This window comes from Stenotrophomonas sp. STEN021 (assembly GCF_056760175.1).
This window is the reverse complement of record NZ_JBRREH010000011.1, coordinates 1-53,238: the sequence shown is the minus strand read 5'-3', so window position 1 is coordinate 53,238 and position 53,238 is coordinate 1. Positions and strand designations below refer to the sequence as shown.

Genomic DNA, 53,238 nt, shown 5'->3' with positions numbered 1-53,238 from the left:
TGGGCCGCCCAGGCCTTGGCACTGCGCGATAGCGGGGTGGAGATCCCTCGCTGCGAACATGACGAGGGCTGGCCCCGGGAGTCACCCCGATGATCGGCATCCCGGGACCGCTACCGCCAGCTCGCCCCCCTTCCTCGGCAGTTAGTAATTGTACTAACATCTGTCGCCCCGTCTCCAGCCGTGAGACACGGCAAGCGGATAGTTCCCGGCATGGCTCCTTCGTTCACTCTCGAAACCACCGCCGCTCTGCTGGGGCTCGCCAGCATCGACGGCCCGGCGCGCTCCACGCCCCTGGCCGGCGTGCGCGCCCGGCTGGGCTTCCCCAGCCCTGCCGATGACTTCCTCGATGATGGTGTGGATCTGCACCGGCTGTTGGTGCGCACCCCTGCCGCGACGTATCTCTATCGCGCTGACGGCTGGTCGATGCTCGGCGCCGGCATCAGCGACGGCGACATATTGGTTGTTGACCGCTCAGTGCGCCCCGTGAGCGGCGACCTGGTCCTCGCTGTGTGGGACGGCAACCAGCCCACCTGTAAAGTACTCAAGCTGTTCGAACATCACATCGAGCTGCATTCCGCGAACCCAGATTTCCCGCCCATCGTGCTTACACCAAGCATCGAGGTCGAGGTATTCGCCGTGGTGGGCGTGGCACGCCAGATCAAGAGTGGCGCACGGCGCCAACGCTGAGGCATATGCGCATGTTCGCCTTGGTTGACGGCAACAATTTCTATGCGAGCTGCGAGCGCGTCTTCCAGCCGGGGCTGCGCGACAAGCCGCTGGTCGTTCTAAGCAACAACGATGGCTGCGCCATTGCGCGCTCGGCGGAGGCGAAGGCGCTCGGCGTCAAGATGGGACATCCCGCGCACGAACTGAAGCAGCTGGTGAAGCACCATGGCCTGCAGATGCGTTCAGCGAACTTCGGTTTGTACGGTGACATCAGCGCCCGCGTGGTGTCGATCCTGCGTGCAGCCGCGCCGCGCGTGGAGGTCTACAGCATCGACGAGAGCTTCGTCGACGTGACCGGCATCCGCCACCGCGAGCAGTTCGCCCGCGATCTGCGCCACCGCGTGCGTCAGTGGACCGGCATCCCGAACTGCATCGGCATCGGCCCGACAAAGACGCTGGCGAAGCTCGCGAACAAGGCGGCAAAGAGCGGCGACGGTGTCGTGGACTTGGGCTGCGCGCAAGCCCGCGCCGCGGTTCTGTCTTCGTTCCCTATCGAAGACGTGTGGGGCGTTGGCCGACGGCTGGCGCCGAAGCTGGCAGCACGAGGCATCCACACGGCTGCGCAGCTGCGCGACGCACGTACTGATGACATCCTGGCCGCCTTCGGCGTCACACTTACCCGCACGCAGCGCGAGCTGCAGGGCCTGCCTTGCATGGAGCTCGAGGAGGTCGAGCATGACCGTCAGCAGATCGTCGTGAGCCGATCCTTCGGCGACCGCGTGAGCGATCACGCTGCGCTGTACGAAGCGCTGGCCACTTTCTCCGTGCGCGCCTGCGAGAAGCTGCGGCGCCGTGACCTAGTTGCCGCCGGCGTCGGCATCTTCCTCAGCTCCGACAGCTTCCGCCCCGAGCTGCCCCAGCACCACCCGAGCCGGGCAATCACGATGTCCGCGTCCACGTCCGACACATCGCTGGTACTGAGCTGCGTGCGCAAGCTGTTCGCCGGCCTGCCGCGCGAAAACATAGAGTACAAAAAGGCAGGCGTCATGCTGATGGATCTCGCTCGACCTGAGACCTTGCAGCAGGACCTCTTCAACGCTGCTGCCGTAGGTGACGACAAGCTGATGGCCGCACTGGATTCCATCAATGCGAAGTTCGGCCGGGGCACGGTAGGCTTCGGCGCCAGCGGTTGGCAGGCAAAACCGCAGTGGGGCATGCGGCAACAGAATCTATCGCCGCGCTACACCACATGCGTACATGAACTACCTCGCGTGCAGTGTTGAGGTCATAGGGCCTCGGCCCAGTGCCTTCAGCCGTCCGCTCAACGCTCGAAGTCACTTAACGCCAAGACAGCATTGGCTAGCTGTTGTGTCCAGAAGGCGTGCTTCATACCGTTCTTATAGTCTTTGACAACCGAATCCATGCGTAGCGACTCAATTTCGCTTTTAGCATGCCCCCTCAATCCCTCGATCGCTGACTTCCGGGATTCCGAACTAACTCGATCAAAGAGCGAGCGGTGGACGAGGTGTGCTGCAAGTCGCCCATCATCGCTCTCGTACGAAGAGAAGCGCCCCGCAGACACGTCCTCCAGGCGGACACCGAATAGCCTCTTCAACTCATTTGAATTCATTACCAAGAAGCCATGCTGGTGTGCCAGCTCGCCGACTGGAATTTGCTGATCCTCAACAATGAGCAGATAACCATCCGCACTCAATGCCCTTGATGGCAAGCCATCCGGTGAAAACAAATTAAGCCACCTATTGGGCGGAATTTCGTGCAGAACATTGGTCATGATCAAACAATCGGCCCAACCCTCACTCTTCGTGCTAATCAGTGCTTCCGCGCTGTCGAAATATCGCCCTTCCGCACTACCGAAAACTGCAGATATCACCTCGCGACAGAAGTCAGCATCAGCCGAAGGCTGGTCAAACGCAACGTAATCGAACCTTGCCTCAACACAATCTGCCGACTGTAGTACTTCAAGCAACCGCCCTTTCCCCGCACCAAAGTCAACAACACGGAGCGGTTCACCTGGCCGAAGCGCACCGAGGACTGCCTTGATCTGCTGCAGCTGGCGATCAGCACTCACCGTATAGACCACACCAGGCGGCAGGAGGCATTCGTATGCGAAATTATTGATTGCCAATTGACTTGGAAGGCTGAGGAACGAGGCCAGATGTGCAATACGCGCATCTCCACCAAGCAGCTCATCCAACGCCTTCTCCGGCTGACGACCGGCAAACTCTGCTTTGCCGTCCCTGACAGTCCAGATGGCATTGTTCTGTATCGAATTGATGTATGCCAACAATGGAATGGAGTGCGTAGCAATCCACATTTGCACGTGAGGCGCTCTGTCCCTGATCCGCTCAAGCAGGTCAACCAACGCACTGGGATGCAGGTGCGTTTCTGGTTCATCCATGATCAAAATCGTGGAGCCTAGCGAGCTCGCCTTCGCATGGAGACCCACGATCATTTGGAGTGCAACCGATTGCCCTGCTGAAAGTTGCGCCTCGGCAATTGGCCTTCCAAACAAACTCGCCTTCTGCTGGGCATCTCGGCTCAATTCCTCACCAAAGAAGTCGGCAATAGCGGAGTTCAGGGTCGTGTAATGCTCAATATTCGCAACTAGGTCACCTGAATCAGATAGTTGAATCGGGTGAGTTGCATCGCGCCACTGATCCTGCGCCAACTGGACGTAAGGAACTACTGCGGCTTTCCAACTCGATGCATCGCCACTATGAACTGATGCCGCGTTTTGGCGCAGCACCGTAGGTGACAAGTCGGATGGATCTAAGAAACCACCAGAGGAAGGAATGAACGGAATGCAATTGGCCGCACCTCCTTTAAACTCAAGATTGTCGACAATGCCTAGCCGATATTCCAACTCACGGATCATACTCAAATACTGATCAATGGAATCGCGAAGCCGCACCTGATCTGCTGCTTCCCAAGCGGCAACGACCTGCCTGTGAGAGGCTATTTCATTCAAAACTCGCTGCCGATCACGCGAAACTTCGAAGGCAACAGATAATGTCTCCGCAACAGCATTCAGGATGCGGGATTTACCGCTGCCATTCCTCCCAGCCAAAACCACGAACTGTCCGAGCCTTTCAAAAGATTGCTTCTGAATACCACGCTTCGAGACTATTTCACCCGAAATTTTCAATGAAATAAGTGACACCACCCCCCCTTTATTCTTTCCAAAATCCCGATAGAACTAAATATTAAAGCATTGATTGCCGTAGTTGAACGATAGGCTTTCCCTAGGCAGCCAATTTGTATTCGTAGAATGGGTGCTGCTTGTCATCAATCGCGGCATACAAATCAGCCAGGTTCGCAGGGTCCGGGTTAAGCCAGCGCTCGATGTATTCCGGCTTCAAGTTGATGATCGTCCGGTCGTGACCAGCAGCAGCCACTTCCGGTTCGGGGTCATCGGTGACCGCAGCGAAGCTCAGCAAGTCCGGTTCTACGCCACTCGGGTCGGTCCAGCTCGCCCATAGGCACGCGACAAACATCGGCTCGTTTGTGCGCGGCGTGAAGCGCAGGCGGTGGTTGATACCCTCCGCGTCCTGCACGTTTTCAAGGAACGAGTCGACGACCAACAAGCCATGCGTGTATCCGAACTGCTTGCGCCAATATCGCTCGAGGTTGTCGCGGCGGGCGTTGTAAGTGCCCGACATGCGCCGGGTTTTGCCTTCCCCCACCCAGTCCGCCGACGCCAGCAGGCCGGGTTTGCGCAGCTGGTAGCGCATCGGTTTGATGACGTAGCCGTCGCCCTCACGGATCATCACAGGCGCATACCATTGAGGGTAGAAATCCCAGTCGCGCGCGCTCAGCTTCTGCCGGTCCAAGCCCTTGAGCTTGCTGGTCAACCGCTCGATGGCACGCGTGGCAATTCCCACTTCACGCTCGGCCGTCTTCGTGTGTTTCACCGCCAATTTGCGTTCGTTGTCAGCCAAGCGCTTGCGGCTCTCGAACAGTTCGGCTTGCCACTCGCGCTCATCCGCGGCGAAGGCTTCGGCAAACGTGCGCTGAGCAACTTCGGGCAGCAGCGGACCCACGGTTTCGATCAGGCCCTTTGGGATCTTGTTGCGCTCTTTCCCGTTGTCGCGCAGCCAGAGCTTCGTGAACTCGGACAGTGACATGACCGGGCCGAAATTCCGCAGCAGCATCTTGTAATCCGCTTCGATCTGAGCCGAGTAGCACATTCAACACCTCCTGTTGACCCCAGCATAACCCCGCCGCCGTAGGATTCCCGTCATGACCGCCAAGCTCACCCTCACCCAGTTGACCGACCGTCTGCAGGCGCTGCGCGCTCAGGCTGCGCGCATCGCCCGTGACTATCCAATGGGCGACCAATGCGAGGCCATCACCGGCCTCGCCGAAGACATCGAACGGGAGGTTGCTGCCGAGGACCTTTCCCACTTCCATGGTGAGGTCGAGCACATAATCAGGGAAGTGGGTGCGTCCGAGCCAAAGCCCAACTGTGGCCCTTGATCTCCCTGTCTACGGTGTCGCGTCCTGGGAGATCAAGAGGGCATGGCACCAGCTGGGTGACGGCCCTGCGTTCCGGCGCGCCTGAGATGCTATCGAGGACCGGATTACTGAATGCTGCCCCGATGACGAGGTCGCAATCATCAAAGCCGGGGCCACGTGGCTGGTCCACGTGAGCGTCAAGCCCCAAGCCAGCTTGCAGGGCTACATGTGATCGCCAGGCATCGGACTACAGTAATGACGCCTGGCTATCGTCCCAGCTCTTGATGATCAACTCCCCTGCTGGGGTCTCCCGACCCTCGCGGCCCATCGTGTAGCGCAGCTGCAAGGGGATCATCGCAAAGCCGTCGAAGACGCCGCGAATGTCGGGGTGGTCGTTGATCGAGAGCACCACCTTGCCCTTGGCCGAGCGCATCCACGCGGCCATACGCTCGTACTCAGCGAAAGGGAAATCCACGCCGTAGCCCTCGGTCTCCCAGTAAGGCGGATCGAGGTAGTGCAGCGTGGCCGGGCGGTCGTAGCGTTCCACGACTTCTTGCCATGTGCCGTGCTCAATGATGACGTTCGCCAGGCGAAGGTGGACGGCGCTGAGCTCTTCTTCGATGCGCAGCAGGTTGAGCTTCACCCCGCCGCTGGCGACGTAGCCGAAGCTCTGACCCTGCACCTTGCCACCGAAGGCCAGTTTCTGCAGATAGTAGAAGCGTGCGGCGCGCTGGATGTCTGTGAGCGTCTCAGGGCGTTCTATCAATGCCCACTCAAACATCTCGCGGCTGATCAGGGACCAGCGGAACTGGCGGATGAATTCATCCAGGTGATGTCGGATGCAGCGGTACAGCCGCACTAGTTCGCCGTTGATGTCGTTGAGCACTTCCACCGGCGCTGGATGCGGGCGCAGCAGCAGCGCGGCCGCGCCGCCAGCGAAGGCTTCGACGTAACACTCATGCGCCGGGAAGTGGGGGTACAGATGCTTGATCAACCGGCGCTTGCCGCCGGGCCAAGGGATAACGGGGTTTGGCATATCTCACCTTTTGCGATGGGTATAGCCGAGACTGCAGCCGCTTCGCGGAGCAGCAGGGCCTCGGCCAAAGCCAGGTGGTGAGATCACCTGTGTTGCGGCGGCGGTTCGGCACTTGCCGGTGTCGAACCGTCGCCCTGTTTTTATTCCGCTGGCGGCGCCGGGGTGTAGGCCACGGTGTGCTGCCAGGTCTGCAGGCTGGTCAAACCAGCCCGCTTGCTTTCTATCTCGACGCGCACTTGGCCAGCGGCCGCCGGAGCGAACGCTGCGCTGTCGCCGGCAACATCGTCGGCGGTGCTTACCAGGGAGCCGTCCAAGTACCAGCGGACTGTGTAAGTGACGCCGGCTTCCGGCCCGATGCTGGCCACCAGCTGGTCGACCAGCTGGTCGGCCTGCGCCAGGCGGTCGCGGTGAGCCCACGACACGTCGACGGTTGCCTCGATTGCGGTCGGCCACGCCAGGTCATTGATCTTTACCCCTGCCGGCGGATAGGGCCGCGCGGCGCGGCCGAAGAACTCGACGGTCATTGGAAAGGCCGATGCGGGGCCGAGCTGGGCGACGCCGGTATTTGTCAGCAGTTTGATGTCCACGGCCTCGCCATCCGTGTACTCCGCCATGTCTGAAGCCGCCGAGTCATCGTAGGCCCATATGCGGGAGCCAGCGGCGTGGCCGGTAGGCACCGTGTCAGCACACCCACGGCCGACCGTGATGGTGCCGGCAACGACATCCACGGCATCGATGCGCACGATCTCGGCATCCCACATGGCAGCGGACCCGATTGAAATCGAATCAGCCCGTGAGCTTGCCCCAATCGAAATCACGGTCGCTTGCTGATCGACCACATCGATATCGGGGTTGCCGGCAACGACCACGACCGAACACCAGTCGCCTGTGGCGGTTGCGTCGTACTCCATACCGCCCGTCGACGTCGCCAGGCTGAAGTTGACCCCGCCCTGGACAGGCTGATCAGCAACAGCGAGCAGATACCCGACGTGGGCCGGAAGGATGTCCAGGTTTGCGCGGTCGAGTCGCTGCGCCAGCTCTACATACGGCGCCTCCATTGCCGCCTGCACCGTAATCGGGAACGGGGTGGGATCTGGCCGGGTATCGACGCCGGGCTCAATCTCGACAAACGAGGTCTGCGGCAGGCTGTAGATGTCCTGTGTTGCCTTTACCGACGTCGCGCCGCTCTTCAGGGTGCCGGTGCTCTTCTCCCCAAGCAGGCAAACCATATCGGCCACACCATGGCGCGGTGCCTGCAGTCGGAAATGCTTGTTGGGCCGGATAGTCCGCACCGAGTCAGGCATCACAACTAAGTTGAAGGGGATGGTGGGTGTCGCGGTAGTGCGCACGTCGCGTTCGGCAACGATCAGGGCCAACGCTCCGCTTGGGATCTCGGGATACTCCATCACTTGGTGGATCACGCCAAAGGCATCGATCAGCCCCAGCGCCTGAACAGCCGGCGTGATCACGTCTTCCTTCTTGCAAGGGTCAAAGTACTTCACGCTGACCGAGTTGACGGCCCCATCCAGCGTTGCCGGCTGGGCTTCAAATTCGATGATGTCATCGTCCGTGACTACCGGCAGCTCCTCGATCTTGTAGTCGCCGCGCGCCAAGTCGAGATAGTACTGGCCGTCGACCAGGTCACGGCTCACGCTGCCCCCGATCAGCTTGCATATACGCTGCTCGAACTCTTCAAGGCTCTCTGCGGAAGGGTCGTAGGACGTACAGATCCCAAAGCCTTCGTCGTACAGCCGGTCGGCGGCCGCCCGGTAGCTGGCTTCATTCATGTTGGCTTTCGGCTCGCGTCCAATCTCGGAATGCGTGCGCGCGTAGTACAGCACATGGGCCGGGTTCATCGCCCAGTTGTCGGTATTGAGGAACGTCCATTGCACCCGGCCCTGCGTGGTCATTCCGACATGTAGGAGCGGCTTTCCAGCGACAGACAGAGGCTGGCCGCCCTCACCGACAGGCGGGGTGTGCTCCACGTCGAAACGTTCGCGCTGCACGCGGTACCTCAACACACCGTCCCGAACGTACGAGAGGATGACGTCAGATGCGGAAACGTTGAAACGACGTGCATCATCGAACGTCAGCAGCGGGTAGAGATAGGTCGACGGCAGCGCCGACACAACCGCGCCAGGCAACGTGGGGTCATACCAACGCAGATAGGCAGCCCCCAACTCATCGATGAATGTGAAATGCGGGTCACCGTTCTGATTGAATGAAAGCGATATTGCTTTCACCTTGCTGCCATGCGTATGCAGCACAACCTCCGGCACCCCATCCGCTGAAATGAGGACATTCTCATCATCACAGCGGGCCACCCATAGCCTTGCTAGCAGCCCTTCCGATGGATCCTGCAGCGCAACCGGCCCCCAATGCTCCGACACGTCGAGGCGCCCCGTGTAGGGGTTAATCCACTTGCCAACGAATGGCGTAGATGAGAGGCGGTCTTCGGGAATCACGGCATGTTGTCCATGTAGATCGTGACGTACAGGTCGAGCTGCTTCTGATCGGTCTTGTCGAGCTTCGGTGAGTATGAAATCTGCCACCAGGCGGTGTAGGAACCACCGAGTTGCAGTGCGCCAATGCCACCGGGGACGTTGCCTGCGGTTGTGATCCAGCGAAGCAGCCAAGAGCGCTGCTTGTTGGTAGTGAAAGGCTGGATAGCTATGGAGCTGACCTGGTGGGCATTGGCGTATCCGGTCTTGGTTGGGAAGCCCATGAAGGTGCCCAAGGGTCCCGAGCAGGCATTGGTGCCCGAGCCGCTGGGGCTGTCCCCGTTCGTAGCCGGCCGGAAGGGGGTCACCAGGCGAATATTGGTGGCAGCGAAGCTATCCATCGGCCATGCATAGTTCGACGACGATCCCTGCTGACGCCAGTTCATCGTGCGCATGACCCAGTCATGGGTAGTGGCCACGCCTTCCAGATCGATGCTGACAGTGCCGGCATCCTCGACCTTGAAATACCTGGTGTACTCCCAGAACAGGTCCAGATACTCATTAGCGGCGTCGACTGCAACAGCAGTCGGATCGTCATTGGCATCAGTCAAAAGGCCGTGGGCAAAGAGTTGCGTGGCTGCGGTTGTGTTGGTCGTAGTCCCCGCAGCGATTCCGCCTTCCGAGATGTTCTTGGTGCCGGTACCCAATGAGCCCGGCGCAAAGGTTGCGCGGAAAACGGTGCGCAGATACACCATGCCGTTCGCGTCGGGGGTGTCGGAGAAGGTGAGGGTGGCAGCGACGTGAGTGGTTGCCCTCCCCGCGTAGGCAGCCAGGACCGTGTCATCTTCGGTAGGGGGAACATTCCCCGTGCCGGCGACGAAGCAGCCGACCACATCCGTTACTCCGGCCAGCAAATCGTTGAAGAACTTCTTTGTCAGCTTGTTGCGCCCAAACGGGGTTACCTGCGGAACGCCGTCACGGACCACCGGTTCGCCTTCAATCAGGATCTGGCCGGCTTCGTCCAGGACATGCCCGTTGTGAACCAAAGCCCGGAAACGCCCCGTGCTACCGATTCGGATGATGTGTTCAATTCTTTCGTTGTTGGTGTGCATGCCTGACCTCATATCGTTTTCAGCGAGCCGCCCGAAGGGGCAACCCTGTTGGTGTTGGAATCCTTGGCTACCGTCCCTCGAGGAGGTGGTTTGAGCGATCCACCGGTGGCAGCGATCCGGCTGCTGCTGGCGTCTCCGTCAAGCCGCGCCTGTATGAGCAACGTTTTCAGCGATCCACCGGAGGCACCGAGACCGGTCCAACTGGCATCCGGGTCCAGCGCCGGAGGTGGAAGTGTCCAAAGAGCACCCCCTACTGGCGCTACCGCGTTGGCATAGCTATCGGGCGCGATGGTTCCGAAGACAACCATCGTTCGCATAGCTCCACCGGTGGCCGCTATACCACTGAGGTTGGCGTCACCGAGGTGCTGTGGGTATGGCAGTGAGGTCGCGTGGATGAACGGTGCACCTCCGCTGCAGGTCGGCATCGGGATGGCTGCTTTCCCGGGGTACCAGCACTCGGTGTCCCAGCCTTCGCGGATGCGGCGGAGCTTGTGGCTGGCTTTCTGCGGGTAGGGACTCATCGCGCCGTAGCGGCCGGCGAAAGCCAACGTGGCCAAGCCGCGCCAAGCGGGCTGTTGTGGTCCAAAGATGCCGGCGAGGCGGGCGTTGGGCTGTTGCGTCGGTTCGCCGAACATCAGGTCTACCGACCCGACGATGCCGCCCTGGTCCTTCTTGCCGCCCCAAAGATTCTCGGCATCGATCCGAATGGTCTGGCTGTGAGTTGCCTCACCCTTCCAGGCTGTTCTGTCGCCACCTCGGAACTCCAGGTACGCGTCTATCGGGCCGATGCCCAGGCCGCTGTGGAATGCGATCTCATACCAGTAGCCAACCGTCTGTGCACCGCCCTTACTACTTCCCATCGCCGGCCTCGCACTTCCGCGCCCACTCAACCAGCTTCAAGGCCAGGCCATCACCGGTCGCCTCGAGCTTCGACGATGGAATCCCGTTCTTTACGAAGGACCGCCAGTCCAAGCCATGCCTGTCAAAGAACTCCTTCGACTTACCACGGCAAAAGCCAGAGCGACGGGTGAACCACGGAATCGTGAAAAGGTGGGTGGTGGTAACGATCACTTCGTCCATCATTTCTTCCCTCCCTTGGTCTTGATCGGGATGGTGCCGGTGACCTTCCAGGCGAGGATGAACTCGTCTTCGACCCACACAGTCCCGAAGTGGTGCTTGATGCTCTGGCCGTCTTCGACGGTTGGCGCTGCGCCCGCCTGCGGCTTCGGCTGCTCAGTCTTGGGCCTCATCGCGTAGGAAATCGCTACTGAGACAATCAGGATGATCAATTGCACCACCCACCAATAGACCGCCTTGGCGGGCTCGCCGGCCGGCGGCGGCACCAGCGCGGTTACCGCAACGCGGACAAGCTGCACGACGACCACAAAAACCGCGAAGCAGAACGCTGCAACCTGCGCGCCCCGCCCTTCGCGCGTGTCCATCCACCAGTAGCGAAGCCGCCAGCGGCAGATGGTGGCCTTCTTCCGGGCACGCTGAATCAATACCTTCAGCCCCATGACATGCTCACTCCGTCCATCGGGTTCTTCACTGGCTTGTAGAGGCTCCCGCCATAGTTGTCGGTGTTACCCCGCTCACCGCATGCAAACCAAGTACGGGGACACGTAGGAAGCGCGGTGATGGCATCGCCCGGCTGGGGAACCACGCCCCCAGGTGTCAGTTTCAAGATCGCGGAGCCTTTTTCGTGCGTAGCGATGTCTCGGCGCACCAGCAGCCCATTGGGCGCACTGAAGGTGATGAATCCACCCGCAAGGGGAAAGGCCGAAAGGGCCAACTCGGGCGCCGTGAGCAGCAAGCCGCCGACGGCAGTCACCACGGCGCTCACCGCCACGGCCGGTACCGAGATCGAAACGCTCGACCCCACCACCAAGCCGGTGGCGTTGGCGATCACTAGGGCCGGGTGCTTGGTGTACCGATACTCGATGACAAACGGGCCTTCATAAACCGTATTGTCCACGCGGCCACCGATGGGCTCCCAGAAGAATTCCGATGTCTCGTGCTCGAAGGACTTCCTGATGGTCTCGGTGTAAGCCATGAAAGAAGACGACACGCCCGATGAACCGCCGGACGACCAAGTCAGAATCCGACCGGCCAGGATGTCAACGATGGCGGAGAACTCCGGCACCACGATGTGCGCCATCGGGGGAACGTCGCCATCGGCTTGTTCCAGCCTGGTCACCACACCCGTAAGGATTCGGGCGGCCGTTCCGGTACCGAGGTTGCACCCCCGGGGGCCAACGGAGTAGACGGTCTTGCCGCAGCCCCGTTGCCACCGCAGGCCTTGGCCACGAGCATGCCCATAGCCGTTCCCCGGCTCACAGATCAGCTCCAGCGTCGACTTTCCGAACTTCGGCTGGGTTACTTGGCCCATCCATTCAACAGCAGGAGGGGCGGCACGCGCCGCGTCATATGACAGGCAAGTCACGCTGACTGCGTCAGTGGGGACGTAGGGCCACCAGTTGTCACCCAGCGACTGGGTGACTGGGTATTCGTCCGCTTCAGGGTCGAGCAGATAGGCGCACTTGATCGTGAGCCGATCCTTAGCCCGCTCGATGGTCTGTTTGATCTCACTGCGTTCAATCTGCGCGGACTGATAGACCAGCCCGTTAATTACTAGGTCTCTGTCCGCAGTGCAGTATCGCCACGCCAGATGCTGGCGACTAAACACGAACAGGTGGATTGGCTTGCGTCCATAGCGATCAAGCAGCATCGGACACTACCTCCTGCCATGCGAGCGGAATGCGTGCGCGACCACCATCGCCTGCGGTGATGTGCTCGATCTCCACAGTGTCGCTAGCCATTGTGTAGAGACCAATGAAGCTGATGCTGCGCACCTGTGGCGGGGAGACCTCACGCCCCAGCGCACTGTCCAGGGTGAGGTGTTCAGCGCCCGCCACCTCAATGGCGTTGGTGATGCGGCGGTAGAGCACGGCGCCATCGGTGAGCGTAATGGCCACGTCCTGCCTGTTCTGCATCTGCTTGCTGTACAGCGTGTACCCGCACCATGTGACGATGATGGTGGTGGCGGCAGCACCCACGGGCTGGGTGATGCGCAGGTCTTGCTGCCACGTGGGAATCCACAGCGGCATGGCGCGACCTAGCAGGGCATAGAGCAGGCTGCGGAACTGCGCCTGCTCTGCCCTGCCCCAACGCTCCCACACAGTGCGAACAGTGCGGAATGCCACGCCGGGGTGGTCGGAAGTGAACGGTAAGGCAGTGAAGTTGTCCGTCGTCTGCTGCATACGCGAGTACGCAACGTCCTGGCTCTCCGCGAAATCAGGACGCAGAGTCAGTACCGGATGACCGCGATACTCGGTCGCGCCTGCATACGCCGGCCAGTCGCAGGTTTCATCAAGGGTGAAGGAAATCTGCATGCGGTCGTGCATGTCGGTTAGCGTCTTGATGCTTGATGAGGCATCCATGCGCGCCCAGCGCAGCGGCAGCAGGCGTGAACCACGTTCCCATGCCCGAGCAAGAGGGGAACTGAGTGCGAGCGCCCCGGCACCGATGGCGGCGATTTGCACAACTTCCCACTCATCGATGCCACGCCACAGAACAGCACGTCCTCCAACAGCGAAATCGAAGTGCTCGGTTTCGCATGCGATGGCCGTTGCGGCAGCGGCAACACCGTCGCGTAGCAGTTGCGTATCCGGCCATATCGGCAGCAGCCAGCGATGGCTGCCCCGCGCACGCATGAGCGCATCTAGCACACGCCGTTCCTGCTCGTCGGCTATCACGTCGAACGAGAAGCCGCGACGTGGCGAAAGGCGAAGCGAACGGTGCATGGTGGCACCGCTGCTACTTGCCTGCAGCACCTCCGTGTACCAGCTCAACGTTTCGCGAACGCTGCTAGCCCAGTCTGCAGGGCGCGGCCAGATGATGGGTGAACCTACTGCAAAGCTCATCCCTGCCACCCCGCACGGATGGAACCGCCCTCTTCGATAGTGGTGTTGACGATGCTCTTGCGCATGGGATCGCTGCTGGCAATGCGCTGCGCGAGCTGCTCGACATCCGTGAAGTTGAGGATCTCAATGCTGGTCCCCGCGCCTGGCATGGCACGGTCTGCGAAGCCACCATCGGCGAACTGGAAGCGTGGTGCGGCCACGCGGGTGCGCGGCGGGGGAATGGCGGCGAAGGAGGCACGGTGCTGGTGGATTGCCCGCATCGTGTCCAGGCCGTAGTAGTTCACGGTCTCCTGCGGCATCACGTACTCGCCGCGATGCACCATGCCTGCCGGTGTGAATTTGCCGCCATCGCCGGTATAGCCACCTGCCGCATAGCCCATGCTGCTGGCCGAGTTGGCCGCGCGCATGGCTATAGCAGCGGTGAGCAACTGCACAGCCGCCTGGATGACAGCGTTGGCGCCGGGCGAAAGCCCACCTGCTGCCGTAGCCAGATTGGCAGCCGCACCTACAAGTCCAACGGCCCCAATTTGGATGCCCTTGCCGGATGCGGCCAACTTCTCAGCAGCACCGTCAGCACCGGCAATATTCTCCGCCGCCCGGGAAGCAGCTTCACCGACACCTGACTTGGCTGCAGCGCCACCCACACCTGCCACACCGGTACCACCGCCTGCGGCGCCTGCAATAGCCGCTGCCGCACTAGCACCCGCATCGGTGAGCGCGGAGGCCACCGTGGTGCCGGCATTGACCAGCGCGGCCGACTCGGGCGTTTCCACTTCGGCGGTGCCGAACAGGCTGGGGAACCACTTTGCCAGCTTGTCCATCAAACCGGCGCGCATCATCTGCGAGAGCTGGTCCGCCGCCCACTCGGCCATGCCGCTCGACATCGAGGACATGAAGTTCCGCACCAGGCCGCCCAGGGACTCGGTATCGGTGGCCAGCGAGACCAGCGCGGTCTTGAACGAACTCTGGAACGTGCTGCCCACGGCGCGCTGCAGCGAGTTGGTGGTGACCGCCATTTCACGCAGCTTGAGCTCGATGGCCTCGACGTTCGCCAGCGCGTCAGGGTTGCCCAGGGCTTCGGCGGCGGCACGCATCTGCGGCACGATCTCGCGCAGCATGCCGAGCTTATTGCGATACAGCTCAACGATCCTCTGCTGCGCATCGGATTCGGTGATCATCCCGGCCTGCAGCTCGAAGTTGATACGCTCCTGCTCACCGCGGATGGCGCTCATCACTTCGTTGTATTTGCGCTGCAGCTCGGCGAGGTTTTCATTGGCTTCGCGCAGGTTGAGCAGCTTGGCGATGTCGGCCGCGCCAGCGGCGTTGCCGATCTCCTCGAGGTTCCGTTTCTGCAGCTCCAGCTGCCGATTGACCTTTTCATATTCGCCGGATTTGCCACGGCCCTGCAGCTGCGCAATCTGCGCCTCGGCCTGGTACAGCGCGGTGGTGGCATCCTTGCGCTTCTGCTCGAAGTCCAGTGCTTGCGCCCAGTCCTGCAGCTGCTCCTTCATCCGGCCGCTGGCATTTTTGAACTGACCTTCCTCGACCTCGTAGCGCATGCGCGCGGCGTTGCTGACCTTGGCCTGGCCATCTTCAAGCTCACCGAGCATCGCCACCTGCTGGGCAAGGTTCTGCAATTCGCGCTTGGCTGCGTCATCGACCCGATCCACGCCACTCCTGGCCGAGCGGCCGGAGCCGCGACCACCACTCCGGTCCTTGTATTTTTCCCTCAGCTGCGCAAGCGCCTTGTCATAGGCGCCCCCACTCACAGAGCCATCCGCACCGAATACGACATCGGTGAGCAACGGGTTATCCGAGTTTCCGGCTGACGCCGCCTCACGCAGTGCCGCAAATTTCTTCGAAAGGTTGACCACCTCACGTGAGTATTGGGCCGCCTTCGAGGCACCAGAATCCAGAACTCCCTGAATGTCCCGCTGCGCGTCTATGCCAGCACTCTGCACCGCCTGCAGGCGCCCCTCTGCGCGGGCCGCCTCATCGGTGACCGCTTTCTGCTGACGCAACTGCTCAAGATCAGCGCGACGCTGCCTTGAACGGTCGTTCTCCTTGCCGTCGTTGGACCAGAGCTGGAAATTCAGATCCCATTCCGCGCGCCGGATATCGCCTTCGACGCTCTGGTCGAAGACGTCTTTTGCAGTCCGCCATGCGCCCTTGATCGCCGCGGCAACGTCATGCCACTTGGCCTCGAGCGTGCTCGCGTTCTGGCGCATCGTCGCAACCCGCTGGGCCGTGACGCGATCCAGTTCCTCGATCAGAACCTTGGCCGCTTCCTGTGCCCTGCCCTGCTCTTCCAGTGAGCGCACATTGTTGTAGACCTCCAGGGTCAGGAATCGATAGTTGTCATTCAGCTCGGCCATGGCCGACACGGGCGACTTCGCCAGGGTGATGACCTTGGCCGTCATCGACTCGATGCTGCCACCTGTCAGCTCGGAAAGATTCACCGCCGCCCTTCCGGCCGACTCGAGACTGGACTCCGCAACCGCTCCGGATGCAGCAAGCCCCTGAAGTGCCTGCTGCGCCTTGCCATACTCGCCGCCAGCATCACCGATGGAATTGCGGATATTCCCCAGTTCCCCCGCAGTGACACCCGCCGCATTGCCCGTCGCCAGCAGCGCGGTTTCCAGCGCCCTGTACTCGGTGTAGCTCTGGTAGGCGGCGGCACCAGCTGCGAGAACCACGCCCGTCGCGCCCGCAACGCTCACACCCAGACCGCTGAACAGCGCGCTCGCCGCACCCGCACTATTGCCCAGCTGCAGTATCTGGTTGCCGGCCAGCTGCCAGTTGCCGGTGGTGCCATAGCTCACCAGCTGCGAGAGATTGCGCTGGGTACCGGCGGATTCCAGGTTGAGCCGACGCATCATCGTCGACTGCTGGCCGGCATCGACGATCTGCGCACGTTTGGCCTGTAGGGCAGTGGTAGCGCGCTGGTACTGCTCGGTGGAAATCCGGCCGCTGTCCAGCGCCTTCTTCAACGCCTGCTCATCGCGGGCCAGCTTCTGCAGCTGCGCGCTGGCCTTGTCGTAGCGCCCCATCGTTCCATCGAGGGACTTGTTCTGCTGGTCGGTACTGCGTTGCAGGGTGGACTGGCTCTTGTTGAGCTTGCCCAGCGCCTCGTCGTATTCCTCGGCAGTCACCAGCCCCTTCGCCATCGCCTTATCAAGCATGGCCTCGGTATCAGCCAAATCACCCCAGCTGCCGGCGCCACGGTCCAGGCGTTCCTGCAACTGGCTGATCAGGCCGATCTCCTGTGCCACCGCATTCCGGGTTGCCTCGCTGGCACGCAGCCAGGCGGCCTGTGCGGCCGCATCCTGCTCGCGGGCGCGGGCCATGCCGCCGTTACCACCCTTGCCTACGGCATCCAGCTCCTCGGTGGCCGCGCGGGCGGTCTCGGCCGTGGTCTCCAGCTGGGCGCTGGTCTGCTGCATCTCGCGACGGGCCTGCGCAAAATCCGCCCTCATGCGCAAATCCATGGTGAAGTCGCGATTCACTTATGCTTTCCTCAGCTGATCAATTCGTTTGAGGGCGTGTTTCAGCCCTTCCTTCGTTTCCACATGACCGTTCAACAGGTCTTCAATGAAGTCTGCGCGGCGCTGCAAGCGTTGCCGCTGCAGCTGCGCATGCATCAACTCGAGCTGTCGCTGGGTGCAACGGCCGAGTCGGGTGATTCTTCCTCCCTCGTAGCCTGCTGCAGCGAGTTCACAGAAGACGACTTCCCAGTCGAGGGGCTCGCCACCCGCCGGCTGCGCAATACCACCGCCGCTTCCTGCACGAAAAAATGCCCGTCCACCGCCCACCAGGTGGAGAACAGGCGATCCTGCTCAAGCGGCCCAAGGCCCAGCACCCACGATTCAGGCTTGCCGCAGGCCGCAGCGATGGCGCCGATGATGAAGCCCCGGTGCCGACCTACCAGCGAGCGCACTGCCTCCCACGGGTCTTGTGCGGCGGCCGACAGGACGGCCAGGCAATCATCGAGAAAGCTCCGATCCGTGTAGACCACATCCATCGCTTCGAAGAAGCTGTACTCGCGGACGGTCACCCGCTCGCCGCCAAGCGAGAGAGTGATGTCCGGGTTGAGCACCGGCGTACCCTCTGCCGGCGCGGTGCCCGCAGCAGGCTTCGCCGCGGCGGCGGGGTCACTTCCCAGAAGACGAGCCATCAGACCTCCGCCGGCAGCTCGATACGGCCGAAGGGACCGAACATCGGATCTTCGGCCGTTTCGATATCGAACATCGCGCTACCCGACAGCGGCAGTTCGCCGAATTCCGGATTGATCAGGGCCAGGGTGTCGAACGGATTGAACTGCACGCGGTACAGGTGCATACGCACGCGCTCACCGGTGACGGTGTTGACGCCGTTGAGGTACAAATAACGCTCCGGCGGCTGCGCGGTGAAGAAGGGCAACACGGTGAACGCGTCATGCTTGTATGCAGCCTTGAGCGGCTGGGTGAGGCTGCTGACATCGATGATCTGGATGATGCCGCTGTGTGCACTCTCCAGGCGGTAGTCCTCACCTTCTTCCAGCGTGACTGGCGAGCCGTTGGAGTCGGTGAGCACCAGATCGGTCACGTTGGCCGGCTTGTCGAGCACGATGCGCGAACCGGCGATCAACCCTTCGGGCAATACCTCGCTCGGAACTGAGGCGGCGCTGATGTTCTGTGGTGTGGCATACAACCCCAGCTGCAGGTTGTGCGGCGTGGCGTAACGCAGCACGAGGTTCAACTCCACCGTGGTGGACTGGCGCATACGGGCGGACTGCAGACGCTGGCCACTGAAGGTTTCGGTGCGGTCCGCGTTCTCGGTGTTGAAGCGAACTTCGCACGAGGACTGGTCGCCGACCCAGATCAGATTGGTCGGCTTGCCACCGGCCTGGCGGGTGCCCAGTTCAATGCGGCCCTGGAAGGAAAAGTCTTTCATGTTTGTGGATCTCCGGTGGAGCCGGCGCCGCCGGCTGGGGTGTGGGTCAGTAGTCGTAGCTGGCGAGCAGGCGGGACATTTCGTTGCGAAGAACTGTGCGGGCGTAGTCGAGCAGTCGTTCGGGTCGGCGCCCCTGGGCCAGCATCTGGGCGACGGTGGAGCGGTAGAGCACTTCGACGCGCTGGCGTTTCTGGCCCCTGTAGCGACCCGTCTTCATCTGCACTCTGTCGCCGTAGCGTTCGACGGCTTGCAGGTTGCCGCCCAGCATGCGGGCGATGAAGGCGCCTTCTTCCAGCTGGCGGCTGCCGCGGTACACGCTGTAGCTGACGCCCTTGCGTACCTGGCGCCCGCCGAAATTCAGCAGGCCGATACCGCGTTTCCATTGGCCGACCAGCCGAACGCCCGCAGCACGCGCGGTGCCGCCGACGACGACGGCGCAGCGCAGGTTGTCGCGGATGCGGGCAGCCGGCAGGTTGTATTCCGCTTGGATATCGCGGCGCGCTTCGACCGGCAGGCGCCGTGCCAGCGTCTGGATGGCGCGCTCCTGCAGCCACGGCAAGCGGTCATCAAGCCGCGTAAGTTCCTGCTGGACATCCAGCGCACCCTGCAGGTCGAAGCCCACCCCCGTGGTGCGCCCGCGATTGGCGGCGACGGTGGCGGCCATCAGCGGCGGTATCCGGTGGTAAAGGTGACTTCCGCCGCGACAACCGGCAGACCTTCCGGCCGGTCGAGAAACACCGTGCCGGCATATAGCGGCAGCAGCGCGCCGCAGACCATCATTTTTCCTGCTTGCAGGCGGTCGGCCATGGTATTGAACAGGCGCTCGACATCGTCCGCACTGTCGTACACCGTGTCGAGTGCGTCGCTGTATGTCGCTGGCAGCACGAATTCGACCACGCCCTCAACGGCCACCGAGCCGGCCGATTCCCCTGCCCGCTTGGCGACGATGGCCACCGTGCATTGCGGCTCGGTGGGTATTCCGCCCTGGGTGCGCTTCGTCTTGACGTGCTTGCCCAGATCCGTGACGAACCCGTTGCTGACTGTGATGCGGGCCAGTTCCTCCCGCACCTGCTCGACGATAGCCTTAACGCGGACCTGATCAGCCATGCAACACCACCGTGACGGCAAATCCGTCGTCCTCGTGCGCCGGATTCTCCACCGGCAGCTGGTGCGCGCCGAGCTGGTCTTCCCATGCAAGCACGTCGCCCTGCGCGGGCGACCACTGCGCGCGCATGAACGCGGCGGTGGTCATGCGTCCCACCACCTGGCCGTAGTCACCGATGCGCGAGGCCGTGCGATCAATGATGATGCGCACCGGCACTGGCTCAGCACCGGCACGCGATACCTTGCCATCGCACCCGAACTCATCGAAGAGATCGACGTGCAAGGCGGCGATAGCGCTGTGATCGAAGCTCACTGCACACCCCCAGCAGCACACAAGCGCGCGAAGGCCTGTAGACCTACTACTTTTGCGTCGCAGGCGGCTGCGGCTCCAATAATTCGGCCCGCACTTTCTGCGCGGTCTGCTGCGGCGTCATCAGCGATGGCGGCGGCTGCGGTGGCTGCGGACAGTTCGCTGGTAGCAACTGCGGCTTGCCAACGCTGGTGCAGCCGGAGGTTGCCATCGCGCAGACCAGCAACGACACGATCAGATTCAGTTTGCGCATCGGCTTTGTCCTTCTCGTACTGAGCGGCCAGCGCGTTCGCCTTGGCGGCGTTGGCACGCTCGGTGGCTATGATGGTGTTGGCCTGGGCCAACCCTGCACGTGCGCTATCGCGTTCGATATTTGCCGCGTCACGGGCGGCGGTGGCGTTGTCTGCGGCACGGCGGGCGATGGATACGCTACCGCGCTGCCACACAACAACAGCAAGCAGAACCAACATGATGGCGGTGATGATGCGCATGATCATTCGACACCTGCCGTGCACAACTTCACTTCTGCCTGCCGGCGATTGGCCAGCCCTTGCACGAAGCGCATTTCGGCCTTGCCATTGGGAAGGGTTCGCCCCGTACGCACGTAGCTCCACACCGGGCGGCCATCAGCATCGATGGCGAGGCGGCTGCAACCCGTTGCCCAGTTGCCCTTGTTCCAGTGCTGCATGGCCACACTGCCGCAGGTGGCAGTAGCGCCCATGTTCCAGGCGTGTGAAGTGGCCGCATCGAAGACACTTTGCGGCGGAGTGTGGATGAAACACTTCAACAACTGCCGCTGCACCTTGATGAGCGCAGCGCGCTGCTCGCTTTCGCACTTCTCCACACTCCATTGCTCACCAATCACAATGGGCGTACTGGTGATATGCCGTGTGAGGCCATCACAAACCGTGGGCAGGCCACCGGCCAGCTTGTCCGCATAGACAGTGGTGATCAGATTACCGCTGCTTTCCCACAGCGACAGGAACGCTACAATGAGCAGCGAGCCAAACACTAGCCCAACGCGGCCAGTGGGTGCCTTATCAGACATTGCTCTCTCCCTTCTTGCGCAGCACGGCCATGCGCACGGCATGCTCTTCAAGTTCACGCACTTCACGCGCCGCATCGGAGATGCGCTGCCGTTCATCAGCAGCCGCCTGGCGCGCATCGGCCGCTTCCTGCCGCTTGTTGGAGCGACGCGTGTAGAGCATCTGGATCAGCATCGACACCGCTGCGAGCACGAGACCACCCAAGGCCGCCACTTCGTTGACAGTGAGGCCACCGATCAGAAACGCGGCACCACCGCCGAAAACGGTGACCTTGTTCGCAGCGGTTGCAATAGTTGCGTCAGTCGCCATCTCGGCCAGTTCTCGCACGCCCACGGTATGCCCCCTGTATCCGGTTCAAAGCCCCACCACCGCGCACGGCATCCCGCCTTTCATGTGCGCGGCGGTGGGCGTAACTCACGCCTTCTTGCCCTTGATCAGCACCTTGGGACGGGTGCAGTAGTTGAGGGCGTTCATCTGCGCTTCCAGGTGGCGCCCCTTGCCGTTCGCAGTGGGGTACTGCTTGGCATAGCGCGGCAGGCCGACGGTGTTGACGGTTTCTTCATAGTCCGCCGGGGCGTACACGGTGCGCCACAGGCCGGGCACGCCAACCGGGAAGATGTGGCAGGCGTCGGTGTCGATGAAGCTGGTACCGCCGACCTGGCCGCGATAGTTTTCGAAGATGATGCCGCCGAACTCGAACACACCGTAGACCGTTCCGCTTGGGGTGACATAGCCCTCGCGCAGCACCTGTGCCATCGGCGTGCCCTTGTAGGACTCGATCACATCCGGGTGTTTGAGCATCGCATCGAAGAAGTCATCACCGCACTCGGCGAAGATAGTGCGCACTGCAATGCCGCCAAGGTTGGCGCCCACCTTGCGCACGATGCGCGCACACTTCTCGCGCAATTCGCCGGCAACAGGATTGGCCGCAGTCAGTGCGAAGTTAACTTCGCCTTCCTGCGCTACACCGAACTCGGTGAACAGGTTGTAAAGCGTGGTGCCATCAGCGTTGAGGATAAGGCCCTTCAACGCACCAACGCGCTGATACTCAAGCGTGGGATCGAGCTTCCAGCTCACATGCTGCTGCAGCTTGGCGTTGACCCGATCCTGCAGCACCTCCAGTTGGTTGGTCGTACCGAACGCACGCACACCCTGCACGCTGTCGGCAGCAATAAAGTCATCCACCTGGTAGTGCGGAATGACCAGTTGGCGCATCTTCCGCTTGCTACTGGTGGCAGCCTCACCCGGACCACCACGGGGCGTCGGATTGACCAGCTTCAGCTCACCGTTGTCCTCTTCGATGGCGATGCTGGTGGTGGGTACGCCTTCTTCCTGCCAGCCTGCGACCTCCCCAGCACGACCGGGAACGAAGGGAAGGTTGTTGATGGCATCGGTAAGGGAAACGACGCTGAACGCGTCGCCGTTGAATACATCGGACATCTGCTGCATGGGGTTAGCTCCTTCGATCAGCGCAGGACGACGCCCAGCTCGGCGAGCTGAGCAATCGCGGCAGTTTTCTGCGGCACGGTGATGCCGGCCGGCCAGATGAGCGCATCCGCCTTGACTTCGGCGGCGCGCGCGATAGCCACGGCAGCGGTATCCGCATCGGCGGCGTTGGTATTAGCCCAGAGAATGCCGGTGGCCACCTCGCTTCCGTCATCACCAGCAACGTCCAACTCGACCACTTCACCGCTTGCAGTGACGGTGCCCAGCACGGTTCCGGCCTCAAGATTCTGGCCGCTTGCGACGATGACGTTCTCACGCGAATAGCTGCCGTTGCCCTCGGACAGCAGGAAATCGCCGGTGCGATTCTTCTCGGTCTGTTCGTTCATGGGTATGTGCCCTTACTTGTTGGTTGCTGCTGCGCGACGGGCGTAAACGTCGCGCGTACTGAGGCGTGAAGCCGCGGGTGCTGCACTGCCGGCAGTAGCCGGGCGTGCGTGCGCCGCTGCCGGCGGCGTGTCGGCGCTGATGGCATCCAAGGTGATGCCACGATCCGCTGCGGCCTTCAGCAGCGACATGGCAAACATCTCGGGCGTTGCGCCACCGTCAATGGCCGCTTTCATCTCAGCCTCAAAGCCGTTGCGGGTGAGTGCCGTGATGGCCGCAATGCGAGTGCGTTCGCCCGCGACGGCTTCGGTAGTGGCGGCAGTGCGGCCTTCTTCCACACCTGCGGCGCGGGCCGTAGCTACCGCATCGTCGTTGCTTGCGATAATGATCTGTTCTGCGGAATGACCCGCAGCCAGGGCTTTGCGCAGGTCGTCGGTGGTCGAAACCGTGACCTGCCCTTTGGTGTTACCCATGGGCTTGTTCCTCTTGGTTTTACTGGCAGAGCCGGCCAGTTCGGCGATCACGGACTCAAGTGAGCCGATTCGGTCGGCCATGCCGGCCTTTATTGCTGCAGCACCCACCAGCACGCCGCCCTTGCCGAAATCAGCGAGCACTGTGTCAGCTGTGACGCTGCGGTTTCTTGCGACGGCTGACACGAACACTTCGGCCAGCGCATCCACCATCACCTGCGCCTTGCTGCGGCCGTCATCTGTGGCGGGGTCAATGCGCTTGTCAGGCGACTGGCTGGAGACAATCTCGATACTGCGCACGCCCGTCTTGGCGTCACGTTCGCTGGTGTCCTGGTAGGACATAACAACGCCGATGGAACCAAGCAGCGCGGTTTCAGAAATTACGATTTCGCTGCACGCAGACGCAAGCCAGTAGCCGGCCGATGCGACAAGCCCACCACCGTAAGCGAGGACGGGCTTGATGGCAGTGCCGGCGGCTATCATGTCGGCCAGTTCGTTGATGCTGGTTGCGGTGCCGCCAGGAGTGTCGAAGTCGAGAACGATGCCCTTGATGTATGGATTATCAAGCGCCGCTTGGATATCGGTAGCCAGCACCTGCGTGCTGGTGGCGCCGCTGATCTCGGTGAAGATATTGGCGTAGCGGAACACAGGACCAGTAACGGGAATGATGGCAACACCATCGCGCACGCTTACGTGGCGAGCATTGTCTAACGGCCGCCCCATGCGCGATTGCAGGGCTTCGGGGTCACCGTAGCGCTGCGCGATACTGAGCACGTTTTCCAGCGCTTCACGCTGAATCAACCACGGCTGGGAAGCAGCAAGCTCGAAAGCCTTGCTCATTGATTGTTCCTCCTTTCGTTGCCGGGCTCACCTTCATCATCCGCGGAAGCCGCAGACGGCGAAGCACCTGATCGCTGCTGCGGAACCGGCAAGCCGTACTCGCGGCGCAGGTTTACTTCGCGGGCGCGCTGCGCGATGACACCGGCCCAGTCCTCGCCCGAGGACGCAGCGGTCTCCATCGCTTCGTTGCTGGTTCCATTCTCGATGCGCAGCTTTGCGGCACGCGCTTCCTTCTCCTCATCCATGGAGCCCTTGGCCGGTCCGATCCAGATGGAACGCGACCAGGCACGGCGCCGAACTGGATCGGCATAGCCAGGCAAGCTGATGCGGCCGGCGGCAACTTCTTCGTCCAGGAGCAGGCCGTAGAGCGGCTGACAAAATTGTTGCACCAGGCACCAGCGGCGCAGATTGAAGAAACGCCACGCTTCGAGCATGGCAGCGCGGGCAGCAGAATAGCTGCTGTTGAATTGCAGCAGCAGCACATCTAGTGGGATTTCCAACGTGGCGCCGATTTGCTTCACCACGGCGGTAAAGAACGGATCAAAGTTGACGTTGGGCCGAGCAGGGTTGGTGTCATGCACCTTCTCGCCGGGCGCGAGGTCCACCACGGCCCCATTGCCCAGGGCAACGGAACCATCATCCGCCTCGTCACCCAGCACCGGGATCAGGTTGCCGTTCTCGTCGGTCTCACCATCGCCCGCACGCTCGATGAATACAGTAAACATGGCGCTAATGACGGCGGCCATTAGCTCGGCATCGCCGTAGCGGTCGAGCTGCTTGAGCGGTTCCAGTACCGGCGCCAGATATGGCACTCCGCGCAGTTGGCCCGGGCGTTCCTTGTCATTCCAAACCTGCAACACGCGGCGGCGCCCCGTGGCACCGCCGTGGAATGCGTAGTAGCTCCACGTTGGCGCAGCCATGCCGGTGGTTTCACCTGGGTGCGTGCTGCGCACCCAGCAGCCCATGGGTGTGGCGCCCCGGACTTCGATGCCGTCGCTGCAGGTTGACGTGTCGGCCGCATCGTTGGGGTTGCTGATACGTGCAGCTTCGATAAGCTGCACCTTCAACTGCGCGACGCCGCCGGCTCGCACTTCACCGGGGGTGAGAGCAAATACGTCACCGCCGGCCATGGCCGACATCAGGCTCAGCGACTGCAAGCCGTAAATGTCGAAGGACGATTCGATGTCGCACTCGGCCGGATCTTCCGCCCAGCTCTCCCAGCGCGTGCGCAGGATGCGGTTGTATTCCTCGCCCTGCTCCTGGCTGATGCCGAGCGCTTCAAAGTCCACGGACGGGCGGCACATCAGGCCAGTGCCAACCACGCTGGTGCGGCTCCGCACTATGGCAGCACGAGCGATTGGCGAGTTGCGGATGGCATCGAAGCTGCGCGCACGCAGAACGTTCAATTCATAGCGCGGGTTGTCACTTCGCGGGCTGCCGTTGGTTGGATTCCACGACGCCATGCTGCGCAGCGTGCGCGAGGCACCTCGGTGCCGAGTTTCCTGCACGGCCGGCATGGACGCACTGGGGCCGCCCGCCTGCTGCACGGCCGCGCGCACGGCGCGATCCAACTGCACGGCACTGTGCAGGCGCTCGCGGGCGGTTGCTGCAGTACCCATTAGTGCGGCACCACGTAGGTGACACGTGAGCGGCGGGCGGCAGCCCCGGCCAGTTCGCGACGCAACTGTGCGATGTACGCATCCAGGTGCTTCATGCCCTCAACCGAATACTCGGTGCGCCGGTCGCCGAAGACAAACACGGTGCGCGTCTTGCCCGTGCGCCACGCATGGCGAACGGCAAGTGCTTCTTCGAGTTGTGTCTTAAGGTTGGCCATGGGTTCCAGTCAGTAGGCCGGGGTACAAAAAAACCCCGCACAGTGGCGGGGTTGATAGCGGCGAACCCTGCCGCTACCTCATTCTGGAAATATCGCGTGCGGACGCAACAAATAATGCTTGCAAATTCCAGCGATCAATCCAGCGTCACGTCCAAGGACGCTGCTCAGCGCTGGACAACCTGCCGCATTAGTGGATCAAGCGCAGCGGAACTTTCGCTTTCCGGGCATGCATATTTCACGGGAAGCGTGCTGCAATGAACGCATTCCGAGTAAGCAAATTCAATCCGCGCGCCACCATCGCTTGGCTTCACCTTTCGCGTTGGCATGTTTCGCCAATTGGATGCAAAGCCGTTCTTCCAGACCAGCCGCCATGCGATGGCACGCGGCGCTTCACACTCAGTTGTCATTGTCGGCTCCTGGTAGCTTCACTCGGTAAGCATGACGCGGTCGGCCCCTCCCTTGCTGAGGCAAGGGCCGCCGGTCGATGTATCCATCCTTGAACAGATGGCTCAACACAGCGGCGGCTGTCGCCCGGTCAATAGCGAGCTTCTGTGATATGTCATTCGTGCTGGCCTCACCTTGCTCCAGCTCCTGTAGAACCTGTAGTCGGCGACCGCGCATCAGAATGGGCACCCGTCCAGGTCTCCAGTAGCCCTCGACCCCACAAGCTCCCACTCAGATACAGGAACTAGACCGAGCCCCACGGGACCGTTGTGCGCGGCGACTGCAGCTTCATCACTATCCGCCGGCGAGCCCATCCACCCGCAGGAGCAGTAGATCCTTGGCTTCTCGTCGCAGAAGTGATCACCCACAGCCAACTCGTGACGGTACTTCGAACGGTCAAACAAATTTGGACATCCCGCCACAAGTACCATGCGTTTATGCCAAGCATCATCACCCTCCTTCCAAACAGTTACTTGCTCCCAGAGCGGCTCGACCGGCAACGCGCCATCAAGAAATGCACGTGCAGATTTGAGATATGCGTAGTAGGCCGAGCGCCTCAACTCCACGTTGCAGCGTGCAAGGTGAGCGATACGCTCCTGCTCCGGTCGGTCACCCAGCAGACTCTCCGCACGCAGGACGCCAGCCTCCTTCCAGCGCCCCTGGTGTTCCATGCGTTGCACGATTCGCTCGATGCGGGCTACGTAGGCGTCGATGTGGCCTTCGGTACGCTTCGGCTTGCCGGATGTGTTGAATGCGCCTGCCCACATCTGTATCTGAGCATCGCGCGTCGGTTCTGTTTGAGAATTCAAGGGCGCGCTCCTAGCGTTGGCCGTGATGACGTGTGCCACGCACAAAGCGGCGCGGGCGTTGAATCTGTATTGGCCCGCGCAGCACTTCGGTGGCGCGGGCGATCAGCTGTGAAGGCACGGCGCGGGAAATGGGCGTGCCATGCTCCGCCGTTTGAATGGCATGGAACAACTCGTTCAGTACGTGGGTTTCTTCCGGTGTGCCTCCGCTTGCATGCGACCACGCGGCAGTGTGTTCGGGCATTGCGGCAACGGCCGGCTCGCGCTCCACGATGCAGATGATGGCGTCCAGGGCGGCGCGGACGGACATGGCTGCCTGCTGTGGTTTGGGCATAGAGGCATGCGATGCTTCACGGGAAACGCTGTTTAGATGCTCTGTGGCTGGATCAGATTCCGGCTGTGATGTTTCACGGGAAACGTGATTTTCAGGCTGCACTGCATCCACAACTGCTGCGGGTGTTTCACGGGAAACCCGCTGCCACTGATCACCGGCGAGTTCGATGATACGGCGCTCGCGGGCCTCCCAATCGGCCGCGCTCTGGCGGTGGAAGCGCAGATCCTGGTGGTGTGCGGCAGCGTAGGCGTAGACGAAGGTATCCAGCGGCTCGTTGCGCACGCCGCCACGGATGGGCTCGTACCTACCAGTCTTCGGGTTGAACTTTTCACTGACAAGGCCGTTGATGTAGAAGTCGTCCAGATCCTCACTGAGGTGGATGAGGCGCGCTTCCGGTAAGCGATCCGCATCACCGCCGAGGCGCGGGAATAACCATTGTTTGATGTTGATCGTGCCGACCTGGTAGATCGTGACGCCCTTCTTGTCGAGCTTGCCCTTGTAGTTCACGTCTTCCAGCTTGGGTCGACCTAGCACGGGGGCATTGTTAGGCTTTGCGCCGAAGATGCACATGGGCCGGCGGATGAGCTTCTGCCTGCAGTAGTGTTTGACGTACTCGGTGCGGTGGCCACCGGCATCGATGCAGGTTGCTTCCACCGGCAGGATGGCGCCGCTGACGTGGACGATGCCGCGGTTGAGTAGATCCGTGAGCTTGTTCCAAACTTCCAGCTCGGCAGGGTCACCAGGCAGCTCCACGTAGTCGAGTACCCACGCCACCATGCCGCGCCCCCAACCAATAATGCTGACGGCAAGGCGGTTGTCCTGCGTATCCACACCTGCGCTGATGGCGAGGACACCGAGCGGTGCTTCGCGCAGGCGGTACAGTTCAAGGCGATCTTTGATGAGGTTCGGCTTGGCCTTGGCGGTGCTCTTGTCCTCCCACGGTTCAGCGAGGCGGTCGTTGATGAAGGTCTTGAGCTTCGCCATATCGCCCTGGGCACGCACCCAACGCTGCGCCAGCTCCAACCAGCGCGGCCCGAGGCCCATGGGGTAGTACAGACAGTTGGCGTGGTAGCCACGTGTGGCGGCACCTGGATTCCCCGGCACCCAGCGCCCCATGGCGATCAGTCGCGTTTTCTGGTGCTCATCAATGACCACACCGCACTCGCGGCACACATACCAGCAGTGCTTCAGATCCGGCGACCAATTGAGGCCTGCCCACTCGAACGGTTGCTCATGGCCGCAGTCCGGGCACGGCCAATGCCAGCGGCGCTGGTCGGACGCTTCATACAGTTCCGACACGCGGCATAGGCCGGCGATTTCCGGCGTGCCAACCTTGAAGCGCTTGTACGTGCTGGGAAATGCAGAGGTGCGGCCGTCGAGCATTTCATCCGGGTCATCGCCGCTGCGCAGTTCGTTGGCGAAGCTGGAGAACTCATCGGCCAGGATCAAACCTACCGAAGTACTTTTGAGGCGTACCGGGTTTCCTGCGTGCTCGATGTAGAGCTGGCCACCTTCGTAATCCTTGAATGAGCGGCGGTTGGACGATTCACGACTGTTGGTGCTGGTGAGCACGCGCTGCACGGCCTTGGTGGATTCGATCATGGGGTTGAGCTTCTGATCGATCCACTTGTTCGCGGAGATCTCGCCCGGCAGCGCCACCATGATGGGCATGGGGTTCTCGCACATGGTGTAGCCGAGTATGTTGGTTTCTGTCTCGGACTTGCCGAACTGCACGGGAAACATGGCCACGACATCGTGCACTGTGCTGCGGGCGCTGAAGCAATCCATTACTTCTACGAGCAACGGGTTGCGCGTGTTGTCCCATTGGCCCGGGCTGCTGCTCCCCTTGGATGAGAGCACACGATGATCTGTAGCCCACTCGCTGACACGCATGTGCTTGCGCGGTGCGATGGCACGGCCAATGGCTCGGCCAATTTCCGTGAGGGCCTCGGCATAGCGTGCTGAAGCGAGGGCTAGATTCATTGCTTGCGCCCCAGTGCATAGAACTTCTTGGACGTGGCATCGAGTGCTGACTCGATGTTGTCGCGCAGGAGAGAACGAACTTCCTCTTCGCTGTCCGTTGCCGCCAGGGCTGCGGCGATGGTGGTGGGCAACAGTTCGAGTTTTCGGCGCAGCTCAACCACAGCTTCAGCGATGACAGCCACCACTTCCTCGCGCACCAGCAACTGACCCATTTCCAACGCTTCCTCGCGCAGTGCCTTGCGGGCATTGGCTTCTTCCTTGTCGGCCAGCGCCTTGGCACGGCGCAATTGGTGCGGGCTGTTGATGTCGGCGCCGAGGTTGTCGTCGTCGGGGTAGTCATCGTCACCAATCGCGCCACGTGCGCCGTGCGGCTCGCCCACTATCGCATCAGCCCCCGGCACCGCTCCCTCACCTGCCTGCGCCGCACGGGCGGCGGCGTGGCGCTCGCGCACGCCCTCCTTCGATGGATCGCGAGTTGCGTTGATGCGTTCGACGGAAGCCTGCACCAGCACACGGCGACCGTCTTCGCTCAGCACCAGGCGGCCGGCCTTGCGCAGTTCCGTGACGTAGCCTGGGCGCCAGCCCATGTGCGTCGCGAACTCGCGGAAGCCCAGCGTCTGCACCGCGCCGTCAACCATGATTCACCTTCTTCGATTTTTTTTGATTTGAGGGGTAGATACCCCCTGCGCACGCGAGAGCGGGCGCTCTGCGGCATTCCGGCGCGCTTGCCGGATGCGTTGCAGGGGCGCGAAATGCGCAAACCCGCGCCACACCTACGTCTCTGCGGCATTGCCGGGTCTGCGGGCACATTCCCCGTGCGGGCGCGGGTGTGTGCGCGAGGGAGGACGGCAGTTCACGCACACGCGCACACGAGGCAGGGCGAAGAAAAGCCGCAATGCCGCAGAGACGTACGTGTGCTGTGGATTCTGCCGGCAAACAACCCAGCAGTTTTGCCGGCAAGCTTGATCTGCAGGGGCGCGAAGTCATGGGCCACTTCCCGGGAAGTCGGTTTCGCGTTCCTGCCAACTGTCGGCATCGGTGCGGTTGCCGTTGAAGTAGTCGTTCTTACGATTGCGCATGGCGAGGATCTGTTCCCCGAGCCATGCGGACTCCACCTCTCCCTCGGGCGCCCTATACCCGAACAGCAGCGTCGAGAGTGGATTGCTTATGCGCGTGAGCTGCTGGTGGCCCTTGCGGGTGGTGGTGATGCCGCAGCGCTTCTCCAGCGTGCTGACGAAGCGCTTCATGGATGCGGGCTTGACGCCGGTATTGGTGCACCACCGTTGGTATACCTGGAACCATTCTTCAGTGAGCCCAGGCATCGGCTTCATCGGCGGGATATCCCACGCGGAGAGCGCTTCGATGAAGTCAACCGGGCTGTCCTGCGCAAGCAGCACCAGATCGTCCTTGGCCTTAGTGCGCGGCGGCAGGGTGCCGGTATCAAAGTCACCCAGGTCTACGTTGAGCAAGTAGTCGTGGAATGCCTCGAGGCCGCCGTTGGCCAGCTCATCCATGATGGCCCGGTAGTACTCTGGCTCGCGCTTGGGTGGCGTCCAGATGATGCAATGGCGGCGGTCGTCCTTTTCCAGCACAACCGGCATCTGTTCGTTCGACAAGAACACCAGGTTGAGATGGTTTACCTCATCGTATGCCGCGATGTGCTTCGGGTTGATGCGAATTTTGGTGCCGGTGACCAGCACCTTGAGCAGGTTCTTCTGCTCGAAGCGATGCGCCTGTGCAACCACTTCGTCGGCGATCAGGAACAGCTTGCGGCTGGCCCAATCGTTGTGTTTGTCAACCAACGCGTTCTGATCGAGGATGCTGCCGTACTGGCCGTAGAGCGACATCACCGCTTCAAAGAACAGGTTCTTGCCTGCGCCCTGGCCACCGTGCACAACGACTGTGGATTTCATCTTCGCACCTGGATGCTGGATGGGATATGCGCACCAGCGCAGCACCCACTGAAACAGCTCGCGGCTATTGCGTTCTTCGCTGCACAGGTACTGCAGCAGCTCGATGAGACGCTGACACTTACCAGGCGCCGGCGTAGTTGGCCAGCCGCCCCACAGATTGCAGGTAACAGTCTTGTCGTCGCACGCAGGATCAAACCCGACTTCTGTTGGCCGCACGATGTCGCGGTCGGCATGCTCCATCCATGCCTTATGTAGCTCCGGCCGTACGCATGCATTCTTCATGTCCGCGATGGGAAGCAAGCAATGCTCGTCGTGATCGAACACGGCACCACCACCGCTGTAGATCAGTGAGTACCGCCGCAGCAATTCGTCGAGGTTTTGAATTGGCTTGAGCTTGCCGCCCCTCTCCCCCGGTTTTGAGGAAGAAACGGCGCGTAGAGTTGGGGGTGCCCACTTGAGTTCCGAGAGGCGGGCTTGCACCTGGCCGCCGACAGCTGCCAGCCCTTCCAGCGCGTGGAGGTCGTTGAAGTCGCTGTCTTTTCCCTTACCGGCCATGTAGCGGTCGATGCGCTCGTCAGCATTGGTGAAGCGCACCGACATCCACTCGCCGCCAACCGCCATGGCCGTCGTGCTGGCTGCTTCGATGCCTGCGTTCTTATAACCGTGCGGTTGAGTACATTCCGGGCAGTTGACCGGATGCAACGGCAGCGCAACGCGTGCGCGGCAGTCTTTGTTTCGGCACTTTCCCAGGATGTCGTCATCGGCGCAGATCAGCACCTTCGCTAGCTTGTATCGCTTGCGAATTGCCTCAGCCACCGGCTGCAGGTTGCCCGCATCGAATGCGCACACGACGGGGTACCCGGTTGCCGCATGCAGAGATGCCGCGGTGGCGTAGCCTTCGGCGATCAGCACAATCCAGTGTGGCGTGTGGCCGAGCAGATGGAAGTGGCCCTTCTTGATCAGGCCTGCCGGCCAGAACTCTTTTTCCGGTCGCTTGCCCTGCTCTGCCTGTTGCGCTGAGCGGAGGAACTGTAGGCCGTGGATCTTGCCGGCGATATCGCCCAGCGGCACCACGGCCGTGTTGTTCTGCGTGAACTTGAGGCCGTAGCCCAGCACGCCCTTCCGTTGCAGATACGGCGATTCACCATCGAGCTGCAGACGCGCCCAGGCTTTCGTCGCGCGCACCGCCGCCGCCTCTGCTTCTTCATTACGTTGCTTCTCAGCGGCCTTCGACGCATCCGCCCACACGCGGCGCATGGCTGCAGCCTGCTCGGGCGTGATTCGGCCGCCGTCGTCATCGGGCATCGCAACTTTCTGTGCGCCGTTGTCATTGCCTTGCCAGATGCCGAAAGATCCAACCAGCAGCAGGCGGTCGGTGGAAGGCGCCCACTCTTTGAGCAGGTACCAGCCGCGCTTCTCGCGGCCACCATCCACCACCAGCACTCGCACCGGCTTGCCCGTGATGCGCAGTCCACCGGAGGGAATTACCAGGCCAGCCGCAGCGAGCTGGCGGCAAACGTCGTCGTAGTTGCTCGCGCTCATGCCTGGCCCAGCCTGCCCACGCTTTGCGGTACAAATTGCGAATTCACCCAGTCAGTTAACGGACTCGGAGTAGACATCCGCGATTTCAGTAACTTAGCGGGCCACTGACTACCCCGATTTCGCGGCTCCGCTACCCGCATGGGGTCAGGTTGGGGGAGGACCCGCTTCTGGCGCGCGTGTTCAGGCAGCCATCTCAAAGCCACTGCAGAATGCCGCGCAGTCACAAGCGCCCTCTCAACAAAACCGGGGGCGCGGGGGATTCGCAACGAAGCAAAAGCCGTCATGCACGCCTCCCGTGCCACCATTCGCTCCGCGTCTTCCATTCCGCGCGCATATCCGCGCGCAGCCGCTCGGCTTCAACAGCGCCGCGCCGCTTCGTTATGTCGTCAATCAACTGATTCACCTTCGACGGCGTTGCAATGCCCCGCCGTATGTAGCTGCGCGCTTCGCATACCTCGCGCCTGCGCACAGCCTCATTGCCAATCACCGATGCCACGTAAGCACGGCAGCCCATGCCCGTTGTACAAGTACCCGGGTGCGGGCACTGCTCGGGCAAGCGGTTGATCTCAGCCTCGCGGGCTTCGGCCGTCATGTCGGCCGTGCGCGCCATTGCGCGCGAAAGGCAGCAACTGATCACCCTGCCCTCCCCAATTCCAACTCGCCCTGCCGCTGCTTCGCCCTTTCGGCCTCAATCCGCAGGCGCTCGCGCTCGGCCAGGGCATCCTCACCCTGCAAGCCAGCCTGCGAACCCGACAGCAGCGCCAGCGCCTCGGCAACAGCCCGCCGGCCCTCAACACCCAACACCTTGCGGCTGCTGAAGCGCGGTGCCCGGGGCGCGCGGTAGATGCTCATCTCAAGCACCGGCACCACCGTTGTGGATGCCACGGTCCAGCCCGAACCGCACGGCCAGCACCGCCGATATCACATCGTCACCAGCAGCATTGATCTCGCGCTGGTAGGGCAAATCTTCCGGCCCAAACTTGCCGTCTTCCATTGCTGGCGCCAGCGTTTCAAGCAGGCCCGCATACTTCGTCATCAACGTTGCCACGCTTGAAACTGAAACACCCTTGCCTGTGGGCCTGGGCACCACGAGCATTCCCCGCCGCAATGCCAGCTCGCGCTCGCAGTTGTAGCGGTACGGCTGCGGCAGACTCAGCACCCACGCATCTTCCAGATCCGCCGGCAGCTTCTTCACAACGCCATCCAGGTAGCGTCCAATGATCTGCCCGTTGTGCTTCTTGTCAGCACCGACATCGCCGCCGCGCGTGATGCGGAACGGCACGTCCTGGTCATCCTCGGCAACCATGTTCAAATAGTTGTCGGCCAGCACCATTGCGAACGTGCGACGATTCGTTCCGGTCTCGCGGAACATTCGCTCAGTGATCTGATAGATCACATCCTGCCGGGGCGTCATGAACTGAGGCTCGGGCTTCATGCGCACACCTGCCCAGCGGCTGGACACTGCGCCACATGACCGATACCAACCCTTGGCTGCAACTGGTGCCCATGCACCACTTCAACGCTCGCACCGGCCTTGGCCCCATTGCGGCCATCCTCTTGCTTGCCTACCAGCCCGGCGACGATGAGCGCCAGGCTCAGCACCACCAGCACAGCGGCGAGCAGCAAACGCAGGATGCAGCCAATGCGTGAGTTCGTCATTTCAGACACCGTCTTCCGTAGTTGCGCCATCAGTGCATGCCCAGCGCGGCTGGGCATCACCGCTCAAATCCATCACGCGCGTGCAGCGCCTACGCGATGCAGTTCACGTCGGCGACGGCGAAGCGGGCTGACAAACGCGGCATATGCAGATGGGCCCAGCGCCGCGCGCAACCGCGTTTCCATCACACGCGTTTGCGTGCCTGCGATGTGCGCGTCCTTCCACACCTTGATCCACCCCGCCAGTTCGTCGGGGTTCGCCTTGTCGTCTGCAAACAGCCAGTCGCGCAGCGCACGGCGGCACTTATCAATCAGCTTCATATCAATGCACCTCGGCAGGATGAAGCGGTCGGTCCACTGCCGTCCGCTGTTGAAAGAGGCTTGCCCACTGATCACTGGTGAGACACAGACTTTGCGCATCAGCGCCGTCGAGCAACTGCCCGTTGAGCAGCTCGCCCACCTCGCCGTTGCCCAGGTTGCTATCGAGGGCTACGACCGTGCGTAGCTGGCTAGCCGCCTCAATGCGCATGCGCTGTCCCCTCCAGTTCCACCGGGGTCAGTTGCTTCTCGTAGGCCGTAATGAAGCCCGATTCGCCGCGTATCCAGCGCACACTGGCATCCGGGAGCAGCTCTTCTGCACGCACTGGCCCACCCAGCTTTGCTGCAACAGCAGCGCACTCCTCGCTCTCGGCGATAGCCGCGCGCACGGCATTCTCGATGCCGGCCGCGATCTGCGCGGTCACGCCATTGGTGCGCCAGTGATAAACGTATCCAGTGGCCGGCTTGCCGGTCACCCGACGGGCCAGCTCACTCTGCTTTCCGCAAATCCTGACCGCTCTGTCGATGGGGGTCATTCACTCACCGGGAACAAGGAACCTTGCCACACTGTATGGCAACCATCCTTGCTCGGCAAGCACGCAAGATTGTTTGCATGCTGATCGGCGAAATCGTCCGCTATTTGATGGAGCAACAGGGCCTCACCCAGAGGACCTTGGCCGCCCGCGTGCGCGCTAGCGGGGCTCCCAACGTCAAGTACCAGCACATTCAGCAGCTAATAGACATCCCTACCCGCAGTCCTCGCTACCTGCCCGCGCTGGCCAAAGCGTTCGGCCTCACTGTCGAGCAGTTCCTCAACGTTTCCGACAACGGCATAGCGCCGCCACAAGTTCGCGACCTCACAACCAGCAACGGGGGCAGATCCTCAGCACCCCGAAGCCAATCTCAGTCCCTGCAACTCGACGCGTCTACTCTTGCCACCTCGTACCAACTCGTCCGCCTGGCCTGCATCGCGCTCGATGAGCACTTTGATCCAGAACAGCCGGGTGATGCAGAACTTGTCCTCCTGGCTTACAACTATTTGACCAGCAGAGACGAGCGCACGGTGACGGCAAACAACGTCGTGGATTTCACCGCGCGTCTGCGCAAGCAGACGGCAACAAAGGGGGGCATGGATGAAGGACAACGCAGCACTCGACGCTCTAGCACGGGCGCTGGCTGAAAAGGTCAGCAGGAACCGACGGCCGGCATCGGCAAACGACCCTGATTTCAGCCCTCCCAATACCGGAAATGACGGCTGGGATGAAACAACACGCGTGCTCTGCATACAGCGCATTCGTCTACTGGTGCGCGCCTATCAGCTCGACTGGCTGGTGCAGCAGCACCTGCTCACCAAGCCCAGCATCGAATCGCTAACGAACCGGCAGCTACGCTTGTTGCTGGGCGATGCCGAACAAGCACGCGAAGCAATCAGCGAGGGCTTCCCCCTGGAGCAGACTGGCTTGATCCGGGATATTACGCATCAACTACCTGATGCCTAATCACCAGTCCTGATTCGCCGCAGGTGGCAGCTGCTCCGATTGTGCTTGGGCCACGTAGATCACGCCGTCGGCAATGTCCGCCAGCATCAGCATCAACTCGCGTACGACACCGACAGCAGCCACGATTAACACTGCACCAGCACCCAAGCCGACGGCAGCCACGATTGATGGCCCGTCCATCTTGAGGAACATCACCACAGCCAGCAGCGCCACTAGGGCCGCGAGCAGGTACCCCATTACCACAAGGAACCTCACTATCCCGCGCAAGTAGGGATAGTGCGACTGACTGCGCAATTGAGTCACGAAATCCATTACACGCCCCCTATCCATGAAAGCCAAATCTTCGCACGTTTTAAAATAGGCAAGTTTCCTTGTTGACTTGACGGCAAGTTTCCTTGTACGGTTCGCCTTGCCGGCCTTCCCCAGCCGGCGGGCGACCAGCGGGTCACCATTCCGACGGCCACAACGCCTTTGCCGTCGGTGGGCCACTCCCCAGGCCATAGCGACCCGCTGGCGCCCTCCTTACACCGGAGAGCGCCATGTTCGACAGCACCGGCTTCACCCGCACCACCCCGCCCCCCTGCGCCGTGCGCTGCCTGGTGGCAGCAGCAGCGGAGGAACACGCACGCGCCACCCTGCTGCGCAAGCGCAGCTCGGGCGTCAACAGCCGTAACCGCAAGGCACGCGGCGGCCGCCTGAGCGTCGCCAGCCTGCGTGCTGAAGCGCTCTCCCGTGATATCAACGCGGAGGTGCGCTAGTGAAGACCAGTGTCTCTACAACCGTTCCCGGCCTGGCCGGCACACGCGTCACGCTCCACCTGCACCCCTTCAATAAAGCCGGACTTGTAGTCAGCGGCAAGAGCGGGAATAGGCTTGATGTAATCGCCAGCGCTTGCGGTGATGCAAACGCCATTCTGCTCGACAACGGCGCCAACGAAATTGACAGGCAGCCGTCCATCTTCGTTGGCGGCACCGTGTTCTGGCTGCCGAAGGGCACCGACGAAACCCTGCACAACTGGCTCAACGAACAGTTGGCCCTCATGCAGAACGCGGAGGCCGCCGCATGAGCGCCGCCTCGCAACACAACGCGCATGACAGCACACCGCCGCAGGTGGGCGCGGAAATACTGCTCATCCTCGCCGCCAACCTGCTTGTCGTGCTGATCTTGCTTGCGTCTTTCGTGCTGCGCGCACGGGGGTGCCAATGAGCCTGTTCACCCGGCCGCCGCAAGCACACGCTGGCACCCTGCTGCACCTTTCGCTCGTTCACTGCCCGCACGCGTCCGATGTACCACCGCCACCGGACAACCGCGAACGCTACCGCGCCTTCCGCAGCACCTGGCTGCCCCCCATCCGCAACACCCTCACCGACGATGGCCGCGCACTCACCAACGCCGCCGCCCAGCAACCCGCATTCAACGGAGCCTGACCATGCAACACAGCGAACACACGCCGCTGGTGCGCAACGCACTGCTGGCCGCATTCGACGCACCTGCACACACGCTGCGCCGCGCAGCCAACGGCTTTGCCGCACCGCCGCGCCCCGACCGCACCAGCGGCACCAAGCAGCACCAGTCCTTCAGCAAGCGCCTGCTGCTCAAGATGAGCGACGGCGGACTGATCCGCCTCAACGACCCGTTCGTTCCCACCTGCGCAACCCTCACCGATGCGGGCATTAATGCCGCGCAGGCGTTCAAGGCCACCCAAAAGCCCAAGGCGGTGCGCGCATGAACGAAGCAAACGTTTGCCGCATGTGCAAATGCACAGACCCGACCCGCCAGGGCGGTGGTCACTGGGTGAAACCAGACCTTTGCAGCAAGTGCATGAAGAACGACGTAACCATGGACCGGCTCAAGCGCACTGCAAAGCGCATCAAGCGTGAAGAGAACATCACGCACATGCTGGCCCTTGATGCTGCATCCAGGCATTACGGCTTCACCAACTACGTCAATGCGCGCTGCACGATCAGCAAGAGGGCAACTACATGCGCCGCTCTTTGATCATCTACGGCCCCATGCGTTGTGGCAAAACTTGCAACAAACAGCAACTGGCCGAGCACTTCGGCTTCGACCAGGTCATTGACGATGTGGAACCGCTGCGCATCCCGCCACGCGCGCGCTTCGATCACCTGCTGCTCACCAACCACGACCTGAGTGCCGTCAGCAGCATCGGCGGTACCCCCTGCATTCCCTACGCCACCGCCGCCAAATCCGCTGGAATTGCGCCGGCCACGCTCACCACCAAGGCATAACTCATGCAGTCCACACAGAACATCATCAGCGTTCCACTGCACAACCTGCAGCTCTCCCCGAAGAACTCGCGCAAGCACCGCAGCGCCGCGCACATCGCAGCCACGCTGGATTCGCTGCTGGCACACGGCCAGTTGCAGAACCTGGTAGTCACCCCGTCTGGTGCGGCCGAGAAGTATCTTGTTGATGCGGGCGGCACGCGCCTGCTCGCCTTGCAGCTCGGTGTTGAGCGTGGTCAAGTGGCCACCGATCACCCCGTGCGCTGCCTTGAAGTGAGCGAAGAAATGGCGCTGGAAGCAAGCACTGCGGAGAACACCATCCGCGAGGCCATGCACCCAGCCGATCAGTTCCGCGCTTTCCGCAACATGGTGGAAGCCGGCAAATCCACCGCCGAAGTGGCGGCCAACTTCGCCGTAGCCGAATCTGTTGTTGCACAGCGTTTGAAGCTGGCCAACGTCGCCCAAGAACTGTTCAATCTGTACGAACAGGGCGACATGAACCTTGAGCAGTTGCAGGCACTCGCCCTCACCGATGACCACGCAGCACAGATGCGCGCGTGGTTCGGCACCAAAGGCGCAGCGGTTGAGCACGAATGGCAACGCAACAGCCGCGAACTTCGCAAACGGATCACCGCGAGCGAGATTCCCAGCAGCAACGCGCTTGCACGCTTGGTCGGCCCGGAATCCTATGAATGTGCAGGCGGCATCCTGCGTCGCGATATGTTCAGCTCGGACGTGTTTTACGCCGATGCCGCACTGCTTGAGTCACTCGCCATAGTGAAGGTGCAGGAGAAGGCCGAACAAGTGAGGGCCGAGGGCTGGGCATGGGTGGAACCGCGCCTGGAAATGGACTACAGCGATCTTTCCCAGTACGGCAGCCGTGGCGCGCCCACTCACCGCGAACCGAGTGCTGATCAGAAAGCACGACTACTGGAGATCTCCTCACGCAAGAAGCAGATTGAGGGTCTGCTTTACCCGGACAATGAGGGCGACGAGCTGCCGGATGACGAATGTGCAGTCCTGCACGAAGAAGACGATCAACTGGACACCGAGCGCGAGGCCATACAAAAGAGTACCGCGACCTACACAAAGGAAGTGCTCTCCAGCAGCGGCGCCATCATCTACGTGAGTTACAACGGCACCATTGAAGTGAGTCGCGCCCGCTTGCAGCCAGGCCAGCGTTCAAACAGTAAGGGTACCCAGCAGACCAACAGGGATAAGCCCGCCAAGGCCGAACTTTCCGCAGATATGCGCCAGCGCCTGGAGGCGCACCGTGCCGCGGCTGTGCGCTTGCACGTTGCTGCAAACCCAGATATCGCCGTCACCCTGCTCATAGTCTCCCTGATCAAGAACGTCCTGAGCACGGGTGAGCCACCGGTCAGCAGGGACTTCAACATCACGGCCTCCAACGAACACCGTGGCGGTGACCCGCTGGACAAGTTCACGGACCTTACCGCGAGCGCCGCCCGCAAAGCCCTTGATGACCGCGTAAAAAGCTGGTGCAAGCGTATCCCCAGCAAGTCGGGGGATATCTATGCGTTCGTGGACAAGCTGCCCGCTGACCAGCGCACTGAACTGCTTGCCCTGCTCACGGCGTGCACTCTCAGGACCGGCAGCATCAACGGCAACTCCAGCGCTACCGCGCTGCACGCACAGTTCGGCTTCAACATGGCCGACCACTGGCAGCCGAATGCACCCAGCTACATCACGCTGGTCAAGAAGGGCCTGCTTGCCGATGCCGTGGCCGAAGTGGCCGGCAAGCCTGCAGGTGAAGCGGTCGCCTCAATGAAGAAGGACGCCGCCATGGCCGAGGCAGCAAAGCGCCTGGCCGGCACCGGCTGGCTGCCCAAGCCGCTGCGCGGCAAGGGCTACGCCCTGACGGGTGCGGACGCTGCGGCGCCAAAGTCGGGCGCGCCGGCAAAGAAGGCACCCGCAAAGCCTGCTGGCAAAGCACCCGGCAAGAGCAAAGCAACGCCTGCCAAGACTACGGCAGCGAAGAAGACCGCACCCAAAAAGCAGGCAGCAAAGAAGGGAGCCGCTAAGTGAGGACCCACGTCACCACAAGCACCAGCGTTGATGTCGAGGTTGATATCGACTTCGCTGAGATCGTCGGAGGTCTCGACCAGGCATCCCGCACGCAACTCGCTCAGATGCTGCTCAGCGGCAGTACCCACATCTCACCATCTGAAGTGCCCTTCGGCGGGGGCGAAGGTGACGCGCAGCGCATCGAATCCATCATCGAGCGCGCCTTCAACGCCGCCCGCGCACTGCCGCAACCCTGCCCCGAGCTGGCAGAGCTGTTCTATGTCGTCCACGGGAGGGCCATGGCATGACCAACACTTCGCTTCCGCTTGTCATCTACCACGATAACTGCGCGGACGGCTTCACCGCTGCCTGGGCGGTCAACCGCGCCATGGCCGCAGAGTTCTATGCCGGCAGCTACGGCAACCGGCCGCCTGATGTCACCGGCCGTGACGTGATCTTCGTGGACTTCTGTTACAAGCCTGCCGTGATGCTGGAGCTGCAGCGTACCGCTGCAAGCATCCTCGTGCTTGACCACCACAAGAGCGCCGCCGAGGACATGCCCGACGAGCCGCGCACCGGCCGCGAGCACCTCACCGTGCTGCGCATGGACGCCCCCGCATGGAAGACCCCACGCACGTGGCAGCACTATCTCGCCTGCGTGCACATGGACCGCTGCGAAGGCATCCCCAAAGCCATGATCTACGCGCTGTTCGACCAGGAACGAAGCGGCGCCGGCATCGCGTGGGACTTCTTCCACACCACCCCGCGCCCGGCTCTGGTCAATCACGTTGAAGACCGCGACCTGTGGCGGTTCGAGTTGCCGGGTACGCGCGCCATTCAAGCCGCCGTTTTCAGCTACGAATACACGTTCGAGAACTGGGACTATCTCGCCGGCTTGCCCATCCAAGAACTGCGCGCACAAGGGCTGGCCATCAGCCGTAAACATCAAAAGGATATCGCCGAGCTGCTCAACATCTGCACGCGCAGCCTGACTATCGGCGGCCACAGTGTTCCGGCAGCAAACCTGCCCCACATCTTCGCAAGCGATGCCGGCCACATCATGGCCCAAGGCAAGCCCTTCGCCGCGTGCTACTGGGACACCGACGAGCTTCGCCACTTCTCCCTGCGCTCCTCCGACGATGGCGTCGATGTATCCCTCATCGCCAAGCAGTACGGCGGTGGCGGGCACCGCAATGCGGCCGGCTTCCGCGTGCCACGTGATCACGAACTGGCGGTGGCTTAAATGAACATCATGACGGCGTTCGTAGATCACTGCCGCCTCTCGCGGGCGGTTAATGCAATCAAGCTCCCCGCGAATACCAAGCGAGTGAGGGAGCCGGCATTGTTGTCGCACATCCTCATGTTTTGCTCCCCTTCTGTACCCGACCGTAGCGCAATCAGGCGTGCACTGACGCACGCAGGGTGGACGTGGAGCGTCAAGTTAGGCAAGCCGCTGCAGGACATCGTCGGTCCCACCGCAAGCCTCTGGTGGACACCCCCAGGGAAGTGCCGCCGCAAATCCAAACGGACTACCTGCTTTGCAACTGGCGGCTTTGTTGGCAGCAACCATGCATCAACATCCGGGAATCCGAACTACCTACACGATGCTGAGCGACGCTGGGCCGTAGTAGGCCAAGCACCCAACGCATCTAGCATCATCCGCACCGCTGCCGATGACATCGAACAGCGCGCATCACAGCGCGACCAGCCTGCCGGTGAACGATCGATGGCGCGCACCGTCGCCGCATTCAACGCCATGTTTGGCACCAGCCTTACGGAAACGCAAGGCTGGCAGTTCATGGAGCTGTTGAAGATGTCGCGCAGCAGCGCCGGCAACTACCACGCTGACGATCACCAGGATGCAGTTGCCTACGCCGGCTTGGCCGGCGAGGCAGCTGCTCGGGAGGCCAACGCACAATGAATCGCGCACCCTCACGCGAAAAGCAGGTGCTTGCTGTCACCCAGCTACTCAAGGGCCACCCCTTGGGCATGCAGCAGCAACAGCTTATGAGCCTGCTCGGCCGCCACGCCGACCGCGCCCAACTGCTTGCCACCCTCAACACCATGGTCTGCTACGGCCTTGCCGTGCGCCTGCGCGGGCGCGGCCCGCATCGCTACGTATTGGCCACTGAACACACCGGCGCTGCGCCGGCCGTTGCTAATGACAGCGTTCAGCTGTCCGCTGTGATCCGTAGTGACGAGGCACGTGCACGCGCTGCAGCGGGCGGCATTGCCGCACCTATGCCACCCCGCACGCGCACAGCACAGGCAGAGACCGTGGACGAATGGATGGCCCGCACCGGCAAGCAGCCGCAGATCATCAGCAACAACTTCGACAAGCCGCTGGATCAATACCCCGGTCGTCGTCCATCCATGCCCCGTTTCATTTGCTGAGGCACACATGCGCTCACGCGGAAACCAGCTCGATATTTTCGACCATGATCCTGCCGTCATCGCACGCCGAGAAGCCCAGGCTGCGCGCATCGCAGCCGGCATCGCCCTCATCGACCCCCACTTCTCACCGGCTCTGCAGAAGCACCGGCACGCCCACTACCTAGCCGAGGCCGAGGAATTCGAGCAGAAAGCCATCGCTTGTGGTGCAAGCAGCCATGCCTAAGCGCTTTCAACTTCCAGAAACCATCTACGTCATCACCCGCAGCCGCAGCTCCCGCCCGGGAACACAACCGCTCTGCTTCGTTGAATCCCGCATCGATGCAGAACTACTCATCGAGATGCTGCGTGAAGACGAACCCAACTGCAGCTACGGCATCCGCGAAATCGTCAGAGGAACCATCAATGTCCAGCTCAATTGAGACCGCCATAAACCCGCTTGCGGGCCTCCCCGCTGCGCCTGTTCTCGACCCCGGCCTGTATGCCTGGATGCGAGAGCGCGGCATCGCCCCCGAGAGCCAAGACGGTCAGATCGAGATGAGCGAGGTTGTCGAAGCGCTGAACGAGCACGAGCGGCAGCTGCTCGCATTCCCCCCAGCAGCACCGGGTATCGACCCAGCCGACCCTTGGCGCGGCCTGTACTCCCAGGAGCTGATGCCCAAGCTGGATGGCGTCAATGACTATCACGCAGTGCATCCGGATATGCCGCAGTGGCCGAACCCGGAGGACGAAGAACGCGCCCTTGATCCGCTGGTAAGGGCGCAGGGCTTCGCGTTCGCAGTGGTGGAAGGTGACTATGGCGATGACTCGATGAGCGTTGACTTCGACACCTGCGCATGGCTGGCCAACTGGAAGCCCGAGACACCGGCAGGCGAGCACTGGCGCCTTGCCATGATCCACGACACCGAGGACGGCCCGGCAGCCGTGTTCGTTCGTCCGCTCGCGCTGATCGCCGCCGCCCCCGTCGCCGCAGCACCTTCCTTCCAGGCAGGCGCCTCCGATTGGATGGCGCGGTGTTTCGTTCCCTCGCTCTACAGCAACATGACCGAGCGCGGGGACCGACTGCTGGAGGAAGTGTTGGAGCTGCTGCAGGCGCACGGCTACGACCCAACCCGTGTGGTCACACTGGTCGACTACGTGTTCAACCGGCCCGTGGGGCAACCAACGCAGGAAGTTGGCGGCGTTATGGTCACGCTTGCCGGTTACTGTTGGGTGGCTGGCTTGGACATGCACGCCGCCGGTGACCTCGAGCTCGCACGCATCACTCAGCCCGAGGTGATGGCGAAGATACGCGCAAAGCAGGAGGCCAAGAACGCACTCCACTTCGACACGCCGCTTCCTGGCAACACCACCGCAGCGCCGGTTGTGCAGTCACCGACAAAGCCAATTGGTAGTGACGCATGCCCGGTAACCGGTCTGCCGTTCTACGACAACATGGAGCATCCGGAGCGCGGCATGATCGCAATGTATGGCGGGCCGTTCGACGTGTACTCGATCCCCGAGCTGGGGGGCGACGACGAACTGCGCCGCGAGCGGTTTGACCTGGACCGCGACGACTGGGTGGAGGGTGGCGAGCCGCTGGGCTACTTCTACCGAGAGCAGCAGCCGGAGGCGGTGAGCACCCCCGCAGCGCCGGGGATAGACCTGTCGCCATTTCGTGAGTTGGCGGACGCATGGCAGAAGGAATCAAGCGAGGCGCTTGGGCAGTTCCCTCCCATCGAAGGGAACCATCGCTCTCAAATGATCCGGCTCGGCAACTGCGCCACCAAGCTGCATAAGCTGATCGACGCCAACCCCAAGGGCGGCAGCGATGAGCTGAAGGTATGGGGTACGCAGCGGCCGAACAGCTTGCCCAAGTTGTTCGGGGCGCGACACATCGCCGAATTGAACTGGTTTTCGGATGAAGCTGATCTGATCTGCATGCAGGTCATCGAGCGCGTGCAGGCCACCAGCGCCGAGGTGGGGGCGTGAAGGCCGGACTACGCGATGCGAGCTTCTACGCATGCCCAAGTGGACATGGGCAGAACCCACGTTCACCCAAGTACCACGCAATTGTGGATCGCCCCGGAAACAAGTGGGGTGCTGATCGCGGCCCTGCCTGCGGAATACCGTTTCATAACGAGGAAACGGAAATGGACGTCAATGAGATCCCTGCACGGTCTCGCTGCCGTAAGCGTGCGTGCCAATCGGCATTCGCACGCACTGAGCAGCCCACCAGCCACGGCGCGGGGGTGTCGGAATGATCCTTCAGAAGTTGACCATCGAGCTGGAGCGGTACGGGGCAATGAAGGGCAAGTACACCGGCAAGGCCACGTTCTCAGGTGACGCCGGGGAAGTGACGCTCAACCTCAACGAGCACCACATCGAAGAGATTTTCCGAACCTGCGCCGACAGCATCATCGAAACGTCCAAGGCCGCAGCCCGTCACCTGACATGCGCTGTCATCGACCAACAGAAGACGATTGAAGGGAAGCGCCATGGATGACCAACAGCGCGCCAGGGCGCAGTTCGACGCATGGGCTAAATCAGCCGCCAAGACCGTCCATGGCTTCAACCGCGTTGAGGATATGTGGGACGCATGGCAAGCGGCTACCGCCGCCCTGCGCGCCGCGCCGGAGGTGCTGCATATCCAGGTGCACAATCACCATGAGTCCGGATCGTTCTATCTGCGCGAGGGCATCCAAGGCGAAGGCGACCGCAAGCACTATTGGTGCGAGCTGACCTGCAACACCTCATTCGGGACCGTAGGCCACTACTGGTCAAGCATGGGCAGCCCGGCCGCGAGATTCTTGTCCAAGCTCAACCGTGGGTACCTGATTGGCAAGCTCTGGGGTTCCGAGGCATCTGTGTTCTGCGGCGATACAGCCGTGGCCGAGGCCAAGGCCGCATTGCTTCGCGAGCGCCGCGACGGCGATCTATCGAAAGAAGATGCGCGGGAGGCTTTCGACGCATTCTGGAGCGTCAGCACGGAACTCGAGTGGCACCAGATGGTGCTGGACTGCGACTGGCTGCACCGTCACCTCATGGACTGCGGCGGCCCGTTCGGTAGCGTCACGAACCCGCAGGCGTTGGGCTTCTGGGAAGAGCTGTGGCCAGCGTTCATTGCTGAGCTGACCGCCGCCCGCCTGCAGGGGGTGAAGGCATGAGCTGGTCAGACATGAGAGTCACAGAGCGTGATTTCCGTATGCCTGAGTTCCGTGACGCCAAGCCCGAGGACTACGAGTTCAGGGGCGATGGCAAGATCGTGCGCAAGGACCGTTGGGAGACTGGTATTCACAGAATCCGCTACGCGCTGGGAGACAGTCGCCGCGAGTTCGAGATTGACGACCTTGTGATGGCCGTCAAGGCGATTGTCGGCACCATCGAGCCGCAAGGTGACGACGACGAGCCTTTCAGCCCACAGGAGGCGAGCGATGCGTGATCACGATGCATGGGCAATTGCTGCGCGAGGGCTCGCAAGCCAATGATCGGCGCAAGCATCCTTCAATTCGAGGATCTGCAGGAACTCTGCAAGCCAGGGGAAAAGCCCCTTCTTTCAACCGTGGAAACGTGGGCGCGCAAGCATCACATTCGCTACCAGTACGATGCCAAGGGCGGCATCTGGACGACGACCGAGGCCCTGAATACCGCGCTTGGGCTATCCTCAGCCGCGAATGACACGGCAACCTATAGTCCCCACGAGGTGTTTTGAAAATGGCACGAGGTCGCCCAAGGAAGCTGCCGCCGAATGTGCCGCAGCACATTGCGAAGGACTACCACAAGCTCCCGACGAGCCTCTATTGGGACCCGAGCGGGAGTGGGCGCTGGTATGTGCGCGACAAACACCCAGAGGGCTTCGGCGTTAAGACCACTGTAGTTGCTGGTCCGCACGCGCGGCTTTCAGACCTATTCGCAATCATGGAGCAACGTTCTGGGCGCAACGCTGCGGGCTCAGTCGCCGCGCTGATTGAAGCGTACGAAGACAGCACTACTTTCAAAGCTTTGGCACCAATTACTCAGAAGGACTACACACGTTACGGCAGGTCACTTGGGGATATAAAAACGAAGTCTGGCGCTGCCTTCACCACGCTCATTGTCGACAAGCTGACTACCGCCATCATCCAGCGGCTAGTTGAATCTATCGCCAAAGGCAAGCCAGCGAGCGGGCCAGGCGCTGATGATGCAATTCGCGGCATGCCTTCCAAGGCCAACCATCTCAAACGTTACCTCAGCCTGCTATTTTCATGGGGGCGGCAGCACGGCCACTGCTTGACCAATCCCGCCGAAGGTGTGGCTGGAGCGAAGGAGCGCAAGCAACACAACATGCCGGAGCGCGTCGCCATGCTCGCGGTTATCAACTTCGCACACCAGCGAGGCCTGCTGCAGTCGCGTGCTAAGGGCAGCGGCCCCGCTTACCTGGCGCCGCTCATGACCATTGCCTATGCGTGCCGGCTACGCGGTATCGAAGCGCTGACCCTGACGGATGCAAACGAACACGCCGAAGGCATCTTGACAAACCGACGCAAGGGCAGCCGCGACAACATCGTCCGTTGGACACCTGAGCTGAAGGCAGCATGGTCAACCGCCAAGGAACTGCGCGCGAAGATCCTGTCGAACAAACGCAACAAGGGCAAGCCAGTCCCGATGAAGCCAGAGCTTCGCCCCATCTTCATTGCCGAAGGCGGCGAGCAACTGTCAAAAGACGGCCTGGATACCGCATGGCAGAAAATGATAAAGGCTGCGATTGAGCAGAAAGTGATCACCCCCGATCAGCGGTTCAGTCTTCACGGCCTCAAGCATCGCGGCATCACGGACACAAAGGGCAATCGTGCCGACAAGCAGCAGAGCAGTGGCCACAAAGACAGCAAGATGCTGGACATCTACGACCACGAACTTCCGGTCGTTGAATCGGCAAAACTGTTCGATTTTTCAGGAGATTTTTCAGGAGCTACCAATTCCGAGAAGAAGCCCGGCGCGTAACATCCTGATTGGAGTAGCAAAACATGGTGGGCCCACCAGGATTCGAACCTGGAACCAAAGGATTATGAGTCCTCTGCTCTAACCGTTGAGCTATAGGCCCGTAGCGACGACACAGTGTAGTGGAGCGCGCTGCGTGCGACTACTTCCTTGTGTCTGCTTTTGATGTGCGCGTATTGCGTAAAGCATGTATCACGCGCATGGCTGCTCCGAAGGCAACGCGTGAGCTGAGCATCCCACGACGCCCATCGCCATCCACCCAAAGAAAAACCCCGCCAAGGCGGGGTTTTTCATTCCGGCGCTTACGCGCCAGCAATCACTTGCAAGCCACCACTCACTCGATGTCGAGGAAGCTGCGCAGCTGCTCCGAACGACTCGGGTGACGCAGCTTGCGCAGCGCCTTGGCCTCGATCTGACGGATGCGCTCGCGGGTCACGTCGAACTGCTTGCCCACTTCTTCCAGCGTGTGATCGGTGTTCATGTCGATGCCGAAGCGCATGCGCAGCACCTTGGCTTCCCTCGGGGTGAGGCCAGCCAGCACGTCACGCACGGTTTCCGACAAGTTGATGTTGGTGGTGTTCTCGATCGGGGACTCCACGTTGGTGTCCTCGATGAAGTCGCCCAGATGCGAATCCTCGTCGTCGCCGATCGGGGTTTCCATCGAGATCGGCTCCTTGGCGATCTTCATCACCTTGCGGATCTTGTCTTCCGGCATGTCCATTTCCTTGGCCAGCTCCTCCGGTGTGGCCTCGCGGCCGTACTGCTGGAGCATCTGGCGGGAAATGCGGTTCAACTTGTTGATCGTCTCGATCATGTGCACCGGGATACGGATGGTGCGGGCCTGGTCGGCGATCGAGCGGGTGATCGCCTGGCGGATCCACCAGGTTGCATAGGTCGAGAACTTGTAACCACGACGGTATTCGAACTTGTCGACAGCCTTCATCAGGCCGATGTTGCCCTCCTGGATCAGGTCCAGGAACTGCAGGCCGCGGTTGGTGTATTTCTTGGCAATGGAGATGACCAGACGCAGGTTGGCCTCGACCATTTCCTTCTTGGCCTTGCGCGCCTTGGCTTCGCCGTAGGCCATGACGCGGCTGATTTCCTTCAGCTCGTCCAGGCTCAGCTGGGTGTCCTTCTCAAGGTCGATGGTGGCCTGCTGTTCGGCAACGATCTGGTCCTTGACGTCACGCAGCGCCGACGACCACTTCTGCTTACGCTTGATTGCGTCTTCCACCCACTCCAGATTCGTCTGGTTGCCTTCCCACGAGCGGATGAAATCCTTACGCGGCATACGAGCGGTGATGGTGGCCAGGTGCAGCACGCGACGCTCCTGCGACTTGACCTGGGCCATGGTGTCGCGCAGCAGGCGCACCAGCACGTCGGTCAGCGGCAGCGGCAGCTTCAGGGTCACGAAGGTGGCCGAGATTTCCTCGCGCAGCTTGGCCTGGGCCTTGACGTCGCCCTTGGCGTGGGCCTTCTTGAACTTGGCCAGGTCGGCGGCCAGCTGCTCCATGCGGGCAGCCACTTCCACCGGATCCGGACCGGTCGGGCCGGCTTCTTCCTCGACGTCGTCGCCGTCGTCGTCTTCATCACCGTCTGCATCAGCGTCATCGCTGGTGTCTTCGGCAACGGCCGGTGCCGGTGCTTCCTCGACCAGGTCGTTGAAGCCGACGATCACTTCGGCCAGGCGCTTCTTGCCTTCCTTGTGCAGTTCGTAGTCGGCCAGCACCGACTCGACGGCCAGCGGGAAGGTGCCCAGTGCAGCCTGCACCTGGCCCAGGCCTTCTTCGATGCGCTTGGCGATAGCGATTTCGCCTTCGCGGGTCAGCAGCTCGACCGTACCCATTTCGCGCATGTACATGCGCACCGGGTCGGTGGTGCGGCCACCTTCGGTGTCGAGTGCGGTAAGTGCAGCAGCAGCTTCTTCAGCGGCGGTATCATCGACTTCACGGTTGCCGGTGTTGCCGTCGCTGAGCATCAGCGTGTCGGCGTCGGGGGCAACTTCGTGGACATCGATGCCCATGCCGGTGATCAGGCCGATGATGTCTTCGATCTGCTCCGGATCGACCATGTCGTCGGGCAGATGATCGTTAACTTCGGCGTAGGTCAGGTAGCCCTGTTCCAGGCCCTTGCTGATCAGAAGCTTGATGTCGTTTTGCTGGGCAGGACGTTCGTTGGCCATGTAATGCTCGCGCCACCGGCGATTGTGAAGATGGGAACCTAGCATTATACCAGCGCAGCATAGCGCTTGCCGGGGCGGTGGGTTCGCGGCGCGCTACGGTCTGAGCAGAAAGGTTACGGGCCCATCGTTTATCAGGCTGACAACCATATGGGCACCAAAGCGGCCAATTTCCACCCCTGAGCTGTGTTTTTCACGGCAGATAGCCACCAATCGGTTGAAAAGCCGTTCAGCCTCGGCCGGCGGCGCGGCGCTGGTGAAGCTCGGACGCATGCCTGAACGGGTATCGGCGGCCAGGGTGAACTGGCTGACCAGCAGCAGCCCACCACCGGTATCGCGCAAGGAACGGTTCATCTTGCCGGCATCGTCGGCGAAAACCCGGTAACCGAGCAGTCTGTCCGCCATCCGCGACAGCATCGCCTCATCGTCGTCCGGCTCCACCCCCACCAGGGCAAGCAGGCCCGGGCCGATCTGCCCGACCACAGCGTCGTCGACGGTGACCGAGGCCTGGGTGACACGTTGGATCAGGCAAAGCATTGGCAGCTCCTGCTGTGGGGCCGGGCACCATAGCACCGGGCGCCAGCGGCTAAACTTGCGGGAATGAAACCGCAATCCACTGCCAAGCTCTATTACCGCCTCGCCTGCGCCCTGACCCACCTGCCCTGGTCCTGGCAGCGGACCCTGGCCGACACGGTGGCCTGGCTGTGGCGCAGCATCAATGCCCGCGAAAGCCGGGTGACCCGCCGCAACCTGGAGTTGGTTTATCCGGAGCTGGACCCCGCCCAGCGCGCGCGCCTGCACCGCAAGGTGCTGCGCACCACCGCCCGCCAGGCGCTGGAAACCCTGTACCTGTGGACCCACGACCCCGCGCAGAACCTGTCCCGGCACCTGCGCGAACGCCACGGCCAGGACTTGTATGACGCCGCGCTGGCGTCGGGCAAGGGGGTGATCGTGATTGCCCCGCACTACGGCAACTGGGAGCTGCTGAACCAATGGCTGGCCTCACGCGGGCCGATCGCCATCGTCTATGCACCGCCGGAGAACCCGGTCGGCGATGAATTCCTGCAGCTGTGCCGCGGCGGCGACAACGTGCGCCAGGTGCGTGCCGAAGGCCCGGCCGTGCGGCAATTGTTCAAGGTGCTCAAGGAAGGCGGCGCCACCGGCATCCTGCCCGACCAGCAGCCCAAGAACGGCGACGGCGTATTCGTGCCGTTCTTCGGCATGCAGGCACTGACCATGACCCTGGTCAACCGCCTGGCCGAGCGCACCGGTGCCACCCTGCTATACGGCTGGTGCGAACGCACCGGGCCCAACCTGGACTTCGCCCTGCACATCGAGCCGGCCGAGGCCCAGATCGCCGACCCGGATCTGCAACTGGCCGCCACCACCCTCAATGCCGGCATCGAGCGCATCGCCCGCCGCGATCCTGCGCAGTACCAGTGGACCTACAAGCGCTACACGCTGCGGCCACCGGGCAGCGGCGAGCATGACCCTTACGCCACTGCCCGTCACCCGCACTGAACCTGCTGCTGCAACACTGCGTCACCCGTGCCGCTCGATTGATTCGACTGCCAACGGCCCCCATAAGGTTTCAAATGAACAGCCCCGCTTCCGCCAGCCCGTCCTACTTCGGCCAGACCGCCGCCATCCGCTGCGAGCGTGCCGCCGCCGAACTCCGTGCGGGCCGCCCGGTAGTGATCAGCGATGGCCGGCAACGGCTGGCCAGCATTGCCCTGGACAGCAGCTCGCCGGAAGGCTACGCCGCCTTCGCCGAGGCCGCGCAAGGCCGCCATTACCTGTTCCTGAGCGCAGCGCGCGCGCAGACGCTGGGCATCAACGCTGCCAACGGCATCCACCTGCCACTGGCGGATCGCGCGTTTGCCGAGCTGCCAGCACTGGCCTACCTGCGCGATGCGACCGCGCCGGCCGATGCGCAAGCCAATGGCAATGCGCTGGATGCAGCGACGGTGGAAGTGGCGCGGCTGGGTTTGCTGTTGCCGGCCATGATCTCGGTGGAACTGAATGCCGCAGGCAGCCCGTTCGATGACTGCCTGCAGCTGGACACCACCGCCCTGTACGAAGGTGCTGGCCAGGCCGGCCAGGACTACGAACTGGTGACACGCTCGCCAGTTCCGCTGCGTGACGTCGGCATGAGCGAGTTCGCCGTGTTCCGTGGCGGCGTGGCACAGCGTGACCAGGTTGCGGTGATCGTCGGCAATCCGGACATGAGCGGCATCGTGCCGGTGCGCGTGCATTCGTCCTGCCTCACCGGCGACCTGTTCGGCTCGCTCAAGTGCGATTGCGGCGACCAGCTACGGCGTGGCCTGCGCACGCTCAAGGAGCTGGGCGGCGGCATCCTGTTGTACCTGGACCAGGAAGGCCGCGGCACCGGCATCGCCGCCAAGATGCGTGCCTACGGCTACCAGCACGAAGGCCTGGACACCATCGACGCCGATGCACAGCTCGGCTTCGGTGCCGACGAGCGCCGCTACGGCAGCGCGGTGGCCATGCTGCGCGCGCTGGGCGTGCAGCGCATCCAGCTGCTGACCAACAATCCCACCAAGGTGCAGCACCTGCGCAAGGCCGGCATCGAAGTCGTTGGCTGCGTGCCGGTCACCGGCGAGATCACCCACGAGAACGAGCAGTACCTGCGCACCAAGGCCGCACGTGCCGGCCATCATCTGGATGTGGATGCGCTGATCATGGCGGCGCAGTAGATGTTTTGATTTTTTGTAGGAGCGGCGTCAGCCGCGAAGCTGGCGAGGCTGCAGGCCGCCGAAAGGCCTGCATTCGCAGTTTCAAGGAGGGGCGCCATCGTGGGCGCCGGATGTACCCGTGGCTTGGCCGGGGGGAGCGCGGCGGAAAAAAAAAAAAAAAAAAAAATAGCCCCCCAGAGACGAGGCACACACAAAAACTGTATGGCGGG

At 62.0% G+C, this 53,238-nt stretch carries 66 protein-coding genes and 1 tRNA gene; 28 read left to right on the top strand and 39 right to left on the bottom strand.

The genetic code is table 11. The annotated features are described in order from the left end of the window. The first annotated feature begins 210 nt into the window (after positions 1-210). Positions 211-687, top strand: coding sequence for a LexA family protein (locus ACVOL0_RS03960; protein WP_481548002.1), 477 nt, complete (start codon positions 211-213; stop codon positions 685-687). 11 nt (positions 688-698) lie between these two features. After that, complete coding sequence (locus ACVOL0_RS03955) at positions 699-1,949, top strand: Y-family DNA polymerase (RefSeq protein WP_481548001.1); 1,251 nt, start codon at positions 699-701, stop codon at positions 1,947-1,949. A 38-nt stretch (positions 1,950-1,987) separates the two neighbouring features. Here the strand turns inward: ACVOL0_RS03955 and ACVOL0_RS03950 are convergent, their stop codons facing one another. Both ACVOL0_RS03950 and ACVOL0_RS03945 read right to left on the bottom strand, forming a co-directional pair. After that, positions 1,988-3,847 (bottom strand): AAA family ATPase, encoded by a 1,860-nt coding sequence (locus ACVOL0_RS03950; RefSeq protein ID WP_481548000.1) that lies wholly within the window; start codon positions 3,845-3,847, stop codon positions 1,988-1,990. Positions 3,848-3,929: 82 nt separating this feature from the next. Then, entirely contained in the window at positions 3,930-4,874 is a 945-nt protein-coding gene (locus tag ACVOL0_RS03945) for an SOS response-associated peptidase family protein (RefSeq protein WP_481547999.1), read from the bottom strand. 52 nt (positions 4,875-4,926) lie between these two features. On the opposite strand from ACVOL0_RS03945, the gene ACVOL0_RS03940 reads away from it, so the two are divergent. Next, positions 4,927-5,163, top strand: coding sequence for a hypothetical protein (locus tag ACVOL0_RS03940; protein ID WP_481547998.1), 237 nt, complete (start codon positions 4,927-4,929; stop codon positions 5,161-5,163). Between the two features lie 226 nt (positions 5,164-5,389). On the opposite strand, the gene ACVOL0_RS03935 is transcribed toward ACVOL0_RS03940, so the two are convergent. From ACVOL0_RS03935 to ACVOL0_RS03790, 30 genes are all read right to left on the bottom strand, one after another. Further along, the gene (locus tag ACVOL0_RS03935; protein ID WP_481547997.1) at positions 5,390-6,178 is read right to left on the bottom strand and encodes a DNA adenine methylase; all 789 of its coding nucleotides are present in this window, start codon (positions 6,176-6,178) and stop codon (positions 5,390-5,392) included. Positions 6,179-6,318: 140 nt separating this feature from the next. After that, complete coding sequence (locus tag ACVOL0_RS03930) at positions 6,319-8,643, bottom strand: phage tail protein (RefSeq protein ID WP_481547996.1); 2,325 nt, start codon at positions 8,641-8,643, stop codon at positions 6,319-6,321. Beyond that, positions 8,640-9,731, bottom strand: a complete 1,092-nt coding sequence (locus ACVOL0_RS03925) for a hypothetical protein (protein ID WP_481547995.1) — start codon at positions 9,729-9,731, stop codon at positions 8,640-8,642. The genes ACVOL0_RS03930 and ACVOL0_RS03925 overlap by 4 nt, the downstream gene beginning before the upstream one ends. 8 nt (positions 9,732-9,739) lie before the next feature. Beyond that, positions 9,740-10,591, bottom strand: a complete 852-nt coding sequence (locus ACVOL0_RS03920) for a hypothetical protein (RefSeq protein ID WP_481547994.1) — start codon at positions 10,589-10,591, stop codon at positions 9,740-9,742. Continuing rightward, positions 10,581-10,811: a hypothetical protein gene (locus tag ACVOL0_RS03915; protein ID WP_481547993.1), complete on the bottom strand. Its 231-nt coding sequence runs from the start codon at positions 10,809-10,811 to the stop codon at positions 10,581-10,583. Before ACVOL0_RS03915 ends, ACVOL0_RS03920 begins: the two co-directional genes overlap by 11 nt. Continuing rightward, complete coding sequence (locus ACVOL0_RS03910) at positions 10,811-11,248, bottom strand: hypothetical protein (RefSeq protein WP_481547992.1); 438 nt, start codon at positions 11,246-11,248, stop codon at positions 10,811-10,813. Before ACVOL0_RS03910 ends, ACVOL0_RS03915 begins: the two co-directional genes overlap by 1 nt. Then, positions 11,239-12,459: a hypothetical protein gene (locus ACVOL0_RS03905; RefSeq protein WP_481547991.1), complete on the bottom strand. Its 1,221-nt coding sequence runs from the start codon at positions 12,457-12,459 to the stop codon at positions 11,239-11,241. The genes ACVOL0_RS03910 and ACVOL0_RS03905 overlap by 10 nt, the downstream gene beginning before the upstream one ends. Then, positions 12,449-13,534, bottom strand: a complete 1,086-nt coding sequence (locus tag ACVOL0_RS03900) for a hypothetical protein (protein ID WP_481547990.1) — start codon at positions 13,532-13,534, stop codon at positions 12,449-12,451. The genes ACVOL0_RS03905 and ACVOL0_RS03900 overlap by 11 nt, the downstream gene beginning before the upstream one ends. Positions 13,535-13,650: 116 nt before the next feature. Continuing rightward, entirely contained in the window at positions 13,651-17,130 is a 3,480-nt protein-coding gene (locus ACVOL0_RS03895) for a phage tail length tape measure family protein (protein WP_481547989.1), read from the bottom strand. 164 nt (positions 17,131-17,294) lie between these two features. Then, on the bottom strand, positions 17,295-17,828 hold the full coding sequence (locus ACVOL0_RS03890; protein WP_481547988.1) for a DUF6631 family protein: 534 nt from the start codon (positions 17,826-17,828) through the stop codon (positions 17,295-17,297). Further along, positions 17,828-18,586, bottom strand: a complete 759-nt coding sequence (locus ACVOL0_RS03885; RefSeq protein ID WP_481547987.1) for a phage tail tube protein — start codon at positions 18,584-18,586, stop codon at positions 17,828-17,830. Before ACVOL0_RS03885 ends, ACVOL0_RS03890 begins: the two co-directional genes overlap by 1 nt. Positions 18,587-18,632: 46 nt before the next feature. Next, positions 18,633-19,250: a hypothetical protein gene (locus tag ACVOL0_RS03880; RefSeq protein ID WP_481547986.1), complete on the bottom strand. Its 618-nt coding sequence runs from the start codon at positions 19,248-19,250 to the stop codon at positions 18,633-18,635. Continuing rightward, complete coding sequence (locus tag ACVOL0_RS03875) at positions 19,250-19,693, bottom strand: hypothetical protein (protein WP_481547985.1); 444 nt, start codon at positions 19,691-19,693, stop codon at positions 19,250-19,252. Before ACVOL0_RS03875 ends, ACVOL0_RS03880 begins: the two co-directional genes overlap by 1 nt. After that, positions 19,686-20,003: a head-tail joining protein gene (locus ACVOL0_RS03870; protein WP_481547984.1), complete on the bottom strand. Its 318-nt coding sequence runs from the start codon at positions 20,001-20,003 to the stop codon at positions 19,686-19,688. The genes ACVOL0_RS03875 and ACVOL0_RS03870 overlap by 8 nt, the downstream gene beginning before the upstream one ends. Further along, a complete protein-coding gene (locus tag ACVOL0_RS03865) occupies positions 20,000-20,491 on the bottom strand; it encodes an endopeptidase (RefSeq protein WP_481547983.1) in 492 nt (163 codons plus the stop codon). The genes ACVOL0_RS03870 and ACVOL0_RS03865 overlap by 4 nt, the downstream gene beginning before the upstream one ends. A 2-nt stretch (positions 20,492-20,493) precedes the next feature. Then, positions 20,494-21,048, bottom strand: coding sequence for a lysozyme (locus tag ACVOL0_RS03860; protein ID WP_481547982.1), 555 nt, complete (start codon positions 21,046-21,048; stop codon positions 20,494-20,496). Continuing rightward, on the bottom strand, positions 21,041-21,355 hold the full coding sequence (locus ACVOL0_RS03855; RefSeq protein WP_481547981.1) for a hypothetical protein: 315 nt from the start codon (positions 21,353-21,355) through the stop codon (positions 21,041-21,043). The genes ACVOL0_RS03860 and ACVOL0_RS03855 overlap by 8 nt, the downstream gene beginning before the upstream one ends. A gap of 105 nt (positions 21,356-21,460) precedes the next feature. Beyond that, on the bottom strand, positions 21,461-22,495 hold the full coding sequence (locus tag ACVOL0_RS03850) for a major capsid protein (RefSeq protein WP_481547980.1): 1,035 nt from the start codon (positions 22,493-22,495) through the stop codon (positions 21,461-21,463). 17 nt (positions 22,496-22,512) lie between these two features. Then, positions 22,513-22,878: a head decoration protein gene (locus ACVOL0_RS03845; protein ID WP_481547979.1), complete on the bottom strand. Its 366-nt coding sequence runs from the start codon at positions 22,876-22,878 to the stop codon at positions 22,513-22,515. Positions 22,879-22,890: 12 nt separating this feature from the next. Further along, positions 22,891-24,186: a S49 family peptidase gene (locus ACVOL0_RS03840; RefSeq protein ID WP_481547978.1), complete on the bottom strand. Its 1,296-nt coding sequence runs from the start codon at positions 24,184-24,186 to the stop codon at positions 22,891-22,893. Continuing rightward, positions 24,183-25,805, bottom strand: coding sequence for a phage portal protein (locus ACVOL0_RS03835; RefSeq protein WP_481547977.1), 1,623 nt, complete (start codon positions 25,803-25,805; stop codon positions 24,183-24,185). Before ACVOL0_RS03835 ends, ACVOL0_RS03840 begins: the two co-directional genes overlap by 4 nt. Further along, positions 25,805-26,020 (bottom strand): gpW family head-tail joining protein, encoded by a 216-nt coding sequence (gene gpW / locus ACVOL0_RS03830; RefSeq protein WP_481547976.1) that lies wholly within the window; start codon positions 26,018-26,020, stop codon positions 25,805-25,807. The genes ACVOL0_RS03835 and gpW overlap by 1 nt, the downstream gene beginning before the upstream one ends. A gap of 396 nt (positions 26,021-26,416) precedes the next feature. After that, the gene (locus ACVOL0_RS03825; RefSeq protein WP_481548016.1) at positions 26,417-26,641 is read right to left on the bottom strand and encodes a MarR family transcriptional regulator; all 225 of its coding nucleotides are present in this window, start codon (positions 26,639-26,641) and stop codon (positions 26,417-26,419) included. Continuing rightward, positions 26,641-27,273 carry a hypothetical protein gene (locus ACVOL0_RS03820; protein ID WP_481547975.1) on the bottom strand — a complete coding sequence of 211 codons (633 nt, stop codon included), beginning with the start codon at positions 27,271-27,273 and terminating at the stop codon, positions 26,641-26,643. The genes ACVOL0_RS03825 and ACVOL0_RS03820 overlap by 1 nt, the downstream gene beginning before the upstream one ends. Positions 27,274-27,283: 10 nt before the next feature. Further along, positions 27,284-29,587, bottom strand: a complete 2,304-nt coding sequence (locus tag ACVOL0_RS03815) for a phage terminase large subunit family protein (RefSeq protein WP_481547974.1) — start codon at positions 29,585-29,587, stop codon at positions 27,284-27,286. Next, a complete protein-coding gene (locus tag ACVOL0_RS03810) occupies positions 29,584-30,225 on the bottom strand; it encodes a hypothetical protein (RefSeq protein WP_481547973.1) in 642 nt (213 codons plus the stop codon). Before ACVOL0_RS03810 ends, ACVOL0_RS03815 begins: the two co-directional genes overlap by 4 nt. A gap of 345 nt (positions 30,226-30,570) precedes the next feature. Further along, positions 30,571-33,042, bottom strand: a complete 2,472-nt coding sequence (locus ACVOL0_RS03805; RefSeq protein ID WP_481547972.1) for a DUF5906 domain-containing protein — start codon at positions 33,040-33,042, stop codon at positions 30,571-30,573. 280 nt (positions 33,043-33,322) lie between these two features. Continuing rightward, positions 33,323-33,652, bottom strand: a complete 330-nt coding sequence (locus tag ACVOL0_RS03800; RefSeq protein ID WP_481547971.1) for a DUF7696 family protein — start codon at positions 33,650-33,652, stop codon at positions 33,323-33,325. Positions 33,653-33,675: 23 nt separating this feature from the next. Then, the gene (locus tag ACVOL0_RS03795; protein WP_481547970.1) at positions 33,676-33,894 is read right to left on the bottom strand and encodes a hypothetical protein; all 219 of its coding nucleotides are present in this window, start codon (positions 33,892-33,894) and stop codon (positions 33,676-33,678) included. 1 nt (position 33,895) lies between these two features. Next, on the bottom strand, positions 33,896-34,477 hold the full coding sequence (locus ACVOL0_RS03790; protein ID WP_481547969.1) for a hypothetical protein: 582 nt from the start codon (positions 34,475-34,477) through the stop codon (positions 33,896-33,898). A gap of 35 nt (positions 34,478-34,512) precedes the next feature. Here ACVOL0_RS03790 and ACVOL0_RS03785 point away from each other — a divergent pair, with 35 nt between their 5' ends. Continuing rightward, positions 34,513-34,692, top strand: coding sequence for a hypothetical protein (locus tag ACVOL0_RS03785; protein ID WP_481547968.1), 180 nt, complete (start codon positions 34,513-34,515; stop codon positions 34,690-34,692). Positions 34,693-34,773: 81 nt separating this feature from the next. Here the strand turns inward: ACVOL0_RS03785 and ACVOL0_RS03780 are convergent, their stop codons facing one another. The 3 genes from ACVOL0_RS03780 to ACVOL0_RS03770 are packed head-to-tail and all read right to left on the bottom strand — an operon-like array spanning position 34,774 to position 35,552. Then, positions 34,774-35,019: a hypothetical protein gene (locus tag ACVOL0_RS03780; RefSeq protein WP_481547967.1), complete on the bottom strand. Its 246-nt coding sequence runs from the start codon at positions 35,017-35,019 to the stop codon at positions 34,774-34,776. A gap of 1 nt (position 35,020) precedes the next feature. Beyond that, positions 35,021-35,227: a hypothetical protein gene (locus ACVOL0_RS03775; protein ID WP_481547966.1), complete on the bottom strand. Its 207-nt coding sequence runs from the start codon at positions 35,225-35,227 to the stop codon at positions 35,021-35,023. After that, positions 35,217-35,552: a hypothetical protein gene (locus ACVOL0_RS03770; protein ID WP_481547965.1), complete on the bottom strand. Its 336-nt coding sequence runs from the start codon at positions 35,550-35,552 to the stop codon at positions 35,217-35,219. Before ACVOL0_RS03770 ends, ACVOL0_RS03775 begins: the two co-directional genes overlap by 11 nt. A 77-nt stretch (positions 35,553-35,629) precedes the next feature. On the opposite strand from ACVOL0_RS03770, the gene ACVOL0_RS03765 reads away from it, so the two are divergent. Both ACVOL0_RS03765 and ACVOL0_RS03760 read left to right on the top strand, forming a co-directional pair. Continuing rightward, positions 35,630-36,196 (top strand): helix-turn-helix domain-containing protein, encoded by a 567-nt coding sequence (locus ACVOL0_RS03765; protein WP_481547964.1) that lies wholly within the window; start codon positions 35,630-35,632, stop codon positions 36,194-36,196. Next, a complete protein-coding gene (locus ACVOL0_RS03760; protein ID WP_481547963.1) occupies positions 36,150-36,515 on the top strand; it encodes a hypothetical protein in 366 nt (121 codons plus the stop codon). The genes ACVOL0_RS03765 and ACVOL0_RS03760 overlap by 47 nt, the downstream gene beginning before the upstream one ends. Here ACVOL0_RS03760 and ACVOL0_RS03755 read toward each other — a convergent pair whose 3' ends face one another. Beyond that, a complete protein-coding gene (locus ACVOL0_RS03755) occupies positions 36,516-36,827 on the bottom strand; it encodes a hypothetical protein (RefSeq protein WP_481547962.1) in 312 nt (103 codons plus the stop codon). Between the two features lie 227 nt (positions 36,828-37,054). Here ACVOL0_RS03755 and ACVOL0_RS03750 point away from each other — a divergent pair, with 227 nt between their 5' ends. From ACVOL0_RS03750 to ACVOL0_RS03655, 20 genes are all read left to right on the top strand, one after another. Beyond that, on the top strand, positions 37,055-37,273 hold the full coding sequence (locus ACVOL0_RS03750; protein ID WP_481547961.1) for a hypothetical protein: 219 nt from the start codon (positions 37,055-37,057) through the stop codon (positions 37,271-37,273). Next, on the top strand, positions 37,273-37,581 hold the full coding sequence (locus ACVOL0_RS03745) for a hypothetical protein (protein WP_481547960.1): 309 nt from the start codon (positions 37,273-37,275) through the stop codon (positions 37,579-37,581). Before ACVOL0_RS03750 ends, ACVOL0_RS03745 begins: the two co-directional genes overlap by 1 nt. Continuing rightward, positions 37,578-37,721, top strand: coding sequence for a hypothetical protein (locus tag ACVOL0_RS03740; RefSeq protein WP_481547959.1), 144 nt, complete (start codon positions 37,578-37,580; stop codon positions 37,719-37,721). The genes ACVOL0_RS03745 and ACVOL0_RS03740 overlap by 4 nt, the downstream gene beginning before the upstream one ends. After that, entirely contained in the window at positions 37,718-37,942 is a 225-nt protein-coding gene (locus tag ACVOL0_RS03735) for a hypothetical protein (protein WP_481547958.1), read from the top strand. The genes ACVOL0_RS03740 and ACVOL0_RS03735 overlap by 4 nt, the downstream gene beginning before the upstream one ends. A 2-nt stretch (positions 37,943-37,944) precedes the next feature. Continuing rightward, complete coding sequence (locus ACVOL0_RS03730; RefSeq protein ID WP_481547957.1) at positions 37,945-38,244, top strand: hypothetical protein; 300 nt, start codon at positions 37,945-37,947, stop codon at positions 38,242-38,244. Positions 38,245-38,336: 92 nt separating this feature from the next. Beyond that, positions 38,337-38,513: a hypothetical protein gene (locus ACVOL0_RS03725; protein WP_481547956.1), complete on the top strand. Its 177-nt coding sequence runs from the start codon at positions 38,337-38,339 to the stop codon at positions 38,511-38,513. Then, a complete protein-coding gene (locus tag ACVOL0_RS03720) occupies positions 38,498-38,764 on the top strand; it encodes a hypothetical protein (RefSeq protein WP_481547955.1) in 267 nt (88 codons plus the stop codon). The genes ACVOL0_RS03725 and ACVOL0_RS03720 overlap by 16 nt, the downstream gene beginning before the upstream one ends. Before the next feature lie 3 nt (positions 38,765-38,767). Further along, entirely contained in the window at positions 38,768-40,807 is a 2,040-nt protein-coding gene (locus ACVOL0_RS03715; protein ID WP_481547954.1) for a ParB/RepB/Spo0J family partition protein, read from the top strand. Further along, positions 40,804-41,094, top strand: coding sequence for a hypothetical protein (locus tag ACVOL0_RS03710; RefSeq protein WP_481547953.1), 291 nt, complete (start codon positions 40,804-40,806; stop codon positions 41,092-41,094). The genes ACVOL0_RS03715 and ACVOL0_RS03710 overlap by 4 nt, the downstream gene beginning before the upstream one ends. Then, on the top strand, positions 41,091-42,029 hold the full coding sequence (locus ACVOL0_RS03705) for a DHHA1 domain-containing protein (RefSeq protein WP_481547952.1): 939 nt from the start codon (positions 41,091-41,093) through the stop codon (positions 42,027-42,029). The genes ACVOL0_RS03710 and ACVOL0_RS03705 overlap by 4 nt, the downstream gene beginning before the upstream one ends. After that, positions 42,030-42,707 (top strand): DUF6378 domain-containing protein, encoded by a 678-nt coding sequence (locus ACVOL0_RS03700; RefSeq protein ID WP_481547951.1) that lies wholly within the window; start codon positions 42,030-42,032, stop codon positions 42,705-42,707. Further along, the gene (locus ACVOL0_RS03695) at positions 42,704-43,180 is read left to right on the top strand and encodes a hypothetical protein (protein ID WP_481547950.1); all 477 of its coding nucleotides are present in this window, start codon (positions 42,704-42,706) and stop codon (positions 43,178-43,180) included. The genes ACVOL0_RS03700 and ACVOL0_RS03695 overlap by 4 nt, the downstream gene beginning before the upstream one ends. Positions 43,181-43,187: 7 nt before the next feature. Next, a complete protein-coding gene (locus ACVOL0_RS03690) occupies positions 43,188-43,403 on the top strand; it encodes a hypothetical protein (protein WP_481547949.1) in 216 nt (71 codons plus the stop codon). After that, positions 43,396-43,599, top strand: a complete 204-nt coding sequence (locus tag ACVOL0_RS03685; protein ID WP_481547948.1) for a hypothetical protein — start codon at positions 43,396-43,398, stop codon at positions 43,597-43,599. The genes ACVOL0_RS03690 and ACVOL0_RS03685 overlap by 8 nt, the downstream gene beginning before the upstream one ends. After that, entirely contained in the window at positions 43,583-45,148 is a 1,566-nt protein-coding gene (locus ACVOL0_RS03680; RefSeq protein ID WP_481547947.1) for a hypothetical protein, read from the top strand. The genes ACVOL0_RS03685 and ACVOL0_RS03680 overlap by 17 nt, the downstream gene beginning before the upstream one ends. A 268-nt stretch (positions 45,149-45,416) precedes the next feature. Further along, entirely contained in the window at positions 45,417-45,662 is a 246-nt protein-coding gene (locus ACVOL0_RS03675; RefSeq protein ID WP_481547946.1) for a hypothetical protein, read from the top strand. Beyond that, positions 45,655-46,323 carry a phiTE_072 family protein gene (locus tag ACVOL0_RS03670; protein ID WP_481547945.1) on the top strand — a complete coding sequence of 223 codons (669 nt, stop codon included), beginning with the start codon at positions 45,655-45,657 and terminating at the stop codon, positions 46,321-46,323. The genes ACVOL0_RS03675 and ACVOL0_RS03670 overlap by 8 nt, the downstream gene beginning before the upstream one ends. 11 nt (positions 46,324-46,334) lie before the next feature. Beyond that, the gene (locus ACVOL0_RS03665) at positions 46,335-46,598 is read left to right on the top strand and encodes a hypothetical protein (RefSeq protein WP_481547944.1); all 264 of its coding nucleotides are present in this window, start codon (positions 46,335-46,337) and stop codon (positions 46,596-46,598) included. Between the two features lie 42 nt (positions 46,599-46,640). Further along, the gene (locus ACVOL0_RS03660; protein ID WP_481547943.1) at positions 46,641-46,868 is read left to right on the top strand and encodes a hypothetical protein; all 228 of its coding nucleotides are present in this window, start codon (positions 46,641-46,643) and stop codon (positions 46,866-46,868) included. Between the two features lie 2 nt (positions 46,869-46,870). Further along, entirely contained in the window at positions 46,871-48,136 is a 1,266-nt protein-coding gene (locus ACVOL0_RS03655; protein ID WP_481547942.1) for a site-specific integrase, read from the top strand. 24 nt (positions 48,137-48,160) lie between these two features. On the opposite strand, the gene ACVOL0_RS03650 is transcribed toward ACVOL0_RS03655, so the two are convergent. The 3 genes from ACVOL0_RS03650 to dtd all read right to left on the bottom strand — a co-directional run bounded on the left by ACVOL0_RS03650 (position 48,161) and on the right by dtd (position 50,849). Beyond that, positions 48,161-48,236, bottom strand: a tRNA-Ile gene (locus ACVOL0_RS03650). Positions 48,237-48,467: 231 nt separating this feature from the next. After that, complete coding sequence (gene rpoD, locus ACVOL0_RS03645) at positions 48,468-50,315, bottom strand: RNA polymerase sigma factor RpoD (RefSeq protein ID WP_481547941.1); 1,848 nt, start codon at positions 50,313-50,315, stop codon at positions 48,468-48,470. A gap of 93 nt (positions 50,316-50,408) precedes the next feature. Beyond that, positions 50,409-50,849 carry a D-aminoacyl-tRNA deacylase gene (gene dtd, locus ACVOL0_RS03640; RefSeq protein WP_481547940.1) on the bottom strand — a complete coding sequence of 147 codons (441 nt, stop codon included), beginning with the start codon at positions 50,847-50,849 and terminating at the stop codon, positions 50,409-50,411. 63 nt (positions 50,850-50,912) lie between these two features. On the opposite strand from dtd, the gene ACVOL0_RS03635 reads away from it, so the two are divergent. Together ACVOL0_RS03635 and ribA are read left to right on the top strand one after the other, a co-directional pair. Next, positions 50,913-51,833 (top strand): lauroyl acyltransferase, encoded by a 921-nt coding sequence (locus tag ACVOL0_RS03635; RefSeq protein WP_481547939.1) that lies wholly within the window; start codon positions 50,913-50,915, stop codon positions 51,831-51,833. Between the two features lie 74 nt (positions 51,834-51,907). Next, complete coding sequence (gene ribA, locus ACVOL0_RS03630; RefSeq protein ID WP_481547938.1) at positions 51,908-53,029, top strand: GTP cyclohydrolase II RibA; 1,122 nt, start codon at positions 51,908-51,910, stop codon at positions 53,027-53,029. Positions 53,030-53,238: the final 209 nt, after the last annotated feature.

Bases quoted from the DNA above. Each gene is read 5' to 3' on its own strand.
- ACVOL0_RS03925 (WP_481547995.1), bottom strand. From the start codon at position 9,731: ATGCACACCAACAACGAAAGAATTGAACACATCATCCGAATCGGTAGC.
- ACVOL0_RS03840 (WP_481547978.1), bottom strand. From the start codon at position 24,186: ATGAGCAAGGCTTTCGAGCTTGCTGCTTCCCAGCCGTGGTTGATTCAG.
- ACVOL0_RS03700 (WP_481547951.1), top strand. From the start codon at position 42,030: ATGAACATCATGACGGCGTTCGTAGATCACTGCCGCCTCTCGCGGGCG.
- ACVOL0_RS03960 (WP_481548002.1), top strand. From the start codon at position 211: ATGGCTCCTTCGTTCACTCTCGAAACCACCGCCGCTCTGCTGGGGCTC.
- ACVOL0_RS03895 (WP_481547989.1), bottom strand. From the start codon at position 17,130: ATGAGGGCGGATTTTGCGCAGGCCCGTCGCGAGATGCAGCAGACCAGC.
- ACVOL0_RS03825 (WP_481548016.1), bottom strand. From the start codon at position 26,641: ATGCGCGGTCGCCGACTACAGGTTCTACAGGAGCTGGAGCAAGGTGAG.
- ACVOL0_RS03780 (WP_481547967.1), bottom strand. From the start codon at position 35,019: ATGAAGCTGATTGATAAGTGCCGCCGTGCGCTGCGCGACTGGCTGTTT.
- ACVOL0_RS03670 (WP_481547945.1), top strand. From the start codon at position 45,655: ATGGATGACCAACAGCGCGCCAGGGCGCAGTTCGACGCATGGGCTAAA.
- ACVOL0_RS03685 (WP_481547948.1), top strand. From the start codon at position 43,396: ATGCCTAAGCGCTTTCAACTTCCAGAAACCATCTACGTCATCACCCGC.
- ACVOL0_RS03815 (WP_481547974.1), bottom strand. From the start codon at position 29,587: ATGAATCTAGCCCTCGCTTCAGCACGCTATGCCGAGGCCCTCACGGAA.
- ACVOL0_RS03635 (WP_481547939.1), top strand. From the start codon at position 50,913: ATGAAACCGCAATCCACTGCCAAGCTCTATTACCGCCTCGCCTGCGCC.
- ACVOL0_RS03875 (WP_481547985.1), bottom strand. From the start codon at position 19,693: ATGGCTGATCAGGTCCGCGTTAAGGCTATCGTCGAGCAGGTGCGGGAG.
- ACVOL0_RS03715 (WP_481547954.1), top strand. From the start codon at position 38,768: ATGCAGTCCACACAGAACATCATCAGCGTTCCACTGCACAACCTGCAG.
- ACVOL0_RS03850 (WP_481547980.1), bottom strand. From the start codon at position 22,495: ATGCAGCAGATGTCCGATGTATTCAACGGCGACGCGTTCAGCGTCGTT.
- ACVOL0_RS03905 (WP_481547991.1), bottom strand. From the start codon at position 12,459: ATGCTGCTTGATCGCTATGGACGCAAGCCAATCCACCTGTTCGTGTTT.
- ribA (WP_481547938.1), top strand. From the start codon at position 51,908: ATGAACAGCCCCGCTTCCGCCAGCCCGTCCTACTTCGGCCAGACCGCC.
- ACVOL0_RS03955 (WP_481548001.1), top strand. From the start codon at position 699: ATGTTCGCCTTGGTTGACGGCAACAATTTCTATGCGAGCTGCGAGCGC.
- ACVOL0_RS03785 (WP_481547968.1), top strand. From the start codon at position 34,513: ATGACCGATACCAACCCTTGGCTGCAACTGGTGCCCATGCACCACTTC.
- ACVOL0_RS03690 (WP_481547949.1), top strand. From the start codon at position 43,188: ATGCGCTCACGCGGAAACCAGCTCGATATTTTCGACCATGATCCTGCC.
- ACVOL0_RS03790 (WP_481547969.1), bottom strand. From the start codon at position 34,477: ATGAAGCCCGAGCCTCAGTTCATGACGCCCCGGCAGGATGTGATCTAT.
- ACVOL0_RS03880 (WP_481547986.1), bottom strand. From the start codon at position 19,250: ATGGCCGCCACCGTCGCCGCCAATCGCGGGCGCACCACGGGGGTGGGC.
- ACVOL0_RS03720 (WP_481547955.1), top strand. From the start codon at position 38,498: ATGCGCCGCTCTTTGATCATCTACGGCCCCATGCGTTGTGGCAAAACT.
- ACVOL0_RS03660 (WP_481547943.1), top strand. From the start codon at position 46,641: ATGATCGGCGCAAGCATCCTTCAATTCGAGGATCTGCAGGAACTCTGC.
- ACVOL0_RS03775 (WP_481547966.1), bottom strand. From the start codon at position 35,227: ATGCGCATTGAGGCGGCTAGCCAGCTACGCACGGTCGTAGCCCTCGAT.
- ACVOL0_RS03945 (WP_481547999.1), bottom strand. From the start codon at position 4,874: ATGTGCTACTCGGCTCAGATCGAAGCGGATTACAAGATGCTGCTGCGG.
- ACVOL0_RS03865 (WP_481547983.1), bottom strand. From the start codon at position 20,491: ATGCGCATCATCACCGCCATCATGTTGGTTCTGCTTGCTGTTGTTGTG.
- ACVOL0_RS03810 (WP_481547973.1), bottom strand. From the start codon at position 30,225: ATGGTTGACGGCGCGGTGCAGACGCTGGGCTTCCGCGAGTTCGCGACG.
- ACVOL0_RS03765 (WP_481547964.1), top strand. From the start codon at position 35,630: ATGCTGATCGGCGAAATCGTCCGCTATTTGATGGAGCAACAGGGCCTC.
- ACVOL0_RS03855 (WP_481547981.1), bottom strand. From the start codon at position 21,355: ATGGCGACTGACGCAACTATTGCAACCGCTGCGAACAAGGTCACCGTT.
- ACVOL0_RS03900 (WP_481547990.1), bottom strand. From the start codon at position 13,534: ATGCACCGTTCGCTTCGCCTTTCGCCACGTCGCGGCTTCTCGTTCGAC.
- ACVOL0_RS03890 (WP_481547988.1), bottom strand. From the start codon at position 17,828: ATGGCTCGTCTTCTGGGAAGTGACCCCGCCGCCGCGGCGAAGCCTGCT.
- ACVOL0_RS03665 (WP_481547944.1), top strand. From the start codon at position 46,335: ATGAGAGTCACAGAGCGTGATTTCCGTATGCCTGAGTTCCGTGACGCC.
- ACVOL0_RS03885 (WP_481547987.1), bottom strand. From the start codon at position 18,586: ATGAAAGACTTTTCCTTCCAGGGCCGCATTGAACTGGGCACCCGCCAG.
- ACVOL0_RS03910 (WP_481547992.1), bottom strand. From the start codon at position 11,248: ATGGGGCTGAAGGTATTGATTCAGCGTGCCCGGAAGAAGGCCACCATC.
- ACVOL0_RS03860 (WP_481547982.1), bottom strand. From the start codon at position 21,048: ATGTCTGATAAGGCACCCACTGGCCGCGTTGGGCTAGTGTTTGGCTCG.
- dtd (WP_481547940.1), bottom strand. From the start codon at position 50,849: ATGCTTTGCCTGATCCAACGTGTCACCCAGGCCTCGGTCACCGTCGAC.
- ACVOL0_RS03800 (WP_481547971.1), bottom strand. From the start codon at position 33,652: ATGGCGCGCACGGCCGACATGACGGCCGAAGCCCGCGAGGCTGAGATC.
- ACVOL0_RS03920 (WP_481547994.1), bottom strand. From the start codon at position 10,591: ATGGGAAGTAGTAAGGGCGGTGCACAGACGGTTGGCTACTGGTATGAG.
- ACVOL0_RS03680 (WP_481547947.1), top strand. From the start codon at position 43,583: ATGTCCAGCTCAATTGAGACCGCCATAAACCCGCTTGCGGGCCTCCCC.
- ACVOL0_RS03845 (WP_481547979.1), bottom strand. From the start codon at position 22,878: ATGAACGAACAGACCGAGAAGAATCGCACCGGCGATTTCCTGCTGTCC.
- ACVOL0_RS03935 (WP_481547997.1), bottom strand. From the start codon at position 6,178: ATGCCAAACCCCGTTATCCCTTGGCCCGGCGGCAAGCGCCGGTTGATC.
- ACVOL0_RS03795 (WP_481547970.1), bottom strand. From the start codon at position 33,894: ATGAGCATCTACCGCGCGCCCCGGGCACCGCGCTTCAGCAGCCGCAAG.
- rpoD (WP_481547941.1), bottom strand. From the start codon at position 50,315: ATGGCCAACGAACGTCCTGCCCAGCAAAACGACATCAAGCTTCTGATC.
- ACVOL0_RS03730 (WP_481547957.1), top strand. From the start codon at position 37,945: ATGCAACACAGCGAACACACGCCGCTGGTGCGCAACGCACTGCTGGCC.
- ACVOL0_RS03725 (WP_481547956.1), top strand. From the start codon at position 38,337: ATGAAGAACGACGTAACCATGGACCGGCTCAAGCGCACTGCAAAGCGC.
- ACVOL0_RS03740 (WP_481547959.1), top strand. From the start codon at position 37,578: ATGAGCGCCGCCTCGCAACACAACGCGCATGACAGCACACCGCCGCAG.
- ACVOL0_RS03770 (WP_481547965.1), bottom strand. From the start codon at position 35,552: ATGACCCCCATCGACAGAGCGGTCAGGATTTGCGGAAAGCAGAGTGAG.
- ACVOL0_RS03755 (WP_481547962.1), bottom strand. From the start codon at position 36,827: ATGGATTTCGTGACTCAATTGCGCAGTCAGTCGCACTATCCCTACTTG.
- ACVOL0_RS03705 (WP_481547952.1), top strand. From the start codon at position 41,091: ATGACCAACACTTCGCTTCCGCTTGTCATCTACCACGATAACTGCGCG.
- ACVOL0_RS03915 (WP_481547993.1), bottom strand. From the start codon at position 10,811: ATGGACGAAGTGATCGTTACCACCACCCACCTTTTCACGATTCCGTGG.
- ACVOL0_RS03655 (WP_481547942.1), top strand. From the start codon at position 46,871: ATGGCACGAGGTCGCCCAAGGAAGCTGCCGCCGAATGTGCCGCAGCAC.
- ACVOL0_RS03735 (WP_481547958.1), top strand. From the start codon at position 37,718: ATGAGCCTGTTCACCCGGCCGCCGCAAGCACACGCTGGCACCCTGCTG.
- ACVOL0_RS03695 (WP_481547950.1), top strand. From the start codon at position 42,704: ATGAATCGCGCACCCTCACGCGAAAAGCAGGTGCTTGCTGTCACCCAG.
- ACVOL0_RS03940 (WP_481547998.1), top strand. From the start codon at position 4,927: ATGACCGCCAAGCTCACCCTCACCCAGTTGACCGACCGTCTGCAGGCG.
- ACVOL0_RS03750 (WP_481547961.1), top strand. From the start codon at position 37,055: ATGTTCGACAGCACCGGCTTCACCCGCACCACCCCGCCCCCCTGCGCC.
- ACVOL0_RS03760 (WP_481547963.1), top strand. From the start codon at position 36,150: ATGAAGGACAACGCAGCACTCGACGCTCTAGCACGGGCGCTGGCTGAA.
- ACVOL0_RS03675 (WP_481547946.1), top strand. From the start codon at position 45,417: ATGATCCTTCAGAAGTTGACCATCGAGCTGGAGCGGTACGGGGCAATG.
- ACVOL0_RS03835 (WP_481547977.1), bottom strand. From the start codon at position 25,805: ATGGGTACTGCAGCAACCGCCCGCGAGCGCCTGCACAGTGCCGTGCAG.
- gpW (WP_481547976.1), bottom strand. From the start codon at position 26,020: ATGGCCAACCTTAAGACACAACTCGAAGAAGCACTTGCCGTTCGCCAT.
- ACVOL0_RS03805 (WP_481547972.1), bottom strand. From the start codon at position 33,042: ATGAGCGCGAGCAACTACGACGACGTTTGCCGCCAGCTCGCTGCGGCT.